Origin of the sequence: Candidatus Nanosynbacter sp. TM7-076, from assembly GCF_022828325.1 — a bacterium.
In the GTDB taxonomy this organism is placed as follows: domain Bacteria; phylum Patescibacteriota; class Saccharimonadia; order Saccharimonadales; family Saccharimonadaceae; genus Nanosynbacter.
In genome coordinates, this window is record NZ_JAJQJS010000002.1 from 115,344 (window position 1) to 173,014 (window position 57,671).

Below are 57,671 nucleotides of genomic sequence, written 5' to 3' on the forward strand. Positions count from 1 at the left end.
ACCATAATTTGATGACGATTCTCCGCTTCTATTCGTCCTGGTTCAGTCAACATCAAACCTTTCAATTTCAGCAGCTTCTCAAAGAAGTGATTGATAAATCCGTCAGTATCATGCGTATTGCCATCAGCGTTATATTCGTGCGCCGCCAGATTGACATTCGGCCAGACTTTAGGGTCAAAAATCCGCCCGCCATGACGACAAGCATAAACCAACGCTCTCTCAATGCCAACTGCACCAATAGCGTCACACATATCAGCGTCAGACGCCAATTTCCCCGCCAGCCGCTGCGGCTGCTTGCCGTTCAGCCGTTTGCTATAACCAATCGCCGTAATATTTTCCAGCACAACCTGACTTAAATCATCAGCTATCTCTGCCTGCGCCATAATATTTACCGCGTTCGTCAATTTTTCTGCCTGCGTTTTACCGACTAATTTATAATCATCAACATCATGCAGCCAAGCCGTCAATAACACTTCTTGCAGGTTCACCGATTCGCTGCATTCGTTAGAGAAACGCTCTGCTAGCAACGCCACTCGCTCGACATGATCATCAGCATGTCCCGAATTGTCGCCGCCCAGCAACTGACGAACTTTAGTCTTTACTATTTCAAGCTGGGCAATTTGTCGATCGTTCATACTCATATTATACATAAAAGCAGAGTCGCATTACGACAACGACTCCCTAACTATCGATTGCAAAACCGGCACAACAAATTCCTCCTATTTAACTGAATATCTTAATATGGTTTTTTGTTTTTCTTCCGATGTTCTGTTTTTATTGCTTAAGTATATTTCTTTATGAAAATTACCTATTCTTGTAAGGTCACGTTTTCTTGCAAATTCATTCATCTGCTCAAATGATTTTGGCTCCTCATCATAACTTCCAACATGTAAAATCTGAATAGATTTACCCTCTTCTATTTCTCTAAAACTCATCTCATCATACAATACGTTGGGCTTTTTCTTTTTTACATTTTCAAGTGCCTTTGTGAATATCTCTTGTGTAATAAAATCAGGTTGTTTAATCATCAATGTGTATTCCAGTTTATTTTTATCAAGCTCTTCTCCATTTACTTTTTTCCAAAAGCCTTCTAATGGATATACCGTAAAATCTGTAATCTCGTTATCAGTTTTATTTTTCATTGCATTTTTAAACAACATTTTAATGGCATAAGCAAGAGAATATAATGCGGATATTCTATCTGAAAAATCTACTTCATTCGGATCTCCTTTACCTTTTACCAAAATAAATTTTTGCTTTGGCACTTCTACAATGATAGGTGTTTGTTTTACACCATAAAGATTCTTTTCTTGTTTTCTCCACTCATATTTCATTATCCGGTCCTCCCTTTACATTTGGTTAATTTTATTATACAAGAGAATACTTGACACTATTTGTCATATTATATATTTTTCTGCCATTTTATTTATCATTTTTTTAATTTGCATTCTAACTTCTTCAGGTTCCAATACTTCTGCTTCATCTCCAAATGAAAAAATATAATCGTATAGATTATAACATAAAAACAAAGTCGCTTACTGATGCTTATTAATATACAAAGTGCAATATTCTTCAGGAAGATAATTCATATTAAGCCACCGAGCTTCCATTATTTCAAAGTTGCATTTTATGTCATAGTCAGACGCGTGCGCCGCAAAAACTCGAACTGAAAATTTGGTATATGATTCATGAGAATTAGCTTTTCCGAGATATCGCAGATTATGTATCTTTAATCCAACCTCTTCCAAGACTTCTCTAACGGCAGCCTGCTCATAGCTCTCATTACGATTCACTCCACCTCCTGGCAAAGTCCATTCTTGACGACTAAAGCGACTTCTAACTAATAAAATCCTACCATCATCACGATAGACAATCACCCGCACGCGGTCATTCTGCGGTACAATCCTAAAAATTAGCGATATGACGCATGCAATTCCACGAAAAATTGCCCGCCCAAATGAGCTAAACACCTCGCCGGCTATTGACTCTTTGTGAGACATAATTAGTAGAAACTTTCTCCTTTGGCGACAATTTATTCTGTGGTTGCACCGTCAAAATCTTCTTCGTTAGCCTCCGCTTCTTCGCGAGTCGCCCGAACGATTCCATCTTTATGATGTGCTGGACTATATATCGTATAGAGCTTAAGCGGCTCTTCGCCAGTATTTATCACATTATGTTCAGCTCCCGCCGGCACAATAATCGCACTGCCGTCGGAAACAGCATATTCATTGCCGTCAATCAAAATCTTACCTTCGCCAGACTCAAATCTGAAAAACTGATCATTTTCCTCGTGAATTTCCGAACCAATTTCCCCACCAACAGGCAAACTCATCAATACCAATTGGCAATGCTTCGCAGTATATAAAACCTGACGAAAATTATCATTTTCTAACGTAAGTTTTTCGATATTTCCACTAAAACCCTTCATAAATTCCCCTTCTATTTTTTTATTTCGCAGCTTTTTCCAAAGCGTCAATCAACGTCTGCTTTGGCTTCATGCCAATCATTTCAGCAACTTCCTCGCCGCCAACAAAAATCTTCATGTTTGGAATTCCCTGCACGCGGTATTCCATAGCCAATTGCGCATTTTCCCGACTTGCTTCAGTGTCAACCTTAACAATATCAAACTCTGTTTCTTCGGCAATTTGATGCAAAAGCGGAGCCATTGCACGACATGGCGGACACCACGGCGCCCAAAAATCAACTAGTACAGGACCGTCGCTTTTTAGCACCTTATCTTCAAATTCTTGCTTCGTTGTAATTTCATATAAAGCCATTATTTCCTCCTTTTCTGGCATTTTTTACAAACTCCCGTCACAACCAACGGGCCGTCAATATAACAATCGCTAATTTCATGCGCAATTTGCTTTCTCATCTCATCGGCAATTTTAATATCCATCAGACCATCACAATCGCTGCACACAAAATGATCGTGATCGCCCTTACGAACATCATATCGCAAGCAACCCTTTCTTGTCTGCGGCGCCAAACCAATCGTCCCGTCGCCGCACAGGCGCTGAGTTATTCGATGCACCGTCGTGTCGCTGACTTCAGGATGAATGCTCCGCAATTCCTGAGCAATTTCCGCATTCGTCGCGTGATGCTTGCTCTTTAAAATCGCCATCACATCATTCGTGTATTTTGTTGATCGCCTAACAATTTGCGTCATGTTCCTATTGTAAAGTATTTACAATAAATAAACAAGGCCTTTGCTCCACAAATTGACTTATATCTATATATTCCATATAATAGTCAAAGTCTATGAACTCCCGACGACGAGTTCCTCTAATATACATTTTGAATGATTAAGAACGCTCAGTTTTCTGCGCAGTTTATAAATACTAATTTATTATCGAAAGGAATTGATTTGAAAAACAAACCAAACAGCAAAGAAATATTTCGTCTATTCTGGAAAACGTCAGCACCATACAAACACCGCCGAAACTTGGCAATATTTTTTGCAATGCTCACACTCGTGGTTACTATTTTTGTCGGCCCACTTATAATTGCTCAACTTCTTAGTATTATCCAACATAATCAGTTACACGACTCAAAAAACCTATGGACACTAATTGCTTTATATAGCGTCAGTGGATTGTGGTCAAGCGTCATCGGCTGGCGATTAGTTTTATATCTCGTCTGGACATTTGAAACCGCCATGCAACGAGATTTATACGCTCAGTGCTTCAGCAAATTGACCAACCAAACATTATTCTTCCACTCAAATAAATTCGGCGGGTCGCTCGTTAGCCAAACAAATAAATTAGTCGGCGCGGTGGAAAGTTTTTGGGACACGATAATTTGGTCAGTTTTGCCGCTAGTTGTTTCACTGGTCGGTTCAATAATTGTCCTGTCAACCCTTCTTTGGCAATACGCGTTATTCTTACTCATCTTCTCAATTGTTTTCAGTATCGTCGTTTATTACGGATCCAAGCCAATGGCGAAATTGACAAAAAAAGAAGCCAAGGCCAGCAATAAATTGAACGGACAATTAGCCGACGTAATTTCAAATGTTCTAGCAGTCAAGTCGTCCGGCGCCGAAGCTACGGAACAGAAATTTTTCGCAAAAACCGTCAGTTCTTGGCGAAATTCAAGTCTCGACGTAATGCGCGGATTTTTGAAAGTCAGCACTATATATTCGTCAATCAACATGGTTATTAAAATTGGAGCAATAGCCTTCGCAGTGTACGCAGCCCAGAATGATTTGGTGTCCGTGGCGTCCGTTTATCTTATTATCACCTACACCGGTAGCGTCGCGCATGAATTATGGAACATGAACGGAATTATGCGCAATTACAACCGAATTATCGGTAACGCAAATGATATGGTAGAAATCTTACAAACGCCAACGACATTGATTGATAAAAGCGATTCAAAACTGGAAGTCACAAGTGGCGAAATTTCTATGGATAAAATAACTTTCACGCACGACGAGGGTCAAGGCGACACTCTATTTCACGACTTTTCTCTGGATATTAAGCCAGGCGAAAAAATAGGTTTGGTTGGAGCGAGCGGTTCTGGAAAAACTACGCTCACTAAATTGCTATTGCGTTTTGCTGATATTGACTCAGGAAAAATTACCATCGACGGACAAGATATTTCCGAAGTCACCCAAGCAAGTTTGCGCGCCAAAATCGCTTACGTGCCGCAAGAGCCATTACTATTCCACCGCTCCGTGCGCGAAAACATTGCTTACGGCCGACCTGATGCAACTGACGCAGAAATTGAAGAAGCCGCCAAAAAAGCTGGCGCTTACGATTTTATCGTTGGACTTAAAGACGGTTTTGACACAATGGTTGGCGAGCGCGGAATTAAATTATCTGGCGGACAGCGACAACGAGTTGCAATTGCCAGGGCAATCCTAAAAGATGCGCCAATTCTAGTCCTCGACGAGGCGACTTCAGCGCTAGATTCTGAGTCGGAAGCGTTGATCCAAAAATCCTTGGAAACGTTGATGGAGAATCGAACCTCAATTGTCATCGCCCATCGATTATCTACAATTGCCAAGTTGGATCGTATAATTGTCCTGAAGGATGGAAAAATTGTCGAGGACGGATCACACGACGAACTCATCAATAAAAAACGCGGCGTTTACGCAAAATTATGGGCGCGACAATCTGGCGGATTTATTGAAGAATAGTCCAATCTGCATACGCCAATCATGCTATAATTAAGGCATGGGATCTTTTATTCACTTGATAACTAGCTTTGGCGTATTGGCAATTTTATTAGTAATTTTCGCAGAATCCGGTCTACTAATCGGCTTCGTCTTACCTGGCGACAGTCTGCTTTTCACCGCTGGGTATATGGTTCAGCAGAACATTCTACACATTGACATTCACATTTTCGCGCTTTTGGTTTTTGCGGCGGCAGTGCTGGGCGACAGTGTTGGTTATAGTTTTGGTCACAAAGTTGGACGCAAGCTGTTTGAAAAAGAAAATTCCCGATTCTTCAAGAAAAAATATTTGGAGCAAACAGAAAAGTTTTACGACAAGCACGGCTCAGCAACAATCGTCCTGGCTCGGTTTGTACCAATTGTAAGAACCTTCGCCCCAATCGTTGCCGGCGCCAGTAAAATGCACTATAAAACATTCTTGACTTTCAATCTTATCGGTGGATTTATTTGGTCATCAGCCTTTGTTTATCTAGGTTTCTACGCTGGCGAGTTTTTGACCAAAGCGGGCGTAAATATTGAAGTTGCAGCGATTCTCATCATCTTCTTGTCTGTCTCGCCAATGGTTATTCATGCTTTGAAACAACCAAATACTCGCGCTTTATTAAGAAGACAATTGTCGGTTCTCCTCTCGAAAACCAAGCGTAAAAAATAATCTTAAAGCATCTTTTTCAGATATTTGCCAGTGAACGAATTTGGCACTTTGGCGATATCTTCAGGTGTACCGCAAGCCACAACGGTACCACCACCAATTCCGCCTTCTGGACCCATATCAATTATCCAGTCAGCCGACTTTATGACGTCCAAATTGTGCTCAATGATAATCATACTATTACCGCCCTCAACCAATTGCTGTAAAATCCCCAACAGTCGCTTTACGTCAGCAGAATGAAGCCCAGTGGTCGGCTCGTCCAGAATGTACATAGTTTTTCCAGTGGAACGCTTAGAAAGTTCCGTTGCCAATTTAATTCGCTGCGCCTCACCGCCTGAAAAAGTAGTTGCTGGCTGACCAAGTTTAATATAACCAAGCCCAACCTCGACCAACGTCTGAAGTTTACGTGCAATATTCGGCACACTGTCAAAAAATTCCGCCGCTTGATCGATCGTCATATCCAGAACATCAGCAATCGTCTTGTCTTTATACTTAATTTCCAGTGCCTCGCGATTATAACGTTTGCCGTGACATTCATCACATTGAACGTAAACGTCCGGCAAAAAGTGCATTTCAATTTTTATCACACCATCACCCTGACAATTTTCGCAGCGACCGCCTTTGACATTAAAGCTAAATCGTCCAGATTTATAGCCTCGAACGTTAGCCTCGGGTGTGCTAGCAAAAAGTTCGCGAATCGGCGTAAAAATTCCAGTATATGTTGCCGGATTAGAGCGCGGCGTTCGACCAATTGGCGACTGATCTATGACAATCGTCTTATCAAGCAAATTCACACCTTCTATGGCATCGTGCAATCCTGGCGCCGTCGTTGCGCGATTAAGTTCCGCCGCTAATTCCCGCGCCACAATGTCATTCACTAGCGTCGACTTTCCGCTACCAGAAACGCCAGACACTACAGTCATCAAGCCCAAAGGAAACTCCACGTCAATGTTCTTAAGATTATTTTCGCGAGCGCCACGAACAATCAACTTTCTATCTTTCACGACTTTGCGACGTTTTTTCGGAACGGCAATTTTTTCCACCCCAGATAAATAGCAACCCGTTATACTATTCTTATTTTTCGCAACAATTTCAGGCGTCCCCATTGCCACTACTTCACCGCCATTCGCACCAGCTCCCGGTCCCATATCAACCAGAAAATCACTCTGGCGAATCGTGTCCTCGTCATGCTCAACCACCAGCACAGAATTTCCCAGATCTCGAAGACGCTTCAACATATCAATCAACTTGTCGTTGTCGCGTTGATGAAGTCCAATTGACGGCTCGTCCAGCACATAAAGCACACCCTGAAGTCCAGCGCCAATTTGCGTCGCCAAGCGAATTCGCTGCGCCTCGCCACCGCTCAATGTATTAGCCGCTCGACTTAGCTCCAAATAATTCAGCCCAACATTACTCATAAACGCCAAACGAGATTTAATTTCCTTCACAATCAAGCGAGCAATCGTCATTTCTTGCTCGGTCAATTGAAGCTTATTGTCAAACAAATCCAACGCGTCATCAACACTCAAATCGCACACATCAACGATATTCAATTCATGAACCGTCACCGCCAAAACCACAGGTTTCAGGCGCGCACCTTTACAGGCATAACAATCCCTCTCGCGCATAAATCGCTCAATATCTCGTCGCATAAAATCGCTATCAGTTTCTTTCCAGCGTCGCTCCAGATTAGGAATAACGCCCTCATAAGTCGTATCGTAATGCCGACCGCCGCCCAAATCAACGCGATATTTTTGGTCGCCAGTTCCGTATAATATTTTATGTTTAGTATCATCAGAAAGCTTGCCTACAGGAACTTTCAAACTAAATCCGTGAGCTTCAGCAACAGATGCCAATCGCTTCATATTCCAAGCGTCAGAATTCATTCGATTATACGGTCGAATCGCGCCTTCGGAAATCGTCAAATTGTTATTAAAAACCAATTCTGGATCAACCTCCAACCTCGACCCCAAACCCGTACACACAGGACAAGCTCCCTGCGGCGCGTTAAAACTAAATAGTCGCGGCTCCAGTTCTGGAATATCGACATCAGGATGATCAACACAAGCGTATCTCTGCGAAAATGTCTTCACTTCATCATTATCCGCGTCCAAAACCTCGATAACTCCCTGACCCAGATCCAGCGCCTGCTCAACGCTCTGACTCAATCGAGATCGCATTTCCGCCGTCAACGCCAACCTATCAACAACCAACTCGATGTTATGCTTGTAGCTCTTTTGTAACTCTGGAAATTCATCCAGCGCGTACACCACGCCGTCCACGCGAACCCTGGCATAACCAAGTCGCTGATATTGCTCCGGAATATGCGCAAACTCACCTTTTTTATTCTTAACAATTGGAGCCAATAGCAAAATTCGCTTATCAACAAATTGTCGCAGAATCTCATCAATAATCACCTCGGTCGTACGACGCGTCACTTCATTGCCACAAATCGGACAATGCGGCACGCCAATTCGCGCAAACAAAAGCCTCAGATAATCATATATTTCGGTAACCGTAGCCACGGTAGAACGCGGGTTGCGACTGGTCGATTTCTGGTCAATCGAAATCGCTGGACTAAGCCCTTCAATCGAATCGACATCAGGCTTATCCATCGTCCCCAAAAACTGACGCGCATAAGAATTCAAGCTCTCCATGTAGCGACGCTGACCTTCGGCGTAAATTGTATCAAATGCCAGGCTGGATTTCCCAGAACCACTAAGCCCCGTAATCACCACCAGCTGATCTCGCGGAATCTCAATATCTACATTTTTCAGATTGTGCTCACGAGCACCCTTAACACGAATTACCTCTGTCATAACCGCTATATTATACAGGTTTTTGACAATTTTTTCCAGTCCAAATATCGACGCAAATCAGAGTTAAAACACATTACGCTTATGATTGCAAGTCAATATCTTATTTGCTACAGTTAGATCTATGAGAAAGCTGGGCATTTACTTAATTATGATCATCGGAGCGATACTACTCGCGCCTTTTGTAATTGACCAGCTATTTTTCTTCTTTTTCTTAGGAAAAATCCCATTCACGAACATCAGCCTGCCCGCAATTTTAATGGTTATTTTCTGGGCAATTATCGTACCGTTGGCAATCATCCTCAGAGAATCACTTTCTGTCCTGTTTTGGAAGTTCATTGACATTGCCAGCGAAATCGCACAACGACGAATCAACAGAAAAATCCGCTATTTTACACCAAATCAAAAAAGCGAACTTATTTTATTATCAATTTATCTACTTTCCAGTACGAAAAAGAGCAAGCCTGATCATGAAGTCGAATCTCAAAAACTCGCTCCGTCTATGACTTAATTTTACGGTCGTTTTCTTAGCGCTAATCCGCCAGCTACAACGGCGATAACAGCTAACCCACTAACTAGCCAAATAGAGTTTCCTGTTTCGGCAAGAGTGCTTGAAGATTTTTCTGGTTTCTTATTGGAAGTGGATGACGATGCCGCAGTAGTTGAAGCGCCTGAGGATGAAGAGCCTGTGGATGAGGCGGCAGCTCCGCTCGTACCTGAGCCGGTACCGCCAGGAGTTACGGGTGGAGGTGTCAATAGAGTTGCTAGGCGAGTAGTAGCATCAGGAAGATCACCCGATAGTGTAAATATCCTGGAACCATCAGCCGACATGTCGGCAATACCCATAAAACCCTCATCTCCCCATTTCTGCCAAGTTTTACCTCCATCCGAAGATACCATCATTGGAGATTTTGAATCGCTAGGGCTAGCAGGAATAAACGTAACAAACATTCTTTTTCCGTCATTGCTAATACCCTTTGCGTAAATGTTATTATTAGAGGATCGAGGTGGTACTTCAGGTGTAGGATTCCAATTAACGCCTCCATCTAAAGAGACATTTTCACCGTCAAAAGCGCTTTGTCCATCATAACTAAAGACAGCCCGTCTACTTCGATCGGTATTAATAGTTGACCAAGTCAAACCATAGTCGCTAGATCTCCTTATTGAATTATCGTTATTTATACGTATCATCTTCCCATCGTTCAATACATAATCTGGACATTCACTACCCTTTTGAAGCCAAGTAGCTCCATTGTCCATTGAGACGTACAACACTTTAACTTGTAGATACCGACCGCATGCAGTCAAAATTGAGCCATCTGGACTTATCCTAGGAAGTGTATTTACAATACCCGCAAAAGACGGCGTCTTAGTCCAAGAAGATCCACTATTAGTTGATAAATATAGAAAATCCTGATTAAACCACGAAACCACAAGCTTAGTACCGCTTCTATCCATAGCCATTGCGGACGCACTTACGGGAGATGAATACACGCTCCAAGTAGCGCCATTATCCACAGAAGTTAGCAATTTTTCGCCGCCAGCAACATGTTGATTCACAAAAAGCCTTAGTCCATCAGGGCTAATTCGCGGACTATGTACATTACCTCCAGGTATTCCGACTATATCCTTCCACGTATACTTAGGAGACTCCTCTGCCCTAACCAAAGGCGACAGGATCGCCGACACTGATAGCGCAAATGCAAATATTAAAAATAACATCCCCCTATGCATTATGTATTTTTTACTCTTAGTTAACATTACCCCTCCAATTTGCTTTTTTCACTGCACAAAGCTATTACCAGCATTTTAGCATAACCATATACCAAAAGTCAACGAAGTATAGAGGCTGGCGAGACTGACAATAACATCTACAGCCGTTTTCTCAACACCAACACACCAGCTGCGACAGCTATAACAGCTACCCCGCCAACTACCCAAACAGAAACTCCTGTTTCAGCAAGGTTTGATGATTTTCCTGGTTTTTTACTGGAAGCGGATGATGATGTAGTGACTGAAGCACCCGAAGACGCAGAGCCTGTGGATGGAGTGGTAGGAGTTACTGGAGTGGTAGTTCCGCCTGTACCTGTACCGGTGCCACCGGGAGTTACGGGCTGAGGCCTCGGTAGAATTGCTAGGCGATAGACGGACTTATAATCTGGATCTGTAAATTGTGCTGTTGCGAATACTCTAGAACCATCAGCAGACATAGAAACTGATGAGAAAGAAACCCTCTCGTCACCCCATTTCTGCCAAGTTTTACCTCCATCTGAAGATACAAAAACCGGTACAGTTGGGGTGCCATCAAATGTAGCAAATAGTTTTTTACCGTCGTTACTAATGCCACTCAACACGACATTACGTATGTCGTTTATAGGATACTCGGGCAACTGAACCCAGTTAGCGCCGCCATCTACAGATGTATAAGAACCATCAAATACACCTTTACTATTAGGACTAAAGCTGACACGATCAACAGAATGTCCAACTGTAGACCAAGTCATACCATAGTCGGTAGATTGTCGTAATGTACCGTCATTACTCCGGCGAGCCATCTTTCCACTATTAAAGACATAGTCGGGATATTCATCTCCCTTTGGAACCCAAGTATTGCCGTCATCAGTAGATACTGCCATAGGATCATTATAGAGACTATGTTCAAAGTACATGACCAGCGTGGAGCCGTCTGGGCTCATCAATACATGCGCAGTATAAGGAACAGACGAATTACGCTTAACCCAAGTTCGACCACCATCAGTAGAAACATAGATGGCATTTTCACCATACTTCCCCTTTACGACCAACTTAGAGCCATCGGAGCTAACTAGTAGTCCATTCGCGCCCTCTGGTGCAGCGAAAGTGCTCCAGCTTGCGCCATCATTCGCAGAGACCAGAAGGTTAGCACTACCGCTAGCTAAATCTCTACGCAAGACAAAAAGTTTTGATCCGTCAGGACTAACGCGCGACTCCGAAATATCTCCCTGTCCAGGTATGGTTATGTCCCTCCAAGTATACAGCGGTGCATCTTCCGCCTTGGCGAACGGTGCTAATATTGCGGACAAAGAAAGTGCGAACATGGAAATAAATACCATCACACCCACATATAGTTTATGACCCCTACTCTTAAATGACATCAGAGCCACCCTCCTTAAATTAAATTACCTAATTAATATTCCACTTTTTATCTAATTGTTTCAATTTTAGCATAACCATATTTCAGACGTCAACAGAAGGCAGGACAGATTCCAGCCATAATTGCAATTCTTGCAAAATAAACTGCTGTTCATTAGTCGCGATAGGCGCCAATCGTTGCAGAGATTTCATAAATTGCGGCATTTGCGCCTGTAAATGCTCAGTTCGCCATTCTTCCCATTGTCGCAGCTCATCTTCACTAAGCAAATTAGGAAAACTTCGCGCTTTATAATGCAACAATAGTGGCGACAATCGCTCATCCTGAAAATCCGGATGAAAGTCAGCCAATTCGTGCTCGCCAGCATTACGCACAGCCTCAACACGAACTCGATCGCTATTGTCCAAAAATCCATCGTATAATTGCGCTTCTGGGTCGGTCATTTTCTTAAACTCTGGCCTATTCTCAAATATACTACGCAACCTTTCAGCAAAATCTGGATGAGAAAGTAAAATATCTTGGTGCTTCTGCACAGTTTCCGCATCCAGAGAAATCTTCTGCCAACCATCGCCCTGAGTCAACACGCCAAGTGGCGAAACTGCCGGGCAGCGATTATATTGTAATTCCTTAACTGGCAATTTAACGAAATCCTCAGCTTGCCTTTCTTCCCATGTTGCAAATATTTTCGCCGACAATTCCTCAACGCTCAGATCAACAAACGGCGTCGGATCATAACGCAAATCATAAACAATCACGCCACCATTTCGGCTCGTGGTTAGCGGAAAAGCCACGGTCGTTTTGGCGAATTCTTTATCATAACGACCACTCGCATAAACAAAAGGTTTTTTATCATCGACATTCACCAGTTTCTGAACCAATTTCTTATCGCGCATTTTCAGCAAATAGTCGTACATTTGCGGCTGATTCTGCTTAATCAATTTAGTCACAGCAATCAACGCGGTCACGTCAGCCAGCGCGTCATGGGCGTTTTCATGCTCTATTCCGTTAGCTTTCGTGATGAGCTCCAAGCGGTTGCTCGGCTCACCTTTATCGTCAATTGGCCACTCAATTCCCCCAGGTCGAAGCGCCCTGGTCAAGCGTACCACATCCAACAAATCCCACCTGGATCGACCGTCTTTCCAAGTCCACTCATATGGATCGTAAAAATTTCGCCAAAACAAATGACGAATAAACTCGTCGTCAAAACGGATATTATTAAATCCAACAGCAATCGTATCAGGCGTAAATATTTCCTCACTTAGCATACGCGCAAATTGAGCCTCAGTATAGCCTTCTTCGACAGTTTTTTGCGGCGTTATGCCCGTCACCATCAACGCATCAGGACTCGGCAGCGTATCGTCATTTAGTGTCACGAGAATGTTATATGGTTCGCCAATCGGCTGCAAATCCATATCTGTTCGCTGACCAGCAAATTGCATAATTCGATCTTGTCGAGGATTAAGACCGCTAGTTTCAAGGTCGTAAAAGAAAAATGTTTGCGCCATATTTATATTATATCATCAAGCTCACGCTAATTTGCACCAACAGAATCTATTGCTCAACCAATGTAAACGGCATAGATTCGCCAATCTTAATTAAGCTTTCGCCAATCGCTCCTTGACGCAATAATTCGTGAGTAATTCCCATTTTTCGCATAATGTCTCGCAAGCGATTAATAGATTCAAACTGATCAAAGTTAGTCCGACGAGCAAACTTTTCAATCTTAGCGCCCGTAACAATAAACTCAATCTTCTCATCTTCATCGTCAGCCTCATCAGATTCAGCATCAGAAACTCGCCTTACAGACCAAGCATCAGAAATGACCTGATCGTCCAGCGAAATTGTCGGCAAATCTTCCTCTTTTTCATCAACAATCTCAGCTTCACGCTCTCGATACCCAGCAACTTCATCACGCAACATTCGTAGAAGCTCAGTCACCCCGTCGTGTGTCTGGGAAGAAATCGCCACAACTGGCGCGCCATTAGCTACTTTTTGAAGGGCAGTCGACTGCATAGCAATAATCTCATCATCCAAGCCTTCGCATTTGGTCAGCGCTATTATCTCTGGACGCTCCGCCAATGATTCAGAATATTTTTCCAGCTCACGACGAATTGCCTGATATTTCTCCGCCGGATCATCGCTATACACATCAATCATATGAAGCAGCACGGCCGTTCGCTCGACATGGCGCAAAAATTGATCGCCCAAACCTTTACCTTCTGATGCACCCTCGATCAACCCCGGAATATCAGCAATCAAAATCGACCCATCGTCAACATCGGCAACCCCCAAATTAGGCATCAAAGTCGTAAATTCGTAATTGGCAATCTCTGGGCGCGCATTAGAGACCACGCTCAGGAACGTCGACTTACCAGCGTTCGGAAAGCCAACCAAACCAACGTCGGCCAATAATTTCAATTCCAACTCTGCCTCGAATTCCTCGCCAGCCTCACCAAGTTCAGCAATCTTAGGCGTTTGGCGCGTACTAGACGTAAAGTGTGCATTTCCAAATCCACCGTCTCCACCACGAGCCACCACTGCCTGCTGCTGATCTTCGGTCAAATCTGCGATCACCATACCATCGCGCTTTACTAGAGTACCCATTGGCACCTTAACAATTAGTGGAGCGCCACTTTTTCCTCGTTTATTACGTTTTCCACCATCGCCGCCTTTTTCAGCCTTAAGTTCCGGCTTATATCTAAAATTCAAAAGCGTATTAAGATCTTTTGTCGCCAAAAAAACAATATCACCACCACGACCGCCATCACCGCCATCAGGACCGCCTTTATCGACGTATTTCTCATGGCGAAAACTTACTACACCATTACCGCCCCTACCGGCGCGTACTAAAACTTTTGCAATATCTACAAACATATCTTTAGTATACCAAAAAGCACCCCCGAGAGATAGCGGAGGCGCTAATATTAGCTAGTTCTAGTGGATATATAGATAACCGCCTGCACCGTTGAGTGTACGGTGAGTAATAATTCCATAACCTGCGTAGTTCATGTCGCTAACGTAAACCACACCGTTTTCAACTCGCTCAACAATACCAACGTGACCATAATATCCGGCAGTAGTCTGGAATATCGCACCAGGTGCTGGCGTATTATTAACTACGAATCCAGCGGCACGAGCACTTGTGGCCCAAGTATTAGCATTACCCCAGAAGCTACCAATTGGACGACCAAGCTGCAAACGACGCTCGTATACATACCATGTACAGTTACCTGCTGCATAGCGGTTGCCGACAGAGGCAGTCAACCAACTTCGACTTGCGCTCGTAGTAGTAGACGATGCCGAAGAAGAATATCGGTTACCATAAGACCTACTTCGCGGAGCGACATAACCAGGTCGCTCATTTTCTGGAAGCTCACCTCCAGGCAACACAATTCTAGAACCAGTAGACAGTTTAGCACCGTCATCAATGTCATTATACAGAACGACGCGCTCAGCGCTCGTCTTATACTTTTCTGCTAGAGATTGGGCAGTATCGCCGTCTTTAATAGTATAAACAACACCGTCAACAAGAGGCACAACTAGAGTCTTATTCGGCTCTACAGCGTCCGAAGTTGTATTATTAGCCCAACGAAGAGTCTGAGACGAAATCTTAAACTTCTTAGCAATAGACTCCATCGTATCACCCTCTTTGGTTACATAAGACGAAATGCCACGCGCAGCCGAAGTGTCCGGCTTAACGATATCAGGTTTTGTTATAACTTCTGCATCATTCTGAGAAAGGTTCTTCTTAATTGTTAGTGAAGTTTCAGACTCGCGCAAGTCACCAGCTGAAGGCAATTCCGCCGTTTCCGCCAAGTTAGTTACAGCATTAGCTGCCGTTAATTCATCTACTGAAGCTGTTTTAGACTTAGCAGACTTAGATGCCGACGAAACACCAGTAGTTTCAGATGATGCCAAAGTTTTTGATCTTTCAGCGGATACATTACTACCGCTATTACCGTAGATCAAAAATGATATAGTCAATAAAAATATTCCACCGTAGATTGCAAATGATTGCAGTTTACGTTTTTTACTCCGAAGAGATGTAAAATGGTTACGAATAATCGTTCTCCTTGCGCCAATGTTACCACTAGCACCTCTACCAAATTGTCTTTCTTCTCGCAACAGAACAGGATATGTTGTCGACCTAATTGATTATTATTATTCTACATTAGTTTTGCTATATCCGTAGCGACAATTTTGGCAGGTCATTTATCGTAATTCACCCCTGTTGATAAATTAGACAAATGATCTAACATCTATTTTACACAACATTGACAATAAAGTCAATAAATTTTATAAAATGCGTTTTTTGTCAAGAAATCTGGCACTTCTTTTGACAGTGAGCCTTGACATTAGCCTCGTGTTCTTCGTTGGTTTTAGCAAAATACGTAATATCATCGTCGCCGCTCAGGAAATATAGATAATCAGAGTTTATCGGGTCAGCAGCGGCGTTCAGCGCGCTTAGACTAGGTGAAGAGATTGGTCCAGGAGTTAAACCTTTTTGAATGCGGGTATTATATGGGGACTTAAGGTTTGGCGAGCGTTCTACCCCTGTTTTGTCAGCAATATATTGATATGTCACATCAGAGCCCAACGGCATATTAGCTTTCAGGCGATTGTAGAATACACTAGCAATCTTACGCTGATCCTCGCAAGTTTCCACGCCAGACCCACAGCCAATCGATTCACGTTGAATAATCGACGCTAGTGTTATCCCTTGATACAAAGTTAGTCCTCGAGCCTTAAATTTACCCTCCAAATTATATTTCTTAACAATTTTCTCCAAATGATCAATTGAGCGCTGCAAAACCTGTTCTACGGTTTCATCCGGGGAAATATAGAATGTTTCACCGTAAATATACCCCTCAAGCCCAGCATTTTCCGGTCTGCCCGTAAAAACCGGACTGTCATACTTAGCGGCAAATGCCTTTTTTATCTGATCATCCGAGAATCCCGCCTTAAGCAGCACAGATTCAACCTCTCTGCCATCAGAATTCTTTATTTTTTTATTCAAAGTCGATCCAGGATAAAATGTTATAGCGATCTCATCAGTTTTACCGCTGGTCAAATGATCAATTATCTCATCTACAGATTGGGATGCTTTTACAGAATAAACGCCAGCCTTAAACTTGCTCGCTGAATTGTGGAGCCTTGTGTAAATAGAAAACGCTAAAGAGTTTTTGATAATTTTATTATCCTCTAAAGTTTTGGCGATATCGCTAGACCCCATGCCTTCTTTAATATTAATTCTGAAGGTTTGCTGACTATTTACATCGACAGGAGAAAGCATCTGCTTATACCACACTGTTGCTCCAAGGGCGCCGATTCCAGAGATAGCTACAACTATTGACAACACTAATAGCCAAATACGTTGTTTACGAATTTTCATAATTCTCCTCCAAAAAATCCTGCAAAATTATGCTAGCGGCCTCCGCATCAATCTCGCCCTTATCCTTAATTTTATTACCCAATCTCTGCTCAGCCTGCACACTCGTTAAAGATTCGTCCTGAAAAACAATCTCTGTATCAAGCTCAATGTCTTCAAATTGCTTAACAAATTCTTCCACAAATTCCGTCTGCTTTGTTGGCTCACCAGATTGATTTCGTGGATAGCCCACTACGATTGTATCAATATCATGCCTCAATACTAGCTCTGTTATTTCCTGGACAATATTTTCATTATTCTCCAACCAACCAAACGGCACGGCAATTTTCACTTGCGAATCCGCCATAGCCAAGCCAATTCGCCGCGACCCAACATCCAGCGCTAAAAAGTTTTTACTTGACATCTTTTATCTTAAATTCGACATTAATCTTATTGATATCTTTTGGAACAGATTTAACCCAGAATGGTGAGAATTTAACATCGACATCCTCAACACCTTCGATAGATTCAATAGCAGACTGAACCTCTCCGTAACTCTTACCTTTGGCTTGATCCTTTACGTTCGCTTCTTTAATATCTGGGCCAACCTTGCCATTCGTAGTTAAGCGCACAGTCTGTGTATTATGCGCCCTAGAAAATTGTGAGAACGCAACCTTGCTTACTCCATTGTCATAAATTCTCTGCGACTTCTTGCCAGAAATCTCCTCTTTAAGCTTTGCTTCCACAAAGTTCTTTAGCTCATTCTTATCAATAGCTAACGCGCTGGCGGTAATTGTTGATTTCAGAGTTACAGCTCCAGTCGCTTCGCCGTCTACCGCTACACTCGAGTTAGGGTCTGATCGATTTTCAACGTAGCTTTCTGTTATAACCGTTGCCGAATCACCGAATGATGACAACAATTGCTCTTTTAATCCATCAATTTTCTTTTCACTCAGCTTGCTTTTTGCCGATTCTATATCGCTAGCCGTCACAACCGTTGCAGTTTTATCGGTGCCGCCACTAGTAGCAGACCGTAGCGACGCAGAAATGTCATCAACCGAAATACTCATACTGCCAGTTGCCGCATTATACTGAGCCCCGCCCTCACTGGCGGTAATAACCCCAGAAGCAGACCCCGGACAAATATACCCAGGGCAATTACGCTGATAAGAGCCACCTGGAACAGTTACAGAAGAATTTAAAGTGTAAGATAATCCACTATTCTTTAAAATTGTACCAGCTGCAATAGTAACACTGTCTGGGGAAACATTCTTAAAAACCACCACTCCGGTCGCCTTTTCTCCGACATTCTTCTTGCCCGTAGCAGAAAATTCAACACTAACTTCCTTTGCTAATTCTTTCTTTACAGACTTAATGACATTAGATTTTGCGCTTGTCGTGGCTGTTTCATTCAAGCTGACGGTATCACTGACTGTCATACTAGTAGTCTTTGCTGAAATAACGACCGTAGCATGTGGAGCAAACCAAATTGCCCAAACCAAAAATACGATCAAAAGTAAGGCACCGCCTCCAATTAACAAGAACTTTTTACGGAATGTATTAAAATCAGGGACTTTTGGTTTTTTAACCATCTTTTTCAGAGAGTCCAACCCCTTAGATTCCTTCTTGTTTGCGTCAGCTATAACATTATCTACAGCAGAATCTTCATCAGATTTCTTTGATCTTTTCGCGGAATCCGCCATATCTCCAACCGCCAGTTTGCCGCCATCAATCACATCATTGTCGTCATCGACCTTCAGAACTGGAATCTCCGCAATTTCTGGCTTGCTCTGAAGCGTTTTTGCAATAGGAATTTTCGCCGTTGCCGCCAATCCAGCCAAAACCGAATCATTCGTGATCAATACAATTCTCTTATCCGCCGAAGTTGCCGCCCGAGCCAGTAGTCGAATATTGACAGCACTCTGTAAAACGCCAATTCTTCGAGGCGGCACTAACGCAATAATCCTCTCTTTCGATGCCTTAATCTTACTAATTATCGTCGTAATGTCGTCTTCTACATCGATATAAATAACGTCTTTATTCATTTTAAATCTTTAACAACCTATTTACTTTTTCAACTAAACTATTACCGTCTTGACTACCGATAATTGTATCATATCCAACTCGCAACAAGCCCATTGCGGTTACAAATGTGTGATCGCTAATATCTCCGGTTTCGTCAATTATTCCTGTAATGTCACTTGGATTGATATATTGAACTACTGGTTTCTTAGTAAAAGGCAGATCTTCTGGCCAGCGTCGAGTTTTCAGAGCTTCAGTAATTTTCTTTAGGCTCGATCCGCCGCCACACAGTAAAATCCTATTCGGCAAATAATCGACATTATCAAAATCGCTCAGCGCCAATTCAACGCCTGATAGCCAAACTTCCAAAGTCTTGTCGATCGCCGCATCAACTTTTTTCTTTACACTAGGCTTCAAATTCTCATTATCAATATTCAGCTTCAACTTTTCTGCATCTTTGAAGCTTAAATCCAGGTCAGCCGCAATAGTCCTAGTGAAACTGCGTCCACCAATACCAAACATCTTTGTGCCTTCGACTCCGCCGTCATTAACAACCGCAATATCCGTCGTGCCGCCACCAATGTCCGCTAGAATCGCCGTGAAATTACTATCCGTATCCGATCCCAAAACGCTCCTACTCACCGCAAATGGCTCGGCAGCCACAGCCACCAAATCCAGCGCAAGCTCGTCCGCAACCTTCTCTAACGCGCCGATGTGAACCATCGGAGCAAACGCCGTGTAAATCTGCACCGCCACATCTCGCCCCTGAAAACTAATCGGATTCGAAACTTTATATCCGTCAATATGAATACTCACCAACGCCGAATTGACCAATTTCACCTCAACATCTTCATTGCCAGTTTCCAGCGCAATTTGAGCCTGAGCCTTTCCTTGAGCTCGCTCCTGAACTTTCTCGATGATAAATTCCATCTCGGCAATATCTAATGGCTTATTTGGCTGAGGTCTGCGATAGCGAATAGTATTCGTCACACCTTTGACCAATTCACCCGCAATGCCGATAACAACTCGCTTACCTTGAACGCCAGCTTGATCTTCAGCCTCAGACAGAGCCTCTTCGCAATTCGCCACAACACCAGCAATATCAGCAATCGCACCGCTATGCATATCGCCCATTTCCTGCTGCTTTCGACCAACGCCAATAATCTTCAGCTCGTCGTCTTTAACTTCAGCGATTAATGCCTTAACCACTTCCGTACCAATATCTAAGCTAACCAATAGCTCGCGGCTATCTTTATCAGATTTCTTCAACATGTCTTTCAATGCCATATAAGAAATATTATATAACGCTTGTGATTTTAGAGCAACAGTTAATTATCTATCTTAAAACAGCCTTGATTCGACGAATTCCAGCCGAACTAGATTCTTCTTTGGTGATTTTGAATCGCTTGCCATCTTCAGCCAAAACTCCAGTGTGTTCGACGTGTGGACCGCCGCAAACTTCAAAGCTGACAATATTGTCATCATTGCCAATAGAATACACCTTAACTTCGTCGCCGTAACGCTCACCGAACGCACCAATTGCACCCATACTCAATGCCTCATCGGTCGGATAAACAGCAAAACTAACTGGTAAATCTTCATCAATCCAAGCATTAACCTGATCTTCAACCGCCTGTTTTTCTTCTGGCGTCAACTTATCGTGATTAAAATCAAAGCGCAATCGATCGGCGGTAATATTGCTTCCGTGCTGCTGTAAATCTGGCGCATTCAAAACCTTACGTAACGCCGCGCCCAACAAATGCGTCGCCGTGTGATATTTCAGATGAATAGAGTCATGACCTTCCAAGCCGCCGCTAAATTGCCCCTTACGAGCCGTCTTAGAGCGCTGTCGTTGCTCGACCATGTAGTTATTAAACTCCAATCGCCATTCTGGGGATAATTCAATATTATTTTTATAAGCTTCTTCAACACTAAGTTCTATAGGAAAACCATACGTATCATATAGTGTAAACAAATCAACACCGTTTAGATATAAAAATGGCAATTCCACAGTATCTGCAAAACCAGCACCAATACCTTGGACTCTCTTCTCTCTGAGCAGCGTCTCTAATTTTAGGCTATCAAGCTTTGCTCGAGAAGCAAGCCTGATCTGCTCTTTGATTCCTTTTCTCAAAGTCTGGCGAAAAGCTTTCTCTTCCTTAACGAGGACAGCAATTATATTGTCGCGATTATTCTTCACCTCTGGAAAATCGGCTTCATACAAATCAGCAATCGTCGGCACAACTTCTTGCAGGAAATTCTGCTCAATTCCCAAATCAAAACTATAACGAATTGCTCGACGGAGCAAACGACGCATCACATAGCCCTGCTCTTTATTACTTGGCACGCACCCATCAACCGCCATAAACGTCGCAGCCCTCAAATGGTCAGCAATCACTCGCATACTTTCGGTGTGTGAAGCGTAATCCTTGCCGCTCAGATCTTGCAGCTTTTCAATAATCGGCCAAAGCAAGCTAATCTTAAAGACGTCAGGATCATTATTTGCTGCAGCTGCGATTCGCTCAAGTCCAGATCCATGGTCAATATTTGGCTTATCAAGTGGCTCAAATTTACCCTCGGCAACTTTTTTATACGCCATAAATACGTTATTGCCAATCTCCATAAATCGACCACAATCACAGTTCGGATGACAATTTTCACCAAATTTTGGATCATGCTCAATGAAATCAAACTCATAAAACATCTCACTATCCGGACCACACGGATCGCCAACCGGAGTAGTTTCTGGACCGCCATTGCGACTCCACCAGTTTTTACTGCCGTCATAAAAGAAAATTCTTTCACCTGGATTTACACCACGCGCTGCTCCCTGCTCTTCGCTGCCGATATCCGCCGTCTTTGCATCGATGCCCTTTTCTGCAAACTTTTTCTGCCACAATTTAGCCGCTTCAACATCTTTCTCAATATTATATTCCGGCGCGCCAATAAAACACGTTACATACAATCTCTGCGGATCAAGACCAATTTCCTCAGTCAAAAACGTCCACATCCAGCCAATTTGCTCCTCCTTAAAATAGTCGCCCAAACTCCAGTTTCCAAGCATCTCAAAAAACGTTGTATGACGATTATCGCCAATGTCGTCAATATCCTGCGCTCGCAAACACGTTTGAGAATCGGCAATTCTCTTACCTTCGGGGTGTGTCTCACCAAGCAAGTACGGAATCATCGGCTGCATTCCGGCGCCCGTAAATAAAGTCGTCGGGTCATTAGTTAAAATCAACGGCGCACGCTCAACGACGGCGTGACCTTGTTTTTTATAAAATTCAAGATATTTACTACGTATTTTTTGGGCATTCATGAGTGTTATTATACCATAAAATAACCCCACCTTACAGATGGGGTTTATAGATCAAATCGCCAATCTCAACAGATTATTCAGCTACTTCTTCAGCCGGCTCTTCTTTTGGCTGATTCTTGCGAAGTTTTTCTGGATTGCGGATGGCTTTGTGCTTGTCAGCTGAGACTTCCTTAACCCACTTTGGCAATTTAACACCAGCTTCTTTCAATAGCTTAACTACGCGTGGTGTTGGCTGTGCGCCATTGTCCAAATATTTCTGAGCCAATTCAACTTGGACATTTGATTCTTTAGTGTGTGGGTTGTAGCTACCAACATAAGCGACTACACGACCGCTTGATGGATGACGATGTGCTTCTTGTACCGCCAAGCGATATACTGGATAACCTTTGCGACCCAAACGTTGCAAACGAATTGCTAGCATAAAATTAATTCTTCCTTTAACTCTACGTTTTATTATTCCTTACTCTAGAACAGTTTACACTATTTTTCCCATAACGTCAATCTGTTTTCACGATTCCGCCACCCAAACATTCATCGCCGTCATATATTACCGCAGATTGACCCGCAGCTACGGCACGCTCCGAAGCAGAAAGATGCACGATATCTCCGTCAATTTTCGCATCAAACAAAGCGCCTCGATGACGCAGCCGAACTTGTACATTCTTATCTTTATGCGGCGCTTGGTTAATCCAGTGGATATCCGCCAGCCTAAGTTCTTTTCGCCACAAACTTTCATTATCAATTGATCGCGACACATAAACCTCATTTTTCTCCATATCCTTGCCCACAACATAATAAGGTAACCCACCGCCGACGTTCAGCCCATGACGCTGACCGAGTGTATAGAAAATTGCACCGTCATGTTTACCGACGACAGATCCCGTCTGTTGATCAATGATATTTCCTGGCGCAGTTTTAATATATTCCGACAAAAACTCGCGAATTCCAACTTGCCCAACAAAACAAATTCCCATCGACTCTTTTTTACTAGCCGTCCACAAACCACGCTCTTTCGCCATTTCGCGAACTTCAGCTTTCGTGAAATCGCCCAACGGAAATATGGTTTTTGACAAAGCCTCCGAAGTCACTCGATATAAGAAGTAGGTTTGGTCTTTATTGTCATCACGAGCGCGTAATAATTTGGCTGACGAAGACGATTCATGGGCAACACGCGCATAATGCCCTGTCGCAATATAATCTGCTCCAGCCGCCAGCGAAGCCTCCAAAAATATTTTAAACTTCACTTCTTGATTACACATAATATCCGGATTTGGCGTGCGACCCGCTTGATATTCGCGAATCATATAATCGACAACATTTTGCTTATATTCTTTCTGGAAATCAAAAACTCGAAAATCAATACCCAAGCCAACCGCCACACGCTTGGCGTCAGCAACATCTTCCGCCCACGGACAATGCATTCCAGGAAGATCTTCCGACCAGTTTTTCATATAAACGCCCGTTACATCGTAACCCTGATCAACCAAAAGTGCCGCAGCCACGGAGGAGTCCACACCGCCCGACATCCCAACAAAAACTTTCTTACTCATCTGGACAACCCCAGGGCGAATAGCCCAATTCTCATTAATTCACCCATCGCCAACCACCAGCCCCACGGCGTCAACCACCACCACGAGCTCCAGTTTTTATCAGAAGCGACAGGATGACTTCGAATCTTCACGTCGTTAAATTGTGCTGAAAATTCGAGTTGCGCCCGACGCATGTGATATCCACTCGTCACCAGAATCACATCTTCAATTTTTCGCGAATCGACAATTTTCTTCACCTCAGTGGCGTTTTGTCTAGTCGTTTCGGAAGACTCGTCCATAACAATGGCCTTCTCAGGAACGCCGCTATTAATCGCTCGCTGATACATAGCCTTGGCGTTGGACGGACCAGTCTTATCGGCCGCCGCGCCCGACACAACAATCAACGGCGCCCAACCTTCTTTATACAGTTTAATAGCCTCGTCAGTTCGCGCATTCGTATCGCCGCCGCTGACAACAACTATTGCATCAGCTTTACGACAATCGCCTTCACTCACGCCTTGACATTTTCCCAAATCATTCGGCGACAAATATGCGCTAAGCCCAAAAATTACTAAAGCAGCAAAAATCATTAAGCCAACTAATTTATGAATCATCGACGAATCCTCTTCATTTCCGCTTGCACAGCCTCAATGATAAATTCGCCAGCTCGCTTTATATTCTCATCATCGTTCAACTTGCCTAAGGTAAGCCTTAGACTTCCGTCAATCTCTGATTCGCTCAGACCAACACTCGCTAGTACATGAGAACGCGTTCCAGAATTAGCCGCGCAAGCACTACCCGTAGCCACTAGAACTCCACGAGATTCTAATAAAAACACCAATCTTTCAGCGTCAATTCCAGAAAATGATATATTCAAAAAACTCACCAAACTTTTTTTCATATCTGATGATATCAACATATCAGGAAAAGCTTGCTTCAAATCTTTTACCAACTCTTCCCGCAACTTTCGCAGTCGCTTCACTTCAGCAGAACGTCGTTTTTGCGCCAATTCCAAAGCAGTCGCAAAACCAACCACGCCAGCAACATTTTCAGTTCCACTACGCAGACCCAATTCTTGACCGCCACCAAAAATATTGGCTTTCAGCGTAACGCCAGGTCGCGCCCATAGTAATCCAACTTGCTTTGGACCGTAAACTTTCGCCGCAGACAATGTCAATAAATCAACACCCAGCCTTTTAATCTTCACATCAATTAAAGCCGCCGCCTGCGAAGCATCAGTATGAAAAATCAACGGTAAAGATTCGCCATTTTCTTGGCGCCTGAGTCGCTCAGCTTTTACAATTTCCGCAATTTCTTCAATTGGCTGGATGTAGCCCAGCTCATGGTTCACCAGCGCAACACTAACAAATCCAACGTCTGGTGTTAGCATTTTTTTAACCATGTTCGGGTCTATTCGTCCATTTTTCATTGGCGGAATTAGCTTTACTTCCGAACGCGCTTTTGCGGAATTAATCACCGAATCATGCTCAATTGCCGAAATTAAACTTACGCCATTTGCTGCATTGAACGCCAAATTGACAGACTCAGTTGCCCCAGCTGTCATTATCAATTCATCAGCCATCACACCCAAGCAGCGCGCCAATCGAGCCTTCGCGTCTTGATATTCACGCTTTGTAAATATTGCTGGAGCGTACGGACTAGACGGATTGAAAAACTTTTCAGAAAAATATGGCAACATCGCCTCAATCACCAACGGGTCCATCGGCGTTGCAGCAGCATGATCAAGATATATATAGTCTTTATTCACTTTTTTATTATATCAAAGCGGCCGACCGGTTTGCGGATCTTTCTTATATAATTGCCGAGAAACTCGCTCGTAATATTCCTTAGTTGCCAAGACAAAATTCCGAAGCTCGTCGCCCTCCAAATAGCTATATCTATAATTCGGCTGAATCTTCAAAATTCCCTTTGGTTGCACTTCATAACGCGTCGTCAATTCTTGCCGACCACCCTTACCGTCAGCAACTTCTTCATACCAAATCCAGGTATCTTTATCTAAATTAAAAAATTCTCGTCGCGCAACATACGCCGGCTTCTCGCCAAAAATTGTTGCGCCAATTTCACTTTCCAATTGGATTAGCTCGCGCTCGGTAAATTTCTTTAATGGACGATCTTTTCTACGGAATTTCAATAAAGACACCGCGTCACTATCATCAGCAAAAACCAAACTCCGTACTTTTTTCAAAAACTTAGTCACTTATTGTACCTCGTTAGCTTTAGTTTTTCGAATATCTGCTAGCATATTACCAATTTTTTTCACAGACTCAACAGGATCAGTAGGCTTCTTTTTTTCACCAAGCACTTCCCTGCAGTGATTAAGCGCTTCATCACTGTCACCTTTAACTGCGACCTCGCCTAAATTGGGATTTAGTTTAGAGTCAAAGCTATCCTTCTCGGTATTAGGATAAATTCTATAAACCTCTTTAAGAGCTTCAATTTCAGGTGTTTTTGTAACACGTTCCGGCGTACTATTCATTTTCTCCACTTTCAAATGCCAAAAAGTTCTTTTGTGTTGTGAAGAGTAGCTTGGCTTAAAACATCAAAATCAATATTTCGCTGCTTTGCCCAATGTTCAGCCACCAATCTCACATATTCTGGCTTGTTTATATTACCACGAAACGGCGCTGGTGTCAAGAATGGCGCGTCAGTTTCTAGCAATAATCGCTCCAGCGGAATTGAAGCGAACAATTCTTTCTGCAATTGATCCTTTGTGAATGTACTAATTCCATTAAGTCCAACGTACAAATTTCGCGAAAAACCTTTTTCCAAATTTTCACGCGTATCTGTAAAACTATGCAACACGCCGCGAAGCCCGTGAAAATTGTCAAAAATTAGCCAAAAATCATCCCAAACTGACGGCTGATCTGCAGCGCCATCGCGAACATGAAAACTTACTGGCAAATCGTAATCAACCGCCATTTGAAGTTGCGCTTCCAAGCCTTCAATTTGCGTTTCTCGCGGACTGTTATTGTAATAATAATCAAGCCCAATTTCACCAATTGCCACAATCGGAGAATTTTCCGTCTTATTCTCCAGTAAAGTTTTGACATCTTCCCAGCCATCTTTCGTATCGTGCGGATGAACGCCAATTGCTGCCCAAGTAAACTCATGATTCGCGGCGAATTCCACAGCTTGACAGCTACTTCGCTGGTCAGTACCGACACAAATCATGCCAATATTCGCCTCGACCGTTTCTTTATAAAATTGCTCGCGATTGTCCGTAAAAAATTCTGTATCGTGCAAATGACAATGCGAATCTATCAGACGTAAACCCTCAGTTGCACTTTCCTTATCAACTTCAATCATAAACTATTTAACCTGAGATTCTGTTTTCGGGGCGCGTGGATCTGGTGTGTGAATATATTTGCGCGGGAACAAAGGCATCAATTCTGATGGCACGACACCACTAGCAAACATATCATGAATTTTCTCGGCAGTTTGCGGCATAAATGGACGAAGCATGTCGGACACTTGAAGTAATGTGCCACAAGCATGCGCCAAAATCTCGCTCAAATGCGACTCTGCTTCTGGATCTTTATCGCGATTTTTAGCGACTTGCCATGGTTGAACTCGCTCAATATATTGATTCAAAGAGCGAACAATTAGCCAAATTTCGTCCATTGCTTGGTCAAACATATAACTTTCCATTGCCTGACGATACGGCCCCATGTCGTGCTCTGATTGTGGAGCGTCACCAATAACGCCCGCTTGATAATTCTGCACCATTTTAGCGACTCGCTGAACCAAATTGCCCAAATCATTGCCAAGCTCACCATTATACGCAGCTTCAAACTTTTCCCAAGTAAAGTCGCCGTCATCTTGCGTCGGCACGTGGCGCAAGAAATAATATCGAAACGCCTCAGCGCCGTAATCTGGAATAATGTCAGTCGGGCCAACACCATTTCCGAGACTCTTTGCCATTTTCATTCCGCCAGAATTAATAAATCCATGAACAAGCAAAACCTTCGGAAGCGGCAAATCCAGCGCCATGAGCATTGCTGGCCAAATACCAGCGTGGAAACGGAGAATGTCCTTGCCGATAACTTGCACGTCAGCCGGCCAAAAAGATTGCCACTCTTCTGGACGATCAGGATAACCGATAACCGTAATGTAATTGCTCAGAGCATCCAGCCAAACGTACATGACTTGATTATCATCACCAGGAACCGGCACGCCCCAGCTAAGATTTTTACGCGGACGAGAAACCGACACATCTTTCAAGCCATCTTTCATCAATTCCAAAAACTCTTTTTTACGGAATTCAGGCACGATTCTCATTTTATTTGACTCAATCGCCTGACGAATATTGTCCGAAAAAGCACTGGTTTTAAAATAATAATTTTCCTCACTCAAGCGCTGATACGGAGTTTGGTGATCTGGACAAACCCCATTATTATCGGCAGCTTCTTTATCCGTAACGAAAGCTTCGCACCCCTGACAATACCAGCCTTCATACGAACCTTTGTAAATGTAACCAGCCTCAACGAGTTTCTGCCAAATATATTGCACCGCAGCAACGTGATGCGCGTCAGTTGTTCGAATAAAATCCGTCACTGAGATATTCAGCTCATTAATCATCTTCTTAAAATTGACGTGCGTTTGATCGACGTATTCTTGAGGGGTTTGATTTTGGCTGGCAGCTTTGGCGGCAATTTTATTGCCATGCTCATCTACACCAGCTTGAAAACGAACTTCACGCCCGTTCTGTCTGGAATATCGCGCCCACACGTCTGCCAACATATAATCCATAGCATGCCCAATGTGCGGCAAGCCGTTTACGTAAGGAATAGCAGTAGTGATGTAAGCGTGTTTCTTAGTCATAAAGAAATTATAACAGATTCAACAGAGCGCCGCCACTGGCGTAAATGTCAATCATAGTATGTTATAATAAAAATTGAAACAATACTTAATAGGAGGAGATTGTGAAGAAAATTTTAAAAAGCTTAGTGGCGGCAATGATCGTAAGCGCCACCATAGTCACAGCAAGCACACCTACAACAACCCATGCGGCAAGCGGAGATTGGCGCAAAGACTCAATCGGATGGTGGTATAGAAATTCGGATGGCAGTTACCCAAAGAGCAAATGGGAGAGGATTGGCGACAAATGGTACTACTTTGATGGGCGCGGATATATCATTCACAGTAAATGGGAATATATAAACGGGCACTGGTACTATTTCAATACTAGCGGTCACATGATAGAAAATACCTGGAAGATGATCGGAGACAAGTGGTACTACTTCGACACTAAAGGTCACATGCTGCATGACCAGTGGGTCGGCGACTACTACGTCGGTAAAAATGGCGACATGTTAAAGAATACTGTTACGCCAGACAACTATGTAGTTGGAAGCGACGGAAAATGGGACAAGAGGTTTTCGAGAGAATTGGCAGAGAGAGCTAAATATCAAAACCTAGATAACGCCATATACTCTAAGTTTGCAGCTGCACACTTCATTTCAACCTACTACAAACTAGACTACACTGCAGCACTCCAATTACTAGAGATAATATATCCAAATTACAATCCCATCAATAACGCAAAAAGAGCAATAAAATTTTTCATGCCATCAGCCGATATAAATAAAGACCCTCACGCATGGACTTCCAAAAGTCGATTAATGGAAAGATTTACCAATACGGGACCTAAAGGTGATTTTAGATTCTCAAAGGAAGAGGTTGAAAAAGCGCTTGATGAGCTAAACCATGAAATCGACGTTGCTAAGATGTTCCAGATGCAGGCTATAAAGGCTCTAAAAGCCCTAGATTCCTACAACCATACATCAAAAGTAAACTATGAAGATCTTCTCACCTTGCAAGGATTTACTAAAGAAGAAATAGACAATGCCCTTAATACAGTAAAGATTGACTTTGCACATAACGCTCAACTAAAAGCCAGCGATATGCTATCAGGACAGAAACCCACCATATCAAGAAATTTCATCCTAAGACACTTACAAGGGACCGATAAATTCACTAAGGAAGAGGCAGAAGAAGGTTTACAGCGTCTGAATTATGACTTCAAGATCAGCATACGTAATCTTATTGAGAAAAATTACACCACAAGCAGTAACTATAATGGTATGCTTTCAAAAAAATCCATAATAATCAGTATAGCCCGCGATCAAGAGATGAAGGATTCAGAATCATACATCCGTGAAGTATTAGAAGAATATGATATTAATTACACCGAGCGAGCAAAGCTGCGTGCTATAGATACTCTAAAAAATATAAAATACAGCAGAAGCGATTTAATAAAATCTCTTGTCGACGGATGGGGGTTCACCAAAGAAGAAGCTACCAACGCTGTTAAAGATTTAAAGCACGATAATTTGATAGATTAATTCAGTCTTTTAGCGTAAAGAACGACTCAGTTTAAAACCTCTGAGTCGTTCTTATTTTTTTGATATTGTCACCTGTCTTTAAATAATTATAAATTCCGTCACCCTTTCAGTAGTCTCTTCCAATCTTCAATCGCCAAATCTTCAGCGCGAGCATCTGGTGAAATTCCTGCATTTTTCAGCAATTCTTCCGCCACACTTTTATCAATCCCCAAACCACCACTCAAGCTAGAGCGTAATTTCTTACGCTTAGCAGAAAATCCAGCCTTAACAATGCGGAAAAAATCTCTCTGATCTTCTGAGGTGATTAACGGATTGTCGCGAGTCCTCAAAACTACAACCTGCGAGTCAACTTTCGGCGGTGGCGTAAAAAACTGCCTAGGAACTTCAATATCCAACTCCACTTCGGCAAAAATCTGAACGCTCACAGACAGAATACTCATATTTCCAGCCTCTGCCGCAATTCGCTCGGCAACTTCTTTTTGTACCAATAGCACCGCGATGCTCGGCTTATTTTCCGCAGTCATCAATTTTTCAACAATTTTGCTGGTAATGTAATATGGGACATTAGCTACAACTTTGTAATTTTTTGGCAATTGGCTCAGATCAAATTGCAATATATCTTGATTCACGACAGTTAATTTCTTACCCGGAAATTGCCCTGGTAATTTTCGTGCCAAATCTGCGTCAAATTCCACGGCGGTCACCGAATTAGCCCGAGCCAACAAGCGACTAGTCAAAGTACCTAGCCCTGGCCCAATCTCCAACACGACATCATCGCCCGTCAATTCGGCCGCTTCAGCAATATCCGCCAAAATCTCCGGATCTTTCAGCCAATGCTGTCCAAGCGATTTTTTTGGTCCATGAGAAGAAGCCATTTAGCGTCCGTCTCCATTCGTCCAGTCAGTCGCCAAGTCGAATCCGTGCGGATGTTTGGTTGCAAATCCACCGGTATCATAAACCTTACCCGGACCCATGCTAGTCTCAACCACCGAACATCGTGGATAATTACCATAATTAGCCGCCACCAAAATATAGCCATCCTTATCAACCTTCGCACCATCCGCCCGCACTGTATAAGTACCGCCGCTACCACAAGCTTTTATCACAATATTCATCGGCAAATCATAATACGTCTCGCGGTGCGCCACACCCTTGGAGTCGGTAAATATCTGTGCGCCCTTGCTTTTCGTCAATGGATTTTTAGGTTTCGTGCCAATTATTTCAATCTGCTTCTTCGGCTGCTTTGTGATTTCGCTAGCAACTTCTTTACGGCTAATCTCGCGCTCGTCCTCTACCTCAACCCGATAAATCACCTTCCGCACACCCTTTTCACCAAGTTGTTTAACACTCTTAAATCCAATCGGCTGAGAATCGTCCTTAATCTGCTCAATATCAAAATTAATATCAACTTCTTCAGTTATCGTTCGCTGTTTTGATCGCTCAATCTTCATCACCAGACCCACGCCGTTCACCAAAAGATCGTCAGAATTCGTAAAATGCGTCTTATCTTCACGGTACAAAGTCAGCCCAGCAGCCTTCGCGATCAAAGCCGGCGTCTGCTCGGCGGTAGTTACCTTTAGACGCTTATTTCCATCGACAATTGTTATTGGGCGAGCGCGAAAAATATTGACCTGGTATTTTGAACCCGTCAATTCCATATCAATATTTGGCTCAACCGCGTCAATCTTTTCGTCAATCGTAATCTTAGCCGCACGCAAAGCCTGTCGAACGGTCAATGCGTTTGTGATAATGGTCTTTTCTTCACCGCGATCATAAATACGAACCAAATGCTCACCAGAAGTCTTTCCGTCAGCAAACGAAATCATTGGAGTCGCAATCGCAACCAACACAGCTAATCCAATAATTTTTCCAAAAAATAAACCTTTTGCGCGCATAATAATTTGACAATTCACACAATGTATTAGAAAAATTATATCAGATTTTGAAACTATTATCTATAGATATCCTGAAGTCCCATTTTAACTTTACAAGTCGGCCATGGTTGCCAGCCGCGAGCCTTGTAAGTTTGCCACGCCTTTTCGTCCTGCACAGCAGCTGGAGCGTCAGAAGCCAGTTCGTATCCGCCATAGTTTCCCCAAGTTCGTTTGTCAAACTGGTATGCACCGTAATATCCATTTCCAGTATTCGATGTATAGCTACCCTCGCAACTTCTCAATCTAGCAAGTGCTTCAGAAAAACTGCCAGAAAATGACGTAGAGCTTTTCGTCCCCACAATTTCAATCTGCTTCTTTGGCTCTTTTGTCACAACACTAGCGATTTCCTTGCGGCTCACCTCCACACCGTTCTTCATCTCAACTTCATAAGTGACATTTTTCTTACCGTTCTCGCCCGCCTGTTTTACTTCGCGATATCCCGAATCTCGATTCGCGTCTTGAACTTTTTCAACCTCAAATTTCACATCTTCTTCTGCGGTTATAGTTTGCTTGCCATTACGCCAAAGCTCAATTTTCATTCCAGGAATAATTTTTGCCGAACGATCCACAGATAGCGTATCATCTTTCTTTGGGTCGATATTCTTCTCTTTCAATAGCTCGCCAACCGTCTTAGCATGTGTGCGAATGACAGATTCTTTGCCATAAAGTACAAAATTAACCATCGAGGCTCTGTCAATTTTCATCACCATGTTTGCGCCATCAACCGCCATATTATCGGAATTAGATAAAGTAGTTTTGTCCTCTTCAAAAACTTCAATTCCAGCGGCCTTCGCAATCAAAGCCGGCGTCTGCTCGGCGGTAGTTACCTTTAGACGCTTATTTCCATCGACAATTGTTATTGGGCGAGCGCGAAAAATGTTAATATTGTACTTCTCTGCCACCATCTCCGAATCAAGGCTCGGCTCGACTACGTCTTGGCGTTCATCAATAGAAAACTTAGCCAATTTCAAAGCCTCGCGAATCGTCCTCGCTTTTGTAACAATCGTCTTTTCTGCACCTCTGTCGTAAATCGTCACCAACTTTTCGCCAGCCTTAGTTGCCGGCTTAGTAGCGTCAGCCAACGCTTGATTGACAAAAAATAAACCGCCAACCAGCATCAATATCGCGCCAGAAACGAACGTAATTTTCTTAGAATAGTGTTTTGCTTGTAATCTTATACCCATAAGTTCACACCCACAATGTAGGTATTCTTATTATATCAAATTTTCTCCAAGCGTGCGAACTCAACGTTCAATTTCTTAATATTTCCATTGTCAAACTGAACCGTAACACTCAGCCCTTCGCTATCAATAATTTCTCCCGAACCAAAACTCGGACTGCGAACTCGATCGCCAACTTCCAAACCAATATCTTCCGAATAAAAATCAGGCTCTATCATCGGCTGAGCTGGTCTATCAACACCACCAGCCATCAAGCCCATTTCGTCCAAAAACCTCGATGGCATGTTATAGCCAATCTGACCAAATTGCGTCCGAGAGCTGGCACAACTAACGAACAATTCTTCCCTCGCCCGAGTTACACCAACGTAACACAACCTGCGCTCTTCTTCGACGTCATCAGCGTTGCTGCTATCAAACACTCTTGCGTGCGGCAAAATCCCCTCTTCCAGTCCCGCCAAAAAAACCACCGGAAACTCCAAACCTTTAGCCGCATGAAGCGTCATGAGCGTTACTTGCTGATCGGCAGTTGTATCCGTCGAAGACATCAAAGCCATCTCTTCCAAAAACGTCGCCACGTCAACGTAAGCCTTCGCCTCTGACAAAAGCACGCCGATATTTTCCATTCGCTCCTCAGCTTGCGGTGTTCCGTCGTTTATAAAATCTTCATAGCCAGTACTTTTCATAATTTTTTCAATCATTTCGGCCGGAGATCCGTCAATTTCCTGCTGCAAATCGTGCAGTTTTTGACCAAACTCTAGCAGCGGACGTTTTGCACGCGCCGTCAAAGTATCCACTTCATCAACTGCCAACAACCCGCTAATTATATCCTTCCCTGACGCGTCATTCCAGTCCAAAAACTTAGAGATACTCACCGCGCCAACGCCACGTTTTGGCGTATTCACAATTCGCAAAAAACTAACTCGATCACTCGGCTGATATAACAATCGAAGATATGCCAATAAATCCTTAACGACCGCTCGATCTAAAAATCGCAAACCGCCGACAATTTTATACGGAATATAACTCTGACGCAAGGCTCGCTCAATTGCGTAACTTTGCGCATTCGTTCGATACAACACCGCCACGTCACCATATTGACGACCGTTCGCAATTTGCGCCTGAATCTCATTCGCAATCGCCAGGGCCTCCTCGGACTCATTGTATAATTGCCATAATTTTGGCTCAACACCGTCACCATTCGCCGTCCATAAATTTTTATCAGTTCTATGAATATTATGACTAATTAGCGCATTTGCCATATTCAAAATCGCGCCAGTCGAACGATAATTTTGCTCCAGCTTAACCACCGTCGTGCCCGGAAAATCACGCTCAAAATTGAGAATATTAGTATAATCAGCCCCGCGAAAACTATAAATCGACTGGGCATCATCACCAACCACGCATAAATCACGACGCGAATTCACCAGCAACTTAATTAGCGCATACTGCACCGCATTCGTGTCCTGATACTCGTCAATCAGAATATGTTCGAATTGCTGCTGCCATTTATGACGGATATCCGGCTTATTTCTCAACAATTCCACGGTTTTTATCAATAAATCGTCAAAATCCAACGCCGAAGCATCTTTCAAAGCTTTTTCATAAGCAAAAAACAGCTCGGCTATTTTCTGCTCTCTTGGGCCGCGAGTCGAAGCCGAAAAATCCTCAGCACTTCTCATCTCATTTTTAGCGTTCGAAATAGCCGAAAGTACAGCTCGAGGTTTAATATCTTTATCCGTCAAACCGCGAGACTTCATGATCTGCTTCATCAAGCTTATTTGATCATCGGTATCGTAAATTAAGAATCGCTTGTCCAGACCAATATTTTCACCATCCATCCGCAACATTCGCACGCAAATACTGTGAAAAGTTCCCATCCACGGCATAAATTGCCGATTTTCAGAATCTTCACCCAATATTTGCGCCAATCGCTGACGCATTTCCTTCGCAGCTTTGTTAGTAAATGTAACCGCCAATATTCGACTAGGAAATATTTTCAACTCGCCAATCAAATAGGCAATTCTATGAGTCAGGGTTTTGGTCTTTCCAGATCCGGCTCCAGCCAAAATCAACAACGGCCCATCAGCGTGCGTCACCGCTCGAGCCTGCTCGCTATTTAATCCGTCAGTAAATTTAGACATATATCTATTTTATCAGCAAAAAGTACGAAACAGCGCCGCCAGCCATACCAATTGCCAAAAATAGAACAATAAGCAACGCTATTAATAATCCAGATTTTTTCTTTTCTTTGTCAGCTGAAGGTTTGACCTCTGTAGATACAGCGGCAAACATCGGTGCCGGCTCAGAATCCATAGTTTCTTTTTCGGATAATTCGGAAGACTCGATCAAAGAACTGTCAATATCGGTAGATATTTTATCGTCTGAATCTTCAGGAACGCCAGCCTCCTCAATTGCTATAATTTCTGGACTCAAATCCATTGGCGAGTCGGGTGCATCGCCCAAAGAATTTTCACTCATGCTGTAATTAGATAAATTGGTATTATATTGATGTTCCAATTTTATATCCTCAGAATCAGCAGACATAGACGCATCTTCATCGCCATTCATCTCAGAATTAGTCATAGTTTGGTTAACAGAACCAAGCGGTCGCTTCTCCACTTCAACATTAGCAATAAACGGAGACTCCAGCGGCGCAGTCATCGGTATAGCAGGAGCTTCGCTATTACTTACAGCTAATGATTGAGCTATCTTATCAGTCAACGACAATTCCTCAGCAGGCGCATCTTCAATTTCCGCAAAAGTAGATTCATTATGCACATCTTTAAGATCAGGGGTGTCACTAAGATTATCCGGTTGAGCAACTATATCAGACATTTCTTTTCTTACTGCAGAATGCCTATTATTTGCGCTAATCACGTCCACCAAATCAGGAGAAGGCTGAATTGTCGTGCCAGTTCGGGATGGAGCGGGAGCAGCAGGTTTTTGGATAGTGCTGACAGATGAAGGTCTAACAACATCCATGAAACGACCAGTCGAGCGTCTCGCGATTACTGGCGCAGCTTTGACTTCGCTAGCAGCCATGCCAGGAGCTCTATTGGCTACTGAGTCGCTAGCAACTTTTTCGCTCGTAGGACTATCAATCTCTTTAGGAATCGTATTGTCGCTAGAAGAGTCTTTTTTTGCTTCAGGCTGAGAGATCGATGATAAAGGAGTAGAAACAGCAGACGAAGGAGTAAATGGAGTTACTGGAGGTGCAAAGCTAGTGCCAATAGAGTTCTCTGATGCAGGTTTTTCCTCTACGGACGCAGGCATAGAAACCTCGCTATTATTTTCATTAGCCACCACTGGAGCTTCCTTTTCTCGCTGCTTATCCATAAGAGAGCTTACCGCTCTATCCAACTCATCAAAATCAATATCTGTCATATGCCCCCTATTTTTTAACCTTTATGTGCTTTCGAGATTATCTCCTTAAATTGATATGCATCCAAACTGGCTGTCCCAACCAATAAACCATCAAGTTCATCAATTGCCAAATAATCCGCGGCGTTTATTGACGTAATACTTCCACCATAAACAATTCGAACTGATTCCGCCGCTTTTTTACCGTACAAATGAGAAATATGTCGTCGAATCATCTGTGTAGCTTTTTTTACATCGGACGCTTTAGCGCTGTCGCCAGTACCGATTGCCCAAACTGGCTCATACGCAATAATTACTTCATCTAGCTCGTCTGCCGTCACATTAGCAAGACCGCTAGTCAATTGATCAGCCAGAACATCCTTCGTTTCGCCAAGAGTCTTCTCTTGAATCGTCTCACCGACACACAGAATCGGATGAATACGATTTCGAATTGCCGCCTGAACTTTCAGTCGAATGTCTTTTTCGCTTTCAATGAAAATATAGCGACGCTCCGAATGTCCAATTATCACATAATCAGCAATTCCACGAAGATGCGCCGCTGGAATTTCTCCCGTGTACGCCCCCGAATCTCGCCAATAGCAATTCTGGGCTGCCAACTTAGCGATTCGACGATTAATTTGCAAACTCAAACTCTGCAGCGTCAAAATAGTAGGCGCCAGCACCACTTCAACATCTCTATGCGAGGGCAGCGTATTCATCAGCTTATGCAAATATAAGCTAGCCTCCTGCATATTGAAGTTCATTTTCCAGTTACCAATGATTAACTTTTTTCTCATGAGATAATCCTTATGCTTAGTTTATCACCTCAAACCGTATGCGTCTAGTAAACTTTCAATTCCAGGCAATTTTTTACCAGCCATCAAGGCCATGCTAGCTCCGCCACCAGTGGAAACATGAGTAAAATTGGCGCCATCATGCCCGTCCCATTTCAATATAAAATCAGCCGTATCTCCGCCGCCGACTATTGAAACGACTCCTTTATTCTGGGCAATAGCTAGCGCCACTCGCGCTGAACCGATTGCAAAATTATCAATTTCAGCATAGCCCAGCGGACCGTTCCAAATAACCGTCTTCGCGCCGGCCAGTATTTTCGTGAATTTCTCAATTGTCTGACTTCCGATATCCAGCGCCATATCTGAGTTTCTTATTTTATCAATATTAACTTCTTGACGAGGAAAATCTTTAGAAATCTCTGGCGCAACCGCCACGTCAATCGGCAATACCAAAAAATCGTCAACATTCTCTGCGCCGACCTTAGCCGCCGCCAAATCATAAATTTCCGCGACAACCTTTTCCATTCCTGGCTCAAACACACTCTTGCCGACATTAAACCCACGACAATGTAAAAACGTGTTTGACATAGCGCCGCCAATTAAAATCCGATCTGCCTTTTTAATCAGACGCTTAATCAGTAATATTTTATCGCTAACTTTCGCGCCGCCAATAACCGCAACCAACGGACGTTTTGGATTATTCATCGCCTCAGTGATAGTTACATATTCTTTTTCTAATAGTAATCCCGCTAGCCCTGGAACACACAACGTAATCGCATGAGTGCTGGCGTGTGCCCTATGCGCGACCGCAAATCCGTCCTGTACAAAATAATCTGCTCGGACAGCGCGCTGAATTGACTTGGCAAATGTTAAATCATCAGCCTCCTCCTCGTCATAAAAGCGTAAATTCTCCAACATAAGAATACTGCCTCGTGGCGCGCGGCGAATGGCTTGATGAACAGCTTCGCCCACGCAATCATCCAGCAATTCTACCGGACGACTCAGCAACTTGGATAGATGATCTGCGACGACTTTCAGGCTAAACTTAAGATCCTTACCTTTTGGTCGCCCCAGATGAGACATGATAACAATCTTGCAATTCTGCTCCAGCAAATATCGGAGTGTGGGCAGCGAAGCGCGAATTCTTAGATCATCAGAAATCTGACCACGCTTTGTTAGTGGCACATTATAATCTGCTCGCAGAAGAATAGTTTTTCCACGTAGATCAACGTCGCGAATTGTTTGCTTCGGAAATTTTCTGCCCACCCAAATTCTCCTTACGACAACGTTTTGACTTGGATATTGTCAGTTTTTCCTGGCTCTGGATTGTGGCCACTAACAAGCACAACCGTAACTGGGTCTGCGCCGAAATAGCCTTCTTGTTTCAACTCGTCAGCTAGCTTAGTTGCTGCATTTGGGTCATTTGGTCGAACATATGGACGAGAAGCGTACCTTAGCGCCAACTTTTGCGCAGTCTTCACTTCTTCGGTCACGCAAACAATTGGTAAGTTCGGACGATATGCGGCAACATTAATTGCAGTAGCACCAGTGTGTGTTTCTGCAATAATAGCTCGAGCTTTAATTCTCCTTGCCAATTGAGCTGCGGTGTAGCTTAAAATCGCGTCAGTTTTTTCACGCATTTCAGCTTTTTCTACCAACATTACCTCACTGTGTTCTTGAGTGTAGATAATAGTCTTGCGCATTGCACGAACAGTTTCAACAGGATATTTACCATTGGCAGTCTCATCAGATAACATAACCACGTCAGCACCTTGGATTACAGCATTGGCAACGTCGCTTACTTCAGCGCGACTTGGCTCTGGATTATCAACCATACTACCCATCATTTGTGTTGCAACGATTACTAACTTGCAATATTTACGACACAAGGCAATAATTCGACGCTGTACAACTGGAACAATTTCCGCACCAGCTTCCACCGCCAAGTCACCACGAGCGACCATAATACCGTCACTAGCCTTAACGATTTCCTCCAAATTCTCTGGATCAACAGCAGATTTAGTCTCAATCTTGGCAATAATATTGGCTGTCGAACCCAGGTCTGTCAATCGACGACGCAAATCAATAATGTCATCAACTTTTTGAATAAAACTCAATGCAACATAATCAAAATCTTGGCTTGCGCCCCATTCCAAATCGTTAATATCTTTCTGAGTAAGAATGTCGCCACCAAAATCTGTGTCTGGCAAATTCAAACCCTTGCGGCTCATCAAAAAACCGTCATTCTGAACTTCTACGCGAATTGCAGTTGGGCTAACAATTTCTCGCACAACCGTCCTGATCTTGCCATCAAACATGTAAAGTGGCTCGCCGACTTTCATCTTCTCCGCCAAATTGTACTGCACTGGCAAATTGAAGCTGCCATCATGCTCAGTAATTTCTGAGTCCAAGACCAGCATATCGCCAACCTTAACATTCAGCATGTTATCTTTCAAAACGCCCAGGCGAATCTTTGGACCTTGCAAATCTTGTAGAATTGCGACAGGCTTGCCCAGCTGTTTACTAGCTGTGCGCACCCAATCGATCTGCTCAATTCGCTCCTCATTAGCGCCGTGGCTAAAGTTCATACGGATGCCGTTAACACCGGCCTCCAACAATTGATAAACCTTTTCTTGGCTGAACGTTGCTGGCCCAATTGTTGCTAATATTTTTGTTCGTTTAAATATATTATCACTCATTTTTAAAATTATACCACGAAATAACAGTGATGAAAAATGCTTGATATAATATAATATGACAGTAATCATTAGCAGGAAATAAGCTTGCAAAACCCTCAAGACAAAATTTTAATTGGTGAAGCCTATTATTTTGATGCGGGATCTTGAATAGCGATACCATAAAAACCTGATGAACTATTTGAATAGGTATCAATAATAATCCAGTCCTTAATAGTAGATAAAGCAGAAAATTCCGGAGAGACAGAACCATCTTTACCTAAATAGTCCTTGATTCTATTATTACCTATAAGATAGCCTATTGTTGTCTGTTTCTTATTGTAATATGTGCTTATATCCGAATACGCCAGCGCGCTTAAGGCTAAATATTGCTCATTAGTTATATTCAACCCCACCTCCTCTTTATATATTTATCTACGTCACTCGAAGATTTCATATTACTAATGTCCTGATCCTCCAGCCATAGCTCATGTAGTGAATCATGATAGTCTATAGCCAGCATTACGCCCATTTGCTTTCTTATTTCAGAAGTCACTCTATATATATGCTCTGACAAATCATCAAAATTAACGTCATTCTCTAAAGATATCGTCATATATATTTTTCTGCCAAATTTATTAAATGCATCTTTATAGGAGGGTATGTTTTTCGTAATAGCTCTGCCAATCTCTATATTGCTGTTTATTCTTATTGATTTGAGTCTAGCTCTACCGCCAAACTGCTTGCTAACTAGGTTAGCTATATCATTCCTAGACTCTCTTTCCCAAATACGATCTAGATATGTATCAGAGTAAGCACTCTCGCCTTTTCTATAGTCAGCTCTATTCCACACTTCAAACCTAAGACTACTATCATCAACCGGATAAGCATCCACATACGGATCGCCCTCAACTCCAATACCGCCACCCTCAATGCGATAATTTTCTACTATAAACTCTTTCCCATACTTTTCCTTAAGGTATTGCGCCATTTTATGTTGCTCTACCAAGGCACCGCCATTGATGAGTAGGTAGATAGCAGCTATTAATATAGCAACCCCAGCTATAATCCAGAATTTTGATATACGCTTTCGGGTGGATTTTAGTTTAGAGTGTACTTTTTGCACAGGAGTGTTTTTAGGCGATCTTTTGCCGTCCTGGACCTTTCTAGCGTTTGCGTGTTTTGTTTTTATCGCGCTGCTCTTTATCATTAGATTCCTACCCAGCTATTACTACTATCTTAGCATCATTTTATAGTAAGCATAAGTTCCTTGCAAGATTAAAAACAAATAAAAAAGACCAGTAAGGTCTTCTGTCTGTCACATGGTGACCTTACCGGGAATCGAACCCGGATTGCCAGGATGAAAACCTGGTGTCCTAACCGTTAGACGATAAGGCCACGACTTCAGATATCATAACAAATTATTGTCGAATTGTCTATAGCAAATCAGCCACTTCTCCACCGTTATCTATTAATGTATAATATTTCCATGACAAAGCAGAAGAAAAAGCGCAATAAAAAATATTCTGGAATGGACGCGGCACCTCAGCGACCAAAAGTAACAAGGATTACAGCGACGAATCGCTCCAAATTATCTCAATGGTTTTTCGATCGAAAAAAGCTCATTCGCACCATTGGTATGGCGGGGCTCGTTGTAATTGCCTTAATTATCGTTATTTCTGGAATACTGAGTTTATTTCGTTAACGAACTGGCAGCTTAAATCCAAAGGTGCTACCTTTTCCCTCTTCTGACTCAAAGATCATTTCGCCGTCGTGCGATAAGATAACTTTCCTCGCCAAAAATAAGCCAACGCCAGTGCCGTCTGGTCTCTTTTTTCTGGCATTTGTGCCGCGGAAGAATTTGCCAAACAAATTTGCTTGTTCTGATTTTGGCACACCAATTCCCGAATCTTTCACCGTAAACTCAATCGCGCCATTACTATTTTTCAGAGAAATTATTACCTTTTTATGTGGATTTGAATAGTAAATGGCATTGTCAATCATATTCAGCATAACTTGACGAATCTTCTCAGCGTCAGCTGTAATAAATGGAACTTTTTTATCAATCTTTAGGTCCATTTCAACAGACCTCTGATCTGCCACAACCTTAAGTAAAGCAACTTCATCCCGAAGAATTTGAGCAATATCTATCTTCTGCTTATCGATATTAAATTTGCCAGTCTGAAGCCTAGAAACATTAAGAAAGTCGTTTATCAATCTCACCATACGCTCACTCGAAGAAAACGCTTCTCTAAGAACCGCACGCTGCGTCGGCGTAATCTTCCCCAAATCTCCCTCCAGCATCATATCCAGATAGCCTTTAATACTAGTCAACGGCGTTCTCAACTGATGTGAGGCCATAGAAATAAACTCATTCTTCGCCTCATCTAGCCGCTGAAGCTGTCGATTACTGAACCTCAATTCTTTCGTCGCCTCGTCAATTTTACGCTGCAAACTTTTATTCAACTCATTAATTTCTTCCAATGACAAAGAATTTCGAATCGACACCGCCAATTCCCCAGCAATCGATTCCAGCATTTCAATATCGCGAGAACTATATCCCAAACTCTTATGCTCGCCCAGAAACAGAATTCCCGTTTCTTGATTTTGATGCAGCAGCGGCATAACAATTTTTGTGCGATGAATATCCAAAAGTTTCTTCAGTTCTGGATCTTTTACTTGATTTGCCAAAATAACTTCCGGAAAACTACAATTCTTATAATAGTAATCCATAATCCTGTGAACATCTTCCTCAACAACAGATATTCGTCGCCGACCCGCCCGACCGTATATTCCTTTTTCTGGAATACAAAACGCCACTTTTTCTGCCTTAAGAGAAGTCGCTATATAATTGCCAACACGTCGAGTTAGCAATTGCAGATCTGCTGTATAGGTTAATATCTTGCTAATCTCACGCGTAAACGTATCAGCATCATATTCTCCGTAATAAAAAACTCTATCAGTAAATTTATCAAAGATTTTCTTCACTGGTTGATATACGACCGCCAAAACCATAGCCAAAATCATATTCATGAGATTTACGTGACTATCAACCGTCAGGCTGCGTTGGAAAACCAAAATTGAAATGACATATGCAGAAATCACGTAAACGACAGCTAGTGCGATTAATAGCAACATATACGAGACACTTCGAGCCACCGCCATTTTTACGTCCATCAATCGGTATCTGACGATGCTATACATAATTGCAAACAAGAAAATAATCGTAGCAATTGGACCAATCCATATATATCGATAATCACCAAGCGCCGGAAGAAACAGATCCACTACAAAGCCAGGAATGCTACATATCAACAGACCAATCATGTAAATCGCGACTTGCTTGCGTCGAACAGAATCTGATTTGCGCCACGCTATATGACCAAAACACATAGAAATTAAGAAAAATACTGAGAAAAAAGTTGCAAAAATAACATAGTTAACTGCATGAACCGGAATTCGAGAAAAATCTACTGGCGTGACGATTTCTGATGTATTAATAATAAATTCAGGCACCAAAATAATATATAGCGAAAAAATCGTTATTAGTATACTAGATGCGCAAATAAAACTCTTTGTCGATTTTGTCGATGGAAGGAATGACTTTGTAGTAAAAATAGCCAACGCGGGGCAAAAAACAGCCGAAGCGACATAAAACCATCTAGATGCGGTGTCCAATGCTACTTCATTGTCCGCCAGAGAAAACACTTCAAGTCCAGCCGACCACACAGCCAAACATAAACAAACCAGAAAAAACCAATACTTTGCATCATGACGATGCTTCGACTTTTTAAGTACAAGCACACCCAAAATTAGCGCCATCAACGCAACCAATCCTAGCACTAATGCTCGTATCATCATACTAATGCTTATTATAGCATTTTATTCTACGTTTCAATCGCAAAAACTGTGTAAACGCCGCTCGCAGTAACTGTAGCTTCAATAGATTCTTTTGGTATGCCAGATTTTTGGAGCAGCTTAAAACCTTCTTTAATTGAACGCATCCTAACCTTTGGAACCCACCCCATTAGTCCATGCAAAAATTCTTTTTGTGGGCGATTTACGTTCATGTTGCCAGTGATCATTAGTCCACCAGTTCGTAAAAATTTTAATGATTCTCGTGTCAATTGTTTATAAACGCCATCTGGCAGATATTCTCGCAAGCCAGAATCTTCCGCAATATCCAGCTTACGATCACCCAGAACTCCCTTCAAGCTCAAAGGTTTGCCAAGCTTACTGAATAATCGTTCACAATGAACTTCAATCTTATCTTCCAAATTCCATTTCTTAGCCAAGCTCTGCGCCGCCGCCAGAGACAACGGATCTTGATCTAGCAGGATAACCGTTGGTGTCTCACCCGTTTCATCCTTAAGTTTTTTCAGCATCTTCAAAGTCGCTAGTCCTGTTCCGCAGCCAAAACTCATCACCAACATATCGTCAATTGAACGATTCTCTTTTTCTGCCACTTTCTTCAAGTGATCAATCGATAGACCATTCACTGTTTCCACTCGCTCACGAATGCCAAGCGAATCCGCACAATGCCGAATGACGTTAGAAAACTCCTCCGTCACCGGCGCCTGGATAAACTCTCGGACTTCACTAATTCTCTTCTCTACTTCTTCAATAGCCGTCGCTTTATCCACGCCGTTGTTGATTTTATCTTGAATCATAACTTCTGTCAGCGGCAAGCCATTAATCTTCTCATCAAATACCGACTCATCCAGCGGACCACTCATAGTTGGATATTTACCTTCTGACAATATTTCGCCATTTTTGCGAGAAACTCTTAATCTATAAGCTTCAGGAATTGTCAAAAATGTTAGTGCGGAACCTCGCTGATTGTGCCACGGCTTCGAAGCAGTCTGATTTTCACCGTACAATAACTTGTCGCGAAAAAACTCCAGATATAAATCTACCTTTTTGCCCCACTTGCCCATTTTCACAAAAGGAGTTTTATCTAAAACATTCGCAATTGCCGCGGTGGCTAGATTTTTATGAATAAAGTTTTTACGAATCTCTTTTAATTCTGCATCGCCCCGCTTCAAATAGTTGTATGTATCTTTAATACCATCAGGGTTATTATATGCAGGGTCGGTCTTTTCTCCAATTTTAACCCTACATTCCTCACTTCTAAGATCCGCAATTTCCTCGTTTAATTTTTTATTAGCTTCATGATCAACTCCATTAAGAAAATCACCCGCTTCTGCAATACACCGTTCGTTCCTAAAGTTTTCCATGCCAAAAATTATAACATAGTTTATATGATATACTTAGAGCATGATAAAAATCGCTATCATTGAAGACGACCCAACCATCAGCCAGATGTACCGAATGAAGTTCGAATCGGACGGATTTGACGTTCGCTTGGCCGCCAACGGACAAATTGGCATAGAAGTAGTCGAGAAGTTTCAGCCAGATATTATTTTGCTAGATTTACAAATGCCAGAAATGGACGGTGCGGAAGCCTTAAAGCGAATTAGGTCTAAAGATTGGGGAAAAACTATTCCCGTTATCGTCCTTACCAACCTCGGCGAAGAAGAAGCTCCGCACGATTTGAAGAAATTAGGAATTCATAGCTACATCGTAAAAGCAAGCTTAACGCCACGCCAAGTTGTCGAGCAGGTCAAAACTGCCATAAAAGCCGCTTAATTTTTTGATTGATTCGCAATCTTTAGACAAGCCGTAATTACATTATCAAACAGCGCAGAAACCGTTAATGGACCAACTCCGCCTTTTTTTGGTGTAATAATTACATCATTACGTTGACGCACTTCTTCAGATACGTCGCCAACAATTTTTCCATTTTCCGAAGCAGTTCCCGCGTCAATAACAACCGCCTTAGTCTTAATCATCTGGCTTTTAATCAGCCCTGGAACTCCAGTTGCCGACACGATAATATCGTAATTTATCAATTGAGATAAGTCGTCACCTTTTTCAAAAACCGTCACATCGACGTCAGACTTCAGCCACATCCTCTCGAGAGGAGCACCAACCAAACGACCTCGCCCAACAATTGCAACTTTTTTATTTTTCAAGTCAACGCCATATCCAGCCAGTAGCCAATTGATAGCCGTTGGTGTGGCTGCCTGAAAAATCGCCTTTTTGCGCAGGCCGTCAACATCTTTACCTTCTCGAATACTCTCGAGTAATTCCTCAGTCTGATCAGAATTACTAATCGGCAATTGCAGAATTATTCCTTGAACATCGTCTCGATTGTTCAATTCTTGAATCACCTCCAAAGCGCCGCCCGCAGGGACTCGATGAATCTCCACGTCAACCAAAATATCAGCGCCATATCTCTGTTTCAGTCGCATATACGTTTCAATAACTGGATTTTCGACATCAGTAACAATTGCCAAACGAGGATTAATACGCCAAGCCTGTCTTAAAGCTCGCACCTGTTTCGCCTGGCGCTCCTTGATAAATCCAGCTAATTCTGAGCCATTTAGTTCTCTCATTGTCATTAAGTATAGCAATTTTACCATCTTGAGTACAGATATAGTGTGTGCTATAATTTGAGAAGCTTGGTTTATGGCGGATGTAGCTCAGCTGGTTAGAGCGCTGGATTGTGGCTCCGGAGGCCGTGGGTTCGAACCCCATCATTCGCCCCAAGTTTTACGACAATTTATTCACACCGATAAATTATTTTCAATAAAACGGTAGACTTTTTTATTGATTGTTGTATAATGAAGTTGTGGGCCAGTAGCTCAGCTGGTTAGAGCACCTGCCTCTTAAGCAGGGTGTCGAGGGTTCGAGCCCCTCCTGGCCCTCCAAAAAATAACCTCACACGAAGTGAGGATTTTTTTATTTATCCAAACGGATTATATCCGCGAGAAGGCGGCTCACGAAAAGTAGTTCGATTAGCGTTAAACGATCGACGAGAATTGTCCACGCTTGACTGAACATTATTATTTTGTAAACCGTTGACTCGTCGATTACCGCCAGACAAGCCAGCGTCATCAGGATTATTGTTAGCGACTCTCGACCGAGGCGCTACACCCATTTCCGCACCAAATCGTCTTCGATTGTCAGAATTATTGGCCGATATCGAAGATCCATATCCCTTAATATATCGGCGCTCCGAATTCACGCTACGATTAGCGGTCAGCATTCTGCCAGTATCCCCATACGCTCTAGAGCTGTTGTCGCTCAACGTATTCATACGACCATATAGCCTTTCCATCATTTCCCGCGTCATTTGCGGTTTTTTATTCGCATCCATATATCCCCCATTAGTTATATGAAATGGTGCCCCGAGTAGGATTCGAACCTACGACCTTGAGCTTAGAAGTCTCCTGCTCTATCCAACTGAGCTATCAGGGCGTATTCACATTATAGCATCTTTCTGCTACAATAGTAAAAGCTTGCGGGTGTAGTACAGCGGTTAGTATGCAAGTTTTCCAAACTTGAGATGGGAGTTCGATTCTCCCCACCCGCACCAAGTTAGACAATTTCAATCCATAAAGGGCATCGATGGATCCATATATTTATACAGAAAAGCCAAAATACCAACCGCATGACATTGAAGATGCGTCCGAATTTTATGATGTAATTGAACGAAGCAGCTTAACGCATCAATTGTCCGAAAACCGACCATATGTTTATTGGACAATGGAAATTTATGATAAATCCAACGGTATTAAAGGTGGTGGCGGACTTGGAGTTTTGGCAGCGGACACGCGACGTGTAGCTGAAAAATTGGAAGTTCCATTCGTAGTAGTGACGCCGTTTTATCGTAGCGAATCACACCAAAAAATTACCGACCTCGCACAAGAAGAGTTTTCGGAATCCGTTTCACCTCAAGATTACGGATTTGAATATATTGACGAAGTTTTCGTAAGTTCAAACGGATTCCCAGACGCAAGCTTAAGCATTTTCAAGAAGACGCTCGGTTCAACACAATTTGTTACAATTTCAGAACCGAACTTTGGACAATTGTACGAAGGTGACGGATCCGGCGACCATAGATTATACCAAGAAGTAGCGCTGGGATTTGGCGGCTATAAAGCATTAAAACTCCTCGGCATTAAGCCGGCCGTTATTCAACTTAATGAGACCGCAACAATTTTTGCTGCATTGGCGCGACTAGACGAGCTGTGCGCCAACGGAATGAATTTATACGAAGCCATCGTTTACGTTCGCAAGCACACACTTTACACGAACCACACACTTCTTCAAGCGGCCGAACCGGAATTCCATCGTTCGCAATTTGAAAAATTAGTTCTGCCAAATATAAAGAGCAACGCCGTGCGCTGTTGGCTAATGGAGCAATTCCGTAATGACAGACTGAGGCCGAATCTTTTGGCAATTGAACTTACTGAAGCGAAGAATGGTGTAAGTAAGTTACACGCCCGCGTGGCAAATTTCCGCGACCGCAACAACGACAAAGTCAAATTTCAAGCCATTACCAATGGAATAGATCTTGAAACGTGGGTACTGCCTGAAATATTGCAGACATATCGCGACCACGGCATTATCGATAAATTTGGATTGCCCACAAATGATTTTTCTGAAAAATTAAACTCGCTGAGTAGCGCGGATTTGAGGTATTTGAAAAAACTCGGTCGAAAGGAATTGAATCGAGTCCTATTGAGTCGCCAAGACCAGTACGGAAAATCCATACAAATCCCAGAAAATGCAATATTATTCGACTTCAAGCGAAGATTCGCCAATTACAAACGACCTTATATGCCGTTTGAAAACCCGGATTCATTGCGTCAAATTCTCATCAGTCACAACGCGCATTATATTCTGACAGGAAAAGTCCACCAAGGCGACGTGACGATGTATCAAAAATTGCTCGAGATATTAAAATTGATCGACAACGATCCGGTCCTCAAGGAGCGTGTTCATTACATACAAGATTACGACGAAGAGTTGGGACGAGCGTTAGCAATCGGCTCGGATGCTTCGATAAATATTCCTATTGTCGGGTTAGAAGCGTGCGGCACGTCGTGGGAAAAAGACGTCGCCAATCTGAAACTCCTCATCTCCACTAGTGACGGCGGCGTTGCCGACATCCAGCCAATCGCTTGCCTCGAGGTTACCGGGAGAAACTACGAAGCTGAAGTTTCATCTCTGTACGTCAACATGCATAAAGCTGCCGCTATTTTAAAAAATGACCAATTGCTAGAAAAACATATCCGCCACCAATTAAGCAACTATTTGCCAATTATTTCCGGCGCCCGAATGATGAAAGATTATCTCAAATTTATTTTTCCAAAACCGCAAATCCAGCCTAAAAAAGAACCGCAGATTAAGCGAATTCCTATTCAATAATCACTTCAATCTCAGCACCTAGCGAATTTAATCGTGCCGCCAATTCCTCGTATCCGCGATTAATCGAATATACATCGCGCAGAATCGATACACCTGGAGCAGCAAGCATTGCCAAAAGTATCACAACGGACGGACGAAGCGCTGGCGGAGCAACAACGTCAGCCGGCTTCCATCTTGTTGGGCCAGTGATATAAACACGGTGTGGATCAACCAACTCGATTTGCGCATTCAGCTTGCTTAACTCCGTAAAGTAAATTGCTCGGTTCTCGTAACTCCAGTCGTGAACCAACGTACGCCCCTTAGCCACCGTCGCGATAAGACCCAAGAACGGCAAATTGTCCATATTAATTCCAGGAAATGGCAAGGCGTGAAGTTTATCCTTGGCAGCCTGGAGTTTGGAGCGCTGCAATTTAATATCAACCAAACGAGTTTGCCCATTATTAGCAAAATATTCCTTGCTGAGTTCAAATTTAAGACCCATTTCCGCCAATGTCGCTAGTTCAATTTCCAAGAATTCAATCGGCGCGCGGCGAACGGTAATTTCCGAATCCGTCACCACAGCCGCCGCAATAAAACTCATCGCTTCAATTGGATCTTCGCTCGGATAATAGTCCAGATTTTTACTAATGCGCTTACGACCTGTAATTTTCAAGGTCGTCGTACCAATTCCCTCAATTTTCACGCCCAACTTTTTCAAGAAGAAACAGACATCTTGAACCATATAGTTTGGGCTAGCATTGCGGATGATAGTAGTGTTTGGTGACAACGCCGCAGCCATAATGATATTTTCCGTCACCGTATCGCCGCGCTCCGTCAATAAAATCGTTCGATCGCCAGAATTGACATCAGTTTTTGCGTGATAATAATCAGTTTCCGCCGTGACATTCATTCCAAAATGTCTCAAACCACTAAGATGCGGCTCAACTGTGCGCTTACCTAAATTACAGCCGCCGGCAAACGGCAATTTGAAATCGTCATATTGATGTAATAGCGGGCCAAGGAACATAATCACAGTCCTAGTTCTCTTCGCCGCAGTAATATCCATATCTTCAAGCTTCAAGCGCGCTGGCGGCATAATCTCAAGATCACTGCCATCCAACCAGCGAGTTTTAACGCCAATCGAGTTCAGAACCTCAATAATTCGATTAACTTCTTCAATTCGCGCCACTTTCCTAAGCGTCGTCTTCCCCTTGTTCAACAAACTTGCACAGAGAAGGCCCACTGCGGCGTTTTTACTAGTCTTAACCTGTATCTCACCAGACAATTTTTTGCCGCCAGTTACCTTAAAATTCATTTTTCCGGAATGATTTACGGTCACAATATTGTTATTAAGTACTTCACTAATTCGAGCAATCATTTCAATACTAATATTCTGACCCCCGTTTTCAATGCGATTAATAGCACTTTGCGACGTACCAATCGCCTCAGCTAATTGCGTCTGCGTCAGACCTTGTTTTTGACGATTTTCAGCGATTAAATTGCCGATTTTTTGAAGATACTTGTCTTTTATCATGCGTAAATTATATCACTAATGATATATATAAGCAATGATATAATAAGTATTAATGGAGGTTTAGTCATGAAAGACAAGCAAATTGAAGAACTTATAAAAGCAGAAAAAAAGCGTCAAACGGACGGCCTGGAACTGATTCCTAGCGAGAATTACGTTTCATCAGATGTGCTTCAGGCGCTCGGTAGCGTTTTCACTAATAAATATTCAGAAGGCTACCCTGGTCGACGCTATTACGGCGGACAAGAAAACACTGATCAAGTCGAACGGTTGGCAATTGACCGCGCTAAGAAACTTTTTAAAGCCGATCACGCTAACGTCCAGCCACATTCTGGCGCGCAGGCTAATGAGGCAGTCTATTACGCTTGGTGCGAGCCTGGCGACACTATTCTGGCTATGGATTTGGCTCACGGCGGACATCTTACGCACGGCGCCCCGGTTACTCGTAGTGCCAGAGAGTACAATTTCATTCGCTATGGTATAAAAAATATCGACACTGGCGAAATTGACTATGAAGAAATTCGTCAATTAGCCTTAAAGCACAAACCAAAGATCATTTTGGCGGGATTTTCGGCATATCCACGAGAGCTAGATTACGAAAAATTTGCCGAAATTGGCAATGAAGTCGGTGCCATGCTAATGGCAGACATGAGCCATATTGCAGGGCTAATTGTTAGTGGCGTTGCCAAAAATCCGTTCGACTATGGCTTTCATGTAATTACCACAACAACTCATAAAACTCTACGTGGACCACGAGGCGGGCTGATTCTTAGTCGAGGAATAGTTGGCAATCCGTTGAAAAAACCAGAGAAAACTCTCGAGAATTTACCTACATTGATTGATCGAGCAGTCTTCCCTGGCACGCAAGGTGGACCGCACATGCACACCATCGCTGCAAAAGCCGTAGCGTTCGGTGAAGCTTTACGGCCAGAATTCAAAGATTACGCCGAGCAAATTGTTAAAAATGCAAAAAGACTGGCGGAAGAGTTGCAAAAGCGCGGCTTTAAACTAGTGACTGGCGGCACTAGCAACCATTTGATTCTGGCAGATATTCACAGCAGCTTCGGTATTGACGGCAAGGAAGCGGAAATCGCCATGGATAAAATTGGTCTGACGCTGAATGCTAATGCGATTCCAGATGACCCTCTGCCAAGATTTAGACCGAGCGGCATTCGCCTAGGCACACCAGCTGTCACAACGCGAGGCGCCAAAGAAGACGACATGGAAAAAATCGCGGAATGGATGAGGCAGTCAATAGACAATCGCGATAATGACGATGAGTTGACTGAACTCCGTAAAGAAGTCGTAGAATTCTGCCATACTCTACGCGATATTTAATGTAAACCCGCATATAAAAAAACTCTGGCTTAATGCCAGAGTTTCTTATTTATATGATTCTTAACTAACTAGCACAAGAACCGATTGTTCGCTCTTCTACCTTGCTTGTCGAGAAATTGTAGTACTTAACGTGCGCACCCGTAGCATCACCCGTATCCGGACATTGCTTATACTCAATAGTATTAGCTTCTGCTGGGGCGTGACCATCAGTAAGAGCTGAGTCAGGAGTTTTAACTGTCTTTTCGTCCAAGTAATATGGCTCGCCAGTCTGTGAATCAGAAGAAGTGCCAACAGTCTTACTTGTTAAGACTCCCAAGTTAGCTGGATATTTACTCTTTGCTGTATTGTATAGCTCAGCTTTCTTAGCAACAGCGTCAGCAGCAGATTTAGCAGCAGATGTCTTTGCCTGGTTTTGCAAACCGTTGTATGCAACCAAAGAAACAACTGTCAAAATTGCGATGATCACGATAACGATCAAAAGCTCAACTAGTGTAAAACCTTGATTTTTGATATTCTTTGTAGTCACGATAATGTGCCCCCTAAATTGTTAGTTTGATTTGTAACTTGATAATACTACAACGTTTTTAAAAGCGCAAGCGTTTTTTAATATATATATCGATTTTGCACTGGACGAAGGAATAATGATTCTGTTGGACTAAATCTATTCTCATTTGTACCGTCGCCGATTTGCCCTTCATCATTTAACCCCCAACAGTACGAACGCTTATTTGACATAATCACACAGCCACGATTCGCTCCAGCCGCAATATCCACCACCGACTCTGTTAATGGCAATCCATCATCACCAGAATGTACAAGCACCGGGTTGCTAGATTTTTGTATTGCCTTAGAAGCATTATCATTACCCTTACCCAGCTGACCAAGCTTATTATCACCCCAGCAATACACTTCCTTATTTCCGCCATTATTCACTAAGGCGCAAGAGTGAGCAATACCAACCTCAATTCGTAGCGGAACTCCCGGTAGACCATCAACTTTTGCTGGCTGGAAATGCGCACCAAAGGGACCGGTCCCCGGAGACCCGGACTGCCCACGACCAGCACCACCCCAGCAATACACATCAGTTGTAGTACCAGTTGGAGTACGAGTTAAAGCAATAGCACAGGTGTGCGATACGTAGCTATGATCCGATGCCCAAGTATAACCATCTTGAGATATGTCAGTTACACCTTCTAAACCCTTAACTAGGGTAGCATGGCTGTAGTGATTACCAGATATTGGACCAATACCCATCTGCCCAAACCTAGCTAACCCCCAACAATAAGCCTTTTTTTCAGTAGTTATAGTACACATCGTTTGCGAGCGTGATCCACCGGTCGCCAACTTAGTCGCAAAATAATTGATAGGGAGTCTATTATAGCCGCCTGAGTTAATCTGCACTGGCGTGGCACGAAGTCCGGGGTTTTCAGGATTTCCGAAGCCCAATTGACCCATATTGTTCCGACCCCAGCAGTAAATTTTACCAGACGCAACAGCACAGGAGACGTCACCAGTTCCGCCAATTGATGTAACGTCTTTACCTGCGAGATCGCCACCAACCTCAACCGGAACGCTAGAGTAATTACCAGCCCCAGACGACCCGTTGCCTAGCTGACCAAACCTATTATCGCCCCAACAATATACTTTTTTATTACTGCCCAGCTGGGTTAAAACACAGCTATGATGCTGTGCTGTAAAAATATCAATAATCTTACCATTCCTCATATCGCCAATAGAGCGAACTTTCACTGGGATATTGGAGCTGTGAGTAGTTCCATCTCCTAATTGACCCATATCATTTTTTCCCCAGCACCATACATTATTTGATAAAATCGCACACGTACGATTAGTACCACTCACCGTACGTGTTGCATCAATGTCAGCCGGCCAAGTAACTGATTTTTTTACAACAGCGACATAAGTCTTTAGAACAACACCGCTACCATTTGTTATTTCAACTCGACCCACAGATGAAATCTGAGCAGTAGCAGCCGACAGGGCTGTGCTTCTAGTCGAAGCCTCCAAATCACCGACCTCAAAAGTCGTCCTAAATTTATTGCCTTCATCAAATACATATTTCTCATAACTCGGATTTACAGCCCCCTTACAATTAGTTTCCGGACGAAGCGGTCCAATTCCACCAGGAACCGAACTCCATGATTGCTCAGCTCCATTGGCGTCCAAACAAGCATTAGCGTAAGCTGTACCCGCCTCACCAGCCTCCTGGGCTAATTTATAATAGTACTCCTCCTGAGAGTAAATATACGATTGAGTCACGACCCTCATAGCACCAGCCAAAAGCGCCAATATAAAAGTGCTCATAAGTATGATCAGCACCAAGGAATAGCCGTTTTTTCGTTGAATCATAGGTTATTTATCTTTCGTATTGTTAAGGTTTGCGAATCAGAAACTTGCTTGCTAGGTGATTGAATTGTCAGAGTAATTTCTACGCTATCCGCGCCATCAAGAGCTTTCTTATCGCTATCTGGAGCGTCGCTATTTTTGCTTATCAGTGTTTTTCCATCATAGTAATTAATCTTAAACTCCGAAACTCCAGTTGCCAAAATCGAATCTTCGCGAAGCTTCATGGCTCGATCTTTAAACTTATCAGCATCCAGGCTATTCATACAGAAATATCCCGCAGCAGACCCAGAGTAGTAAGTAACTGGGTAGGTGGAGAAATCTATTAGATCATTATAAATAGTACGTCGATGCAACTCTCCATTCTTCAAAAAGTACATGACTACTTTTTTATATTTTGGCTGCTGAGTCTTATTTGTTCCGCAATCAAACTTTGGAGTTCTTAAATAAACAATCTCCCTAGAATCGGCGCCTCGTCCCATATTTGTAGCATATTGGAGTAGTATAAGTGAGTTCTTTTCGGGATCATGAACAGCACCGCTCGAGTATGGATTATTCCTGTACCCCCATTCCCTGGGCGTCGAGCCAGCGAAATTTTTATCCGTAGCAAAAGTGTCTTCCCCGTCGCGACTGCTCACCTTAAATCGCGAAGCTTGACGAACATCAGTTTCAATTGCGTCCATGGAATTGTGCATATTTCGACTAATCTCGACTTTTGCCTTGCTGATAGACGCACTTTGGTTTGCAGAAATTAACATCTGGCTAAACACGCCGACGACCATTGCAATGATAACCATCACCATTGCCAATTCGACTACGGTAAAGCCCCCCTCATTAGAACGCCACATATGTCGCATGTACCACCTTCTTTCCACTACCCGCACCAGAGCTTGGCAATCCATACTCTACGATAGACTCCACTTTAACCGGCATCCCCAGGCTAACTGTTCCACTCTTACATCCGTATGGCGCTGATGCATATACTTCCTGCTTAACCGTTCCTGGTAACCCGTCAATATTACCCACACTTTCCTCAACTTTATATCTAGAACCCGGAGCCCTAAAGATTGGAGGAGGGTCTGTACATTTAAACCAAGACGGAGCGGAATCATTTGCGTAACGACGCATATTATTATATGCCAGAAGACTCGCCTTGTTGTGCTGGGCATTCATGACTGATATTTGGCTAACTTGCGCTTGCATACTTAATATAACAACCATGAAAATACCAATAACAACCAGAGTAACTGCAACTTCGACAATAGTAAATCCATCGCTTTTTCCTACTAGTCGCGCCATATACTATCCACCTTCTTCTCTACTCCTGTTGAAAACTCTTTATATATAATGCTATATTTCACACAAGTTACCGCTACAACATCAGACACAGGACCGGACGCAGGCTTCGTGCAATCGCCGTCATCCACATTCGAAGCTTCATACAATAGCTCACCATTATTTCCGCCAGCCCAATCACTACGATTACACTTGATCGTCTCCTTTTTCAGAGAATCACCTCCTACAATTGACGAAAAATCCTTAATTAAATCAGCACAAGAAGGATACTCGTGACCGATAGCACTAACATTTTTATATTTGTAATATCGCTCCAGCCTCAAGGACAGCTCAGACACATCAGCCCTCTGTTCCTGATCTTTAGTTAGGTTCAAAAATCTTCCACCACCAACAAAGGCAATGCTAGCCAAAATTGCAACAACCACCACTACTATCGCCACTTCAATTATCGTATAGCCACCCGTCCCACGATTCATATCAATATTGTAGCGCAAATCTACAAAAAAGCATATGCTTATTGTCAGGAAAGTTCCAACGGCTCTTGCTCAATTTTTATACCGAACTTGTCAAAGACAATTTGCACAATTTCCTCACGAATCGCCGCCAAGTCATCATATCCCGTTGCCGAATCATTCACAAGCACCAACGCGTTCTTCTCATAAACCCGCATGCCATGACTGCGATAACCCCTTAAGCCAGCCTTATCTATCAACCAACCTGTCGGTATTTTATATCTTCCGTCAGACATTGCATAATTTGGAATGTCGCTATATTCTTTTTGCAATTCTTCCAATTTCCATTTTTCAACCAGCGCATTTTTGAAGAAAGAACCTGCACTTGGCAACTCCGCTGGGTCTGGCAATTTTTCCGAACGAATATTAAGAACTGCCACACGAATCACTGACAAATTGACCTCACGAATGTCATTCTCGTCAATATATCTCTGTAAAGAAGCATAATATGGCGGTTTCGGCTCTGCTTTATTTAATCGCAAAGTAATATTCAGAATGCAATATCGCCCTTTTTCCTTGTCGCGAAAAATGCTATTTCGATAAGAAAAGTCACATTCATCAGCAGAAATAGTTACAATTGTGTCGGTTCTTGAATCGTAAGCTTCCAGACTAATCAACGTGTCGGCGATTTCCTGTCCATATGCTCCAACGTTCTGGACCGGCGCAGCTCCAGCCGTTCCGGGAATTCCCGACATAGCCTCAATCCCTTGAAGCCCGAGCCCAATAGACTTCTCAACAACCTCGTCCCAGACTTCGCCCGCACCAATTTTTACATCAGTTGTTTCGTCAGTTTCAGAGATAACCTCAAAACCTTTGATCTTATTCAACAGTACGATTCCTTCAAAAACCTCGTCATGCGTAATCACATTGCTGCCACCGCCCAACACAAAAATCGGCAAATTTTCCTTTCGGGCATTACGATATAGCGACACAACATCACCAGCAGAATCCGCCGTCGCCATATAGCGAGTCTCACCTCCCAATTTCATAGTTGTGTATTGTTTCAGTGATATATTAGTCATAACGTCCATGCATATAGTATATCATTTTACTCGGC

The 57,671-nt window shown here is 43.0% G+C and carries 54 protein-coding genes, 5 tRNA genes and 1 pseudogene (1 of these 60 only partly in view); 11 read left to right on the forward strand and 49 right to left on the reverse strand.

Annotated elements, in window-relative coordinates; genetic code table 11:
* The 7 genes and pseudogenes from LRM47_RS01250 to LRM47_RS01275 form a co-directional block, all read right to left on the reverse strand.
* A protein-coding gene (locus LRM47_RS01250; protein ID WP_243822505.1) for an HD domain-containing protein crosses the window boundary here: on the reverse strand, window positions 1-635 show its 5' portion. It extends 85 nt beyond the left edge of the window; 635 of the gene's 720 nt are visible here — the first part of the coding sequence; its start codon is at window positions 633-635; its stop codon lies beyond the left edge, outside the window.
* Window positions 636-719: 84 nt separating this feature from the next.
* Window positions 720-1,334 carry a GyrI-like domain-containing protein gene (locus LRM47_RS01255; RefSeq protein WP_243822506.1) on the reverse strand — a complete coding sequence of 205 codons (615 nt, stop codon included), beginning with the start codon at window positions 1,332-1,334 and terminating at the stop codon, window positions 720-722.
* Between the two features lie 63 nt (window positions 1,335-1,397).
* Window positions 1,398-1,517 (reverse strand): annotated as a pseudogene (locus LRM47_RS04185) (WCX domain-containing protein); the annotation flags it as partial.
* A gap of 18 nt (window positions 1,518-1,535) precedes the next feature.
* Window positions 1,536-2,000, reverse strand: coding sequence for an NUDIX hydrolase (locus LRM47_RS01260; protein WP_243822507.1), 465 nt, complete (start codon window positions 1,998-2,000; stop codon window positions 1,536-1,538).
* Window positions 2,001-2,032: 32 nt separating this feature from the next.
* Window positions 2,033-2,428, reverse strand: coding sequence for a cupin domain-containing protein (locus LRM47_RS01265; protein ID WP_243822508.1), 396 nt, complete (start codon window positions 2,426-2,428; stop codon window positions 2,033-2,035).
* 19 nt (window positions 2,429-2,447) lie between these two features.
* Window positions 2,448-2,777: a thioredoxin family protein gene (locus LRM47_RS01270; RefSeq protein ID WP_243822509.1), complete on the reverse strand. Its 330-nt coding sequence runs from the start codon at window positions 2,775-2,777 to the stop codon at window positions 2,448-2,450.
* Window positions 2,777-3,169, reverse strand: a complete 393-nt coding sequence (locus tag LRM47_RS01275; RefSeq protein WP_243822510.1) for a transcriptional repressor — start codon at window positions 3,167-3,169, stop codon at window positions 2,777-2,779. Before LRM47_RS01275 ends, LRM47_RS01270 begins: the two co-directional genes overlap by 1 nt.
* Before the next feature lie 132 nt (window positions 3,170-3,301).
* Here LRM47_RS01275 and LRM47_RS04150 point away from each other — a divergent pair, with 132 nt between their 5' ends.
* Window positions 3,302-5,140: an ABC transporter ATP-binding protein gene (locus LRM47_RS04150; protein WP_275973394.1), complete on the forward strand. Its 1,839-nt coding sequence runs from the start codon at window positions 3,302-3,304 to the stop codon at window positions 5,138-5,140.
* Window positions 5,141-5,177: 37 nt separating this feature from the next.
* On the forward strand, window positions 5,178-5,828 hold the full coding sequence (locus LRM47_RS01290; RefSeq protein WP_243822511.1) for a DedA family protein: 651 nt from the start codon (window positions 5,178-5,180) through the stop codon (window positions 5,826-5,828).
* A 2-nt stretch (window positions 5,829-5,830) separates the two neighbouring features.
* Here LRM47_RS01290 and uvrA read toward each other — a convergent pair whose 3' ends face one another.
* Window positions 5,831-8,644, reverse strand: a complete 2,814-nt coding sequence (gene uvrA, locus LRM47_RS01295; protein WP_243822512.1) for an excinuclease ABC subunit UvrA — start codon at window positions 8,642-8,644, stop codon at window positions 5,831-5,833.
* Window positions 8,645-8,765: 121 nt separating this feature from the next.
* Between uvrA and LRM47_RS01300 the strand changes: the two genes are divergently transcribed.
* Entirely contained in the window at window positions 8,766-9,152 is a 387-nt protein-coding gene (locus LRM47_RS01300) for a hypothetical protein (RefSeq protein ID WP_243822513.1), read from the forward strand.
* Window positions 9,153-9,154: 2 nt separating this feature from the next.
* On the opposite strand, the gene LRM47_RS01305 is transcribed toward LRM47_RS01300, so the two are convergent.
* The 18 genes from LRM47_RS01305 to metG all read right to left on the reverse strand — a co-directional run bounded on the left by LRM47_RS01305 (window position 9,155) and on the right by metG (window position 28,851).
* A complete protein-coding gene (locus tag LRM47_RS01305; RefSeq protein ID WP_243822514.1) occupies window positions 9,155-10,363 on the reverse strand; it encodes a WD40/YVTN/BNR-like repeat-containing protein in 1,209 nt (402 codons plus the stop codon).
* 149 nt (window positions 10,364-10,512) lie between these two features.
* Window positions 10,513-11,775: a WD40/YVTN/BNR-like repeat-containing protein gene (locus LRM47_RS01310; protein WP_243822515.1), complete on the reverse strand. Its 1,263-nt coding sequence runs from the start codon at window positions 11,773-11,775 to the stop codon at window positions 10,513-10,515.
* An 82-nt stretch (window positions 11,776-11,857) separates the two neighbouring features.
* Window positions 11,858-13,276 (reverse strand): exodeoxyribonuclease I, encoded by a 1,419-nt coding sequence (gene sbcB, locus LRM47_RS01315; RefSeq protein ID WP_243822516.1) that lies wholly within the window; start codon window positions 13,274-13,276, stop codon window positions 11,858-11,860.
* Window positions 13,277-13,322: 46 nt separating this feature from the next.
* Window positions 13,323-14,645 (reverse strand): GTPase ObgE, encoded by a 1,323-nt coding sequence (gene obgE, locus LRM47_RS01320; protein WP_243822517.1) that lies wholly within the window; start codon window positions 14,643-14,645, stop codon window positions 13,323-13,325.
* A gap of 60 nt (window positions 14,646-14,705) precedes the next feature.
* Window positions 14,706-15,896: a CHAP domain-containing protein gene (locus LRM47_RS01325; RefSeq protein WP_243822518.1), complete on the reverse strand. Its 1,191-nt coding sequence runs from the start codon at window positions 15,894-15,896 to the stop codon at window positions 14,706-14,708.
* A 190-nt stretch (window positions 15,897-16,086) separates the two neighbouring features.
* Window positions 16,087-17,163 (reverse strand): endolytic transglycosylase MltG, encoded by a 1,077-nt coding sequence (gene mltG / locus LRM47_RS01330; protein ID WP_243822519.1) that lies wholly within the window; start codon window positions 17,161-17,163, stop codon window positions 16,087-16,089.
* Complete coding sequence (ruvX, locus tag LRM47_RS01335) at window positions 17,150-17,563, reverse strand: Holliday junction resolvase RuvX (RefSeq protein WP_129631399.1); 414 nt, start codon at window positions 17,561-17,563, stop codon at window positions 17,150-17,152. Before ruvX ends, mltG begins: the two co-directional genes overlap by 14 nt.
* Window positions 17,553-19,184 (reverse strand): baseplate J/gp47 family protein, encoded by a 1,632-nt coding sequence (locus LRM47_RS01340; RefSeq protein ID WP_243822520.1) that lies wholly within the window; start codon window positions 19,182-19,184, stop codon window positions 17,553-17,555. The genes ruvX and LRM47_RS01340 overlap by 11 nt, the downstream gene beginning before the upstream one ends.
* Window position 19,185: 1 nt before the next feature.
* Complete coding sequence (locus tag LRM47_RS01345) at window positions 19,186-20,448, reverse strand: cell division FtsA domain-containing protein (RefSeq protein WP_243822521.1); 1,263 nt, start codon at window positions 20,446-20,448, stop codon at window positions 19,186-19,188.
* 49 nt (window positions 20,449-20,497) lie between these two features.
* Complete coding sequence (locus LRM47_RS01350; protein WP_243822522.1) at window positions 20,498-22,480, reverse strand: alanine--tRNA ligase-related protein; 1,983 nt, start codon at window positions 22,478-22,480, stop codon at window positions 20,498-20,500.
* Between the two features lie 73 nt (window positions 22,481-22,553).
* On the reverse strand, window positions 22,554-22,901 hold the full coding sequence (gene rpsP, locus LRM47_RS01355; protein WP_243822523.1) for a 30S ribosomal protein S16: 348 nt from the start codon (window positions 22,899-22,901) through the stop codon (window positions 22,554-22,556).
* A 76-nt stretch (window positions 22,902-22,977) separates the two neighbouring features.
* Window positions 22,978-24,030, reverse strand: coding sequence for a tRNA 2-thiouridine(34) synthase MnmA (gene mnmA, locus LRM47_RS01360; RefSeq protein ID WP_243822524.1), 1,053 nt, complete (start codon window positions 24,028-24,030; stop codon window positions 22,978-22,980).
* The gene (locus tag LRM47_RS01365; RefSeq protein WP_243822525.1) at window positions 24,027-24,623 is read right to left on the reverse strand and encodes a YdcF family protein; all 597 of its coding nucleotides are present in this window, start codon (window positions 24,621-24,623) and stop codon (window positions 24,027-24,029) included. Before LRM47_RS01365 ends, mnmA begins: the two co-directional genes overlap by 4 nt.
* The gene (locus LRM47_RS01370; RefSeq protein ID WP_243822526.1) at window positions 24,620-25,777 is read right to left on the reverse strand and encodes a cysteine desulfurase family protein; all 1,158 of its coding nucleotides are present in this window, start codon (window positions 25,775-25,777) and stop codon (window positions 24,620-24,622) included. Before LRM47_RS01370 ends, LRM47_RS01365 begins: the two co-directional genes overlap by 4 nt.
* A 12-nt stretch (window positions 25,778-25,789) precedes the next feature.
* Complete coding sequence (locus LRM47_RS01375) at window positions 25,790-26,215, reverse strand: hypothetical protein (RefSeq protein WP_243822527.1); 426 nt, start codon at window positions 26,213-26,215, stop codon at window positions 25,790-25,792.
* Window positions 26,216-26,227: 12 nt separating this feature from the next.
* Entirely contained in the window at window positions 26,228-26,506 is a 279-nt protein-coding gene (locus LRM47_RS01380; RefSeq protein WP_243822528.1) for a hypothetical protein, read from the reverse strand.
* A gap of 11 nt (window positions 26,507-26,517) precedes the next feature.
* On the reverse strand, window positions 26,518-27,336 hold the full coding sequence (locus LRM47_RS01385) for a TatD family hydrolase (protein WP_243822529.1): 819 nt from the start codon (window positions 27,334-27,336) through the stop codon (window positions 26,518-26,520).
* A gap of 3 nt (window positions 27,337-27,339) precedes the next feature.
* Window positions 27,340-28,851: a methionine--tRNA ligase gene (gene metG / locus LRM47_RS01390; RefSeq protein WP_243822530.1), complete on the reverse strand. Its 1,512-nt coding sequence runs from the start codon at window positions 28,849-28,851 to the stop codon at window positions 27,340-27,342.
* A gap of 101 nt (window positions 28,852-28,952) precedes the next feature.
* Here metG and LRM47_RS01395 point away from each other — a divergent pair, with 101 nt between their 5' ends.
* Window positions 28,953-30,374 (forward strand): N-acetylmuramoyl-L-alanine amidase family protein, encoded by a 1,422-nt coding sequence (locus tag LRM47_RS01395; RefSeq protein ID WP_243822531.1) that lies wholly within the window; start codon window positions 28,953-28,955, stop codon window positions 30,372-30,374.
* A gap of 98 nt (window positions 30,375-30,472) precedes the next feature.
* Here the strand turns inward: LRM47_RS01395 and rsmA are convergent, their stop codons facing one another.
* From rsmA to LRM47_RS01450, 11 genes are all read right to left on the reverse strand, one after another.
* On the reverse strand, window positions 30,473-31,249 hold the full coding sequence (gene rsmA / locus LRM47_RS01400; RefSeq protein WP_243822532.1) for a 16S rRNA (adenine(1518)-N(6)/adenine(1519)-N(6))-dimethyltransferase RsmA: 777 nt from the start codon (window positions 31,247-31,249) through the stop codon (window positions 30,473-30,475).
* On the reverse strand, window positions 31,250-32,287 hold the full coding sequence (locus LRM47_RS01405) for a resuscitation-promoting factor (protein ID WP_243822533.1): 1,038 nt from the start codon (window positions 32,285-32,287) through the stop codon (window positions 31,250-31,252). It abuts the gene before it with no gap.
* A 38-nt stretch (window positions 32,288-32,325) separates the two neighbouring features.
* The gene (locus tag LRM47_RS01410) at window positions 32,326-33,492 is read right to left on the reverse strand and encodes a resuscitation-promoting factor (protein WP_243822534.1); all 1,167 of its coding nucleotides are present in this window, start codon (window positions 33,490-33,492) and stop codon (window positions 32,326-32,328) included.
* A 35-nt stretch (window positions 33,493-33,527) separates the two neighbouring features.
* Window positions 33,528-35,630, reverse strand: a complete 2,103-nt coding sequence (locus tag LRM47_RS01415; RefSeq protein ID WP_243822535.1) for an ATP-dependent helicase — start codon at window positions 35,628-35,630, stop codon at window positions 33,528-33,530.
* 4 nt (window positions 35,631-35,634) lie between these two features.
* Entirely contained in the window at window positions 35,635-36,873 is a 1,239-nt protein-coding gene (locus LRM47_RS01420; RefSeq protein WP_243822536.1) for a hypothetical protein, read from the reverse strand.
* Window positions 36,874-36,887: 14 nt separating this feature from the next.
* Window positions 36,888-37,646, reverse strand: a complete 759-nt coding sequence (gene tpiA, locus LRM47_RS01425) for a triose-phosphate isomerase (protein WP_243822537.1) — start codon at window positions 37,644-37,646, stop codon at window positions 36,888-36,890.
* Window positions 37,647-37,670: 24 nt separating this feature from the next.
* Entirely contained in the window at window positions 37,671-38,909 is a 1,239-nt protein-coding gene (locus tag LRM47_RS01430; RefSeq protein ID WP_243822538.1) for a phosphoglycerate kinase, read from the reverse strand.
* A gap of 11 nt (window positions 38,910-38,920) precedes the next feature.
* Window positions 38,921-40,342 (reverse strand): pyruvate kinase, encoded by a 1,422-nt coding sequence (pyk, locus tag LRM47_RS01435; RefSeq protein ID WP_243822539.1) that lies wholly within the window; start codon window positions 40,340-40,342, stop codon window positions 38,921-38,923.
* 125 nt (window positions 40,343-40,467) lie between these two features.
* Window positions 40,468-40,728, reverse strand: a complete 261-nt coding sequence (locus LRM47_RS01440; RefSeq protein ID WP_243803793.1) for a hypothetical protein — start codon at window positions 40,726-40,728, stop codon at window positions 40,468-40,470.
* Window positions 40,725-41,528, reverse strand: coding sequence for a hypothetical protein (locus tag LRM47_RS01445; protein ID WP_243822540.1), 804 nt, complete (start codon window positions 41,526-41,528; stop codon window positions 40,725-40,727). Before LRM47_RS01445 ends, LRM47_RS01440 begins: the two co-directional genes overlap by 4 nt.
* Window positions 41,529-41,641: 113 nt before the next feature.
* Window positions 41,642-41,716: transfer RNA gene (locus LRM47_RS01450), tRNA-Glu, on the reverse strand.
* A gap of 91 nt (window positions 41,717-41,807) precedes the next feature.
* On the opposite strand from LRM47_RS01450, the gene LRM47_RS01455 reads away from it, so the two are divergent.
* Window positions 41,808-42,023: a hypothetical protein gene (locus LRM47_RS01455; RefSeq protein ID WP_243822541.1), complete on the forward strand. Its 216-nt coding sequence runs from the start codon at window positions 41,808-41,810 to the stop codon at window positions 42,021-42,023.
* Here LRM47_RS01455 and LRM47_RS01460 read toward each other — a convergent pair.
* Together LRM47_RS01460 and LRM47_RS01465 are read right to left on the reverse strand one after the other, a co-directional pair.
* Window positions 42,020-44,179 carry a sensor histidine kinase gene (locus LRM47_RS01460; protein ID WP_243822542.1) on the reverse strand — a complete coding sequence of 720 codons (2,160 nt, stop codon included), beginning with the start codon at window positions 44,177-44,179 and terminating at the stop codon, window positions 42,020-42,022. The genes LRM47_RS01455 and LRM47_RS01460 overlap by 4 nt on opposite strands.
* Before the next feature lie 26 nt (window positions 44,180-44,205).
* Window positions 44,206-45,555: a class I SAM-dependent methyltransferase gene (locus tag LRM47_RS01465; protein WP_243822543.1), complete on the reverse strand. Its 1,350-nt coding sequence runs from the start codon at window positions 45,553-45,555 to the stop codon at window positions 44,206-44,208.
* A gap of 40 nt (window positions 45,556-45,595) precedes the next feature.
* On the opposite strand from LRM47_RS01465, the gene LRM47_RS01470 reads away from it, so the two are divergent.
* Window positions 45,596-45,967 (forward strand): response regulator, encoded by a 372-nt coding sequence (locus tag LRM47_RS01470; RefSeq protein ID WP_243822544.1) that lies wholly within the window; start codon window positions 45,596-45,598, stop codon window positions 45,965-45,967.
* Here LRM47_RS01470 and LRM47_RS01475 read toward each other — a convergent pair.
* Window positions 45,964-46,776, reverse strand: a complete 813-nt coding sequence (locus tag LRM47_RS01475) for a bifunctional 5,10-methylenetetrahydrofolate dehydrogenase/5,10-methenyltetrahydrofolate cyclohydrolase (protein ID WP_165000186.1) — start codon at window positions 46,774-46,776, stop codon at window positions 45,964-45,966. The genes LRM47_RS01470 and LRM47_RS01475 overlap by 4 nt on opposite strands.
* A gap of 76 nt (window positions 46,777-46,852) precedes the next feature.
* On the opposite strand from LRM47_RS01475, the gene LRM47_RS01480 reads away from it, so the two are divergent.
* Window positions 46,853-46,929 (forward strand) — tRNA-His (locus LRM47_RS01480).
* Window positions 46,930-47,014: 85 nt separating this feature from the next.
* Window positions 47,015-47,091, forward strand: a tRNA-Lys gene (locus tag LRM47_RS01485).
* A 35-nt stretch (window positions 47,092-47,126) separates the two neighbouring features.
* Here the strand turns inward: LRM47_RS01485 and LRM47_RS01490 are convergent.
* Together LRM47_RS01490 and LRM47_RS01495 are read right to left on the reverse strand one after the other, a co-directional pair.
* Complete coding sequence (locus tag LRM47_RS01490; RefSeq protein ID WP_129635375.1) at window positions 47,127-47,540, reverse strand: hypothetical protein; 414 nt, start codon at window positions 47,538-47,540, stop codon at window positions 47,127-47,129.
* A gap of 24 nt (window positions 47,541-47,564) precedes the next feature.
* Window positions 47,565-47,641, reverse strand: a tRNA-Arg gene (locus LRM47_RS01495).
* Window positions 47,642-47,684: 43 nt separating this feature from the next.
* On the opposite strand from LRM47_RS01495, the gene LRM47_RS01500 reads away from it, so the two are divergent.
* Both LRM47_RS01500 and LRM47_RS01505 read left to right on the forward strand, forming a co-directional pair.
* Window positions 47,685-47,759: transfer RNA gene (locus tag LRM47_RS01500), tRNA-Gly, on the forward strand.
* Between the two features lie 32 nt (window positions 47,760-47,791).
* Window positions 47,792-49,597 carry a glycogen/starch/alpha-glucan phosphorylase gene (locus tag LRM47_RS01505; RefSeq protein WP_243822545.1) on the forward strand — a complete coding sequence of 602 codons (1,806 nt, stop codon included), beginning with the start codon at window positions 47,792-47,794 and terminating at the stop codon, window positions 49,595-49,597.
* Here LRM47_RS01505 and LRM47_RS01510 read toward each other — a convergent pair.
* The gene (locus tag LRM47_RS01510; protein ID WP_353524829.1) at window positions 49,587-51,107 is read right to left on the reverse strand and encodes a helix-turn-helix domain-containing protein; all 1,521 of its coding nucleotides are present in this window, start codon (window positions 51,105-51,107) and stop codon (window positions 49,587-49,589) included. The two genes, LRM47_RS01505 and LRM47_RS01510, sit on opposite strands and share 11 nt — an antisense overlap.
* Before the next feature lie 69 nt (window positions 51,108-51,176).
* Here LRM47_RS01510 and LRM47_RS01515 point away from each other — a divergent pair, with 69 nt between their 5' ends.
* On the forward strand, window positions 51,177-52,445 hold the full coding sequence (locus tag LRM47_RS01515) for a serine hydroxymethyltransferase (protein WP_243822547.1): 1,269 nt from the start codon (window positions 51,177-51,179) through the stop codon (window positions 52,443-52,445).
* Window positions 52,446-52,509: 64 nt separating this feature from the next.
* On the opposite strand, the gene LRM47_RS01520 is transcribed toward LRM47_RS01515, so the two are convergent.
* From LRM47_RS01520 to murB, 6 genes are all read right to left on the reverse strand, one after another.
* Window positions 52,510-52,971 (reverse strand): prepilin-type N-terminal cleavage/methylation domain-containing protein, encoded by a 462-nt coding sequence (locus LRM47_RS01520; protein ID WP_243822548.1) that lies wholly within the window; start codon window positions 52,969-52,971, stop codon window positions 52,510-52,512.
* 77 nt (window positions 52,972-53,048) lie between these two features.
* Window positions 53,049-54,812 carry an RCC1 domain-containing protein gene (locus tag LRM47_RS01525; protein ID WP_243822549.1) on the reverse strand — a complete coding sequence of 588 codons (1,764 nt, stop codon included), beginning with the start codon at window positions 54,810-54,812 and terminating at the stop codon, window positions 53,049-53,051.
* Window positions 54,809-55,654, reverse strand: coding sequence for a type II secretion system protein (locus LRM47_RS01530; protein WP_243822550.1), 846 nt, complete (start codon window positions 55,652-55,654; stop codon window positions 54,809-54,811). The genes LRM47_RS01525 and LRM47_RS01530 overlap by 4 nt, the downstream gene beginning before the upstream one ends.
* Window positions 55,641-56,105 (reverse strand): type IV pilus modification PilV family protein, encoded by a 465-nt coding sequence (locus tag LRM47_RS01535; RefSeq protein WP_243822551.1) that lies wholly within the window; start codon window positions 56,103-56,105, stop codon window positions 55,641-55,643. The genes LRM47_RS01530 and LRM47_RS01535 overlap by 14 nt, the downstream gene beginning before the upstream one ends.
* Window positions 56,093-56,578 carry a prepilin-type N-terminal cleavage/methylation domain-containing protein gene (locus LRM47_RS01540; protein ID WP_243822552.1) on the reverse strand — a complete coding sequence of 162 codons (486 nt, stop codon included), beginning with the start codon at window positions 56,576-56,578 and terminating at the stop codon, window positions 56,093-56,095. The genes LRM47_RS01535 and LRM47_RS01540 overlap by 13 nt, the downstream gene beginning before the upstream one ends.
* 44 nt (window positions 56,579-56,622) lie before the next feature.
* Entirely contained in the window at window positions 56,623-57,645 is a 1,023-nt protein-coding gene (gene murB / locus LRM47_RS01545) for a UDP-N-acetylmuramate dehydrogenase (protein ID WP_243822553.1), read from the reverse strand.
* Window positions 57,646-57,671 lie beyond the last annotated feature (26 nt).

What these genes read in the sequence shown, in the direction of transcription:
- LRM47_RS01255 (WP_243822506.1), bottom strand. Translation starts at nt 1,334, where the DNA reads ATGAAATATGAGTGGAGAAAACAAGAAAAGAATCTTTATGGTGTAAAA.
- LRM47_RS01260 (WP_243822507.1), bottom strand. Translation starts at nt 2,000, where the DNA reads ATGTCTCACAAAGAGTCAATAGCCGGCGAGGTGTTTAGCTCATTTGGG.
- LRM47_RS01265 (WP_243822508.1), bottom strand. Translation starts at nt 2,428, where the DNA reads ATGAAGGGTTTTAGTGGAAATATCGAAAAACTTACGTTAGAAAATGAT.
- LRM47_RS01270 (WP_243822509.1), bottom strand. Translation starts at nt 2,777, where the DNA reads ATGGCTTTATATGAAATTACAACGAAGCAAGAATTTGAAGATAAGGTG.
- LRM47_RS01275 (WP_243822510.1), bottom strand. Translation starts at nt 3,169, where the DNA reads ATGACGCAAATTGTTAGGCGATCAACAAAATACACGAATGATGTGATG.
- LRM47_RS04150 (WP_275973394.1), top strand. Translation starts at nt 3,302, where the DNA reads ATGATTAAGAACGCTCAGTTTTCTGCGCAGTTTATAAATACTAATTTA.
- LRM47_RS01290 (WP_243822511.1), top strand. Translation starts at nt 5,178, where the DNA reads ATGGGATCTTTTATTCACTTGATAACTAGCTTTGGCGTATTGGCAATT.
- uvrA (WP_243822512.1), bottom strand. Translation starts at nt 8,644, where the DNA reads ATGACAGAGGTAATTCGTGTTAAGGGTGCTCGTGAGCACAATCTGAAA.
- LRM47_RS01300 (WP_243822513.1), top strand. Translation starts at nt 8,766, where the DNA reads ATGAGAAAGCTGGGCATTTACTTAATTATGATCATCGGAGCGATACTA.
- LRM47_RS01305 (WP_243822514.1), bottom strand. Translation starts at nt 10,363, where the DNA reads ATGTTATTTTTAATATTTGCATTTGCGCTATCAGTGTCGGCGATCCTG.
- LRM47_RS01310 (WP_243822515.1), bottom strand. Translation starts at nt 11,775, where the DNA reads ATGTCATTTAAGAGTAGGGGTCATAAACTATATGTGGGTGTGATGGTA.
- sbcB (WP_243822516.1), bottom strand. Translation starts at nt 13,276, where the DNA reads ATGGCGCAAACATTTTTCTTTTACGACCTTGAAACTAGCGGTCTTAAT.
- obgE (WP_243822517.1), bottom strand. Translation starts at nt 14,645, where the DNA reads ATGTTTGTAGATATTGCAAAAGTTTTAGTACGCGCCGGTAGGGGCGGT.
- mltG (WP_243822519.1), bottom strand. Translation starts at nt 17,163, where the DNA reads ATGAAAATTCGTAAACAACGTATTTGGCTATTAGTGTTGTCAATAGTT.
- ruvX (WP_129631399.1), bottom strand. Translation starts at nt 17,563, where the DNA reads ATGTCAAGTAAAAACTTTTTAGCGCTGGATGTTGGGTCGCGGCGAATT.
- LRM47_RS01340 (WP_243822520.1), bottom strand. Translation starts at nt 19,184, where the DNA reads ATGAATAAAGACGTTATTTATATCGATGTAGAAGACGACATTACGACG.
- LRM47_RS01345 (WP_243822521.1), bottom strand. Translation starts at nt 20,448, where the DNA reads ATGGCATTGAAAGACATGTTGAAGAAATCTGATAAAGATAGCCGCGAG.
- LRM47_RS01350 (WP_243822522.1), bottom strand. Translation starts at nt 22,480, where the DNA reads ATGAATGCCCAAAAAATACGTAGTAAATATCTTGAATTTTATAAAAAA.
- rpsP (WP_243822523.1), bottom strand. Translation starts at nt 22,901, where the DNA reads ATGCTAGCAATTCGTTTGCAACGTTTGGGTCGCAAAGGTTATCCAGTA.
- mnmA (WP_243822524.1), bottom strand. Translation starts at nt 24,030, where the DNA reads ATGAGTAAGAAAGTTTTTGTTGGGATGTCGGGCGGTGTGGACTCCTCC.
- LRM47_RS01365 (WP_243822525.1), bottom strand. Translation starts at nt 24,623, where the DNA reads ATGATTCATAAATTAGTTGGCTTAATGATTTTTGCTGCTTTAGTAATT.
- LRM47_RS01380 (WP_243822528.1), bottom strand. Translation starts at nt 26,506, where the DNA reads ATGAATAGTACGCCGGAACGTGTTACAAAAACACCTGAAATTGAAGCT.
- LRM47_RS01385 (WP_243822529.1), bottom strand. Translation starts at nt 27,336, where the DNA reads ATGATTGAAGTTGATAAGGAAAGTGCAACTGAGGGTTTACGTCTGATA.
- metG (WP_243822530.1), bottom strand. Translation starts at nt 28,851, where the DNA reads ATGACTAAGAAACACGCTTACATCACTACTGCTATTCCTTACGTAAAC.
- rsmA (WP_243822532.1), bottom strand. Translation starts at nt 31,249, where the DNA reads ATGGCTTCTTCTCATGGACCAAAAAAATCGCTTGGACAGCATTGGCTG.
- LRM47_RS01410 (WP_243822534.1), bottom strand. Translation starts at nt 33,492, where the DNA reads ATGGGTATAAGATTACAAGCAAAACACTATTCTAAGAAAATTACGTTC.
- LRM47_RS01415 (WP_243822535.1), bottom strand. Translation starts at nt 35,630, where the DNA reads ATGTCTAAATTTACTGACGGATTAAATAGCGAGCAGGCTCGAGCGGTG.
- LRM47_RS01420 (WP_243822536.1), bottom strand. Translation starts at nt 36,873, where the DNA reads ATGACAGATATTGATTTTGATGAGTTGGATAGAGCGGTAAGCTCTCTT.
- tpiA (WP_243822537.1), bottom strand. Translation starts at nt 37,646, where the DNA reads ATGAGAAAAAAGTTAATCATTGGTAACTGGAAAATGAACTTCAATATG.
- pyk (WP_243822539.1), bottom strand. Translation starts at nt 40,342, where the DNA reads ATGAGTGATAATATATTTAAACGAACAAAAATATTAGCAACAATTGGG.
- LRM47_RS01445 (WP_243822540.1), bottom strand. Translation starts at nt 41,528, where the DNA reads ATGATAAAGAGCAGCGCGATAAAAACAAAACACGCAAACGCTAGAAAG.
- LRM47_RS01455 (WP_243822541.1), top strand. Translation starts at nt 41,808, where the DNA reads ATGACAAAGCAGAAGAAAAAGCGCAATAAAAAATATTCTGGAATGGAC.
- LRM47_RS01460 (WP_243822542.1), bottom strand. Translation starts at nt 44,179, where the DNA reads ATGATGATACGAGCATTAGTGCTAGGATTGGTTGCGTTGATGGCGCTA.
- LRM47_RS01465 (WP_243822543.1), bottom strand. Translation starts at nt 45,555, where the DNA reads ATGGAAAACTTTAGGAACGAACGGTGTATTGCAGAAGCGGGTGATTTT.
- LRM47_RS01470 (WP_243822544.1), top strand. Translation starts at nt 45,596, where the DNA reads ATGATAAAAATCGCTATCATTGAAGACGACCCAACCATCAGCCAGATG.
- LRM47_RS01475 (WP_165000186.1), bottom strand. Translation starts at nt 46,776, where the DNA reads ATGAGAGAACTAAATGGCTCAGAATTAGCTGGATTTATCAAGGAGCGC.
- LRM47_RS01490 (WP_129635375.1), bottom strand. Translation starts at nt 47,540, where the DNA reads ATGGATGCGAATAAAAAACCGCAAATGACGCGGGAAATGATGGAAAGG.
- LRM47_RS01505 (WP_243822545.1), top strand. Translation starts at nt 47,792, where the DNA reads ATGGATCCATATATTTATACAGAAAAGCCAAAATACCAACCGCATGAC.
- LRM47_RS01515 (WP_243822547.1), top strand. Translation starts at nt 51,177, where the DNA reads ATGAAAGACAAGCAAATTGAAGAACTTATAAAAGCAGAAAAAAAGCGT.
- LRM47_RS01525 (WP_243822549.1), bottom strand. Translation starts at nt 54,812, where the DNA reads ATGATTCAACGAAAAAACGGCTATTCCTTGGTGCTGATCATACTTATG.
- LRM47_RS01530 (WP_243822550.1), bottom strand. Translation starts at nt 55,654, where the DNA reads ATGTGGCGTTCTAATGAGGGGGGCTTTACCGTAGTCGAATTGGCAATG.
- LRM47_RS01535 (WP_243822551.1), bottom strand. Translation starts at nt 56,105, where the DNA reads ATGGCGCGACTAGTAGGAAAAAGCGATGGATTTACTATTGTCGAAGTT.
- LRM47_RS01540 (WP_243822552.1), bottom strand. Translation starts at nt 56,578, where the DNA reads ATGAATCGTGGGACGGGTGGCTATACGATAATTGAAGTGGCGATAGTA.
- murB (WP_243822553.1), bottom strand. Translation starts at nt 57,645, where the DNA reads ATGGACGTTATGACTAATATATCACTGAAACAATACACAACTATGAAA.